Below are 57,671 nucleotides of genomic sequence, written 5' to 3' on the forward strand. Positions count from 1 at the left end.
ACATCAAAAATATAAATATGCACAAGACGGTTGAAAAGGCATCCACAAAGGTGGGCCACGGATTACTCTCTTCCATATATATTTTGTATACCTGGGGTGGGTGATTCATTAGTGCGCGTATCTTACACAAGCAAATAATTAAGATCTATATGAATATAAAAAAATAGTACAGTTATCATTGCATTGATAATAAAGGATTTTCTTGTATTTTTTACATCTTTGATCCCTTAAAAGTAAATAAATAAATCTCTCTTTAATATCAATACTTATTATTTTTAAAGCGTAATTAACAAAAGCGGATGGCATGACATCACCAGATCTCAGTTAATATTTAAGCGAACATTAATACTTATTTAAGCGCCGATTAATTGATTCGCCTTACCCGCTAAAAAATGCGTTTTTAGTGATATAAAAATAACGCATGGTTAACCTTTTTTCGTCGGATTTTATGAAATAAACAGGGGGGAAAGGGAGATAAAAACGTATTGCCTGCGGCATTAACCCGGTATTTATCCTTAATAAAGGATTTTTTATTCCCGCGTGAATCGCCCGAAAACGAAAAAAATCGAAAGAACGGTATGGAGAGTATGGGAAAGGTCAGGCAGCGGTTGGCCGTTTCACAGTCAATGACAAGGGCTTACCCCCTGCTTCCGCACATTTAGATCATAATACAAATCGAAATCATTACCATTTCCTATCAGGCTCGCTTACACTGACCGGCAGAGGCCGTGCCGGGGTATCTGCCGGGGCGGGAGGACTGATAAAAAGATTTCTGGTGCCAGGCGCATGACGATGCTGACAATTTTAGACTCCTTTGCCGATGGCCCGCTGGATTGGGTCAAAACCATGTTTATCCCTTATGACGCCGACGCCCCGCGGACGGTGCCTGCCGGCCGCCTGTTGACGCCGGGAGGTGCACGTGATGTGCTCGCCGCCTACCTCGCCGCACACGATGCCTCTGAGCACCGCGCCCGTGTCTCCATGTGGTCACAATGGTATTTTGCCCGCTTGTTGCCGGTCTGGATGATTGTGAACCTCTCCCACCACTGGCAATTGCCGATTAACGCTGACCGCGTCTGGTTCCAGCTCAATGAAGATGGCCTGCCGCTGCAATTTATGTTGCAGGGCGACGGCGAGCCGGTCACCGAGCCCGACCCGCTGGTGCGGTTTGCAGGCATGGTGCAGCATATTGCGCCGGTCTGCGGGATACTGGCGGATCTCGCCGGGCTGAAGCCGGGGATCTTCTGGAATAACGCCGCCGTGCGCATCCAGTGGGGGATTGAACAGGCTGAGCTGGTGAACGCGGATGTCACGCCCGGCCAGGCCCTGCTGGCCGCCCGCACCCTGTGCGACGGCAGCAAGAATGCGCTGTTCGAGCCTACCCGCCATGAAATCCCGACCGATGCAGAAAGCCCCTCCTTCCGCCGCCAGTGCTGCCTGCGCTATGAGCTGTGCGACCACGAAATGTGCCCCTCCTGCCCGCTGCTGCTGGCAGAAAAACGCCGTCGCCCGGCCACGGTGTGAGCAGAAAAAAGCCTGTTTACTCAGCCTGCTGCGCGCCCGGCATAGCTTATACAGAAAAAGAGTTTGATCTTACCCGGTTATAACTATAAATATGAGGGCGACCCCGCAACCGTTTCCCTGCGCGCGGGCCGACTCTGACCACGAGGTAACGATCATGAAAACGAGCAGCTCTGCCCGCGTCTCTGCGTCGTTGAAGGGGCTGGCCACCCAGGCCGCCCTGCTCTCTGCTGCGCTGCGCGCCTCTCTGCTGGCGCCGGTCTCGCAGACCTGGCGTACCCTGACCGGCCAACAGGCGCCGCTGGCCGCCCGTGTTATCCGCCGTTATGCCCTGCCCTCCACGCGCACGTTCAGTGTGGCGGAAGGCTTTTTTGGCTTTATCCCGATTGAGTCTTTTGAGAGTGAACGTTATGTGCTGGAAGTGATGCACGCCGGCCGCTGTTACCAGGTGGAAGTGCCGCTGCATGTCTACCAGCAGGCCGCCATCGGCGGGCATATTGATATCCATACCCACTGACGCCGCCGCATAAAAACAAAAAAGGCGCCGGGAAGGCGCCTTTTTTATGGCGGTAACGGCATTATGCCGTGGGGGTGTCGCCGCGCTTTTGCGCATACATCAGGGCATCCGCCTGTGCCAGCAAGTCAGCCACCGGCACCGCCTGCCTGCCGTCATACTCAATCTGCCCCACGCTGTAACGTAATGCGTACCCGCGCCCGCTCCGGGCGTTATACCCGGCAATATGGTCCTGCAAACGCGCCAGCGCCTGCTGAGTCTCCTGCTGCCCGGCATTGGTCAGCAACACCGCGAACTCATCGCCGCCAAGCCGCCCCACCACATCGCTGTCACGCAGGCTGTCGCGCATCAGTGCCGCGAACGTTTTCAATGCCTGGTCGCCTTCGGCATGGCCAAAGGTGTCATTGATGGCCTTGAAGCCGTTCATATCAAAAAACAGCAACGACGCGGGCAGCGCCAGCCGGTGGCAGACGTCCAGCGCATGCTGGCCCAGCGCCTCAAAACCGCGGCGGTTGGAGATCTGCGTCAGCTCATCCATCGTCGCCAACTGCATGGCGGTGATCTCCTGCTCCGCCATGGCGGCCAGATCGCGCAGCAGCATCCGGTCTTCTTCATTCAGCGCGCGCGGGGCAGTATCAATCAGGCAGAGGGTGCCGAGCTTGATGCCGTCCGGCACCATCAACGGGCAACCGGCATAAAAGCGGATGCCCGGCTCGCCGGTCACCAGCGGGTTATCATGAAACCGGCTGTCGTTTTGCGCATCCGGCACCTCCATGATGTCATCCGCCAGGATGGCATGGCCGCAAAAGGAGACATCACGCGGCATCTCCTGCACCTCCAGGCCCTGGCAGGACTTGAACCACTGGCGGTTCATGTCCACCAGCGACACCAGCGCAATCGGCACATCAAACAGACGCCGCGCCAGCCGGGTCAGGCGGTCAAAGCGTTCTTCCGGCAGCGTATCGAGGATATTGTAGGCACGGAGGGTGGACAGGCGTTGATGCTCGTCAGTCGGTTGGGCGGGCGGTTGCATAACACTCTCATTCTCTGGTGGGGCTAAAGATGGGTAAAAAGGCATCAATGTGCTGACATTGCAGCCGAAAGCGCTATTCAAACATGGATAAAAGTGAAAGTCACCTTTCGCAAAACCGCGTATTCATTAAGGAAATAAGGGGGGCAGGAAGGGGATCCGGCGCGCCGTCCGCCTGTCCGCCCCGGCATTGCACCGGAGGCGGGAGGGCTACGACGGAGTGGGCAGGGTTATTCTGCCCGGAGGGAGTTCATATCAATCACAAAGCGGTACTTCACGTCGCCACGGCTCATGCGGGCAAACGCCTGCTCAATTTCATCCATGCGAATTACTTCGACATCAGCAGTGATGCCATGTTCCCCACAAAAATCGAGCATTTCCTGAGTTTCTTTCATGCTGCCGATCGAGGTGCCGGCAATGCTCAGGCGTTTGAACACCATCGGTGTGATGTCAGGGGCCTGATGCGGGCTGTCCGGGATGCCGACCAGGATCAGCTTACCGTTGCTTTTCAGCGTTGCCAGATAGGGGTTCAGGTCATGCGGGGCGGCCACGCAGTTCAGGATCATATCCAGGCGGTTCGCCTGGGCGGCCATCTGGCGCGCATCGGTGGAGACCACCACCTGTTTTGCGCCAAGGCGCAGCGCATCCTCACCTTTGCCCGGCGACGTGGTAAACAGCACCACCTCGGCCCCCATCGCGGTGGCCAGTTTCACCGCCATATGGCCCAACCCGCCCAGCCCCACCACGCCGATGCGCTGGCCGGGCTGCACATTCCAGTGGCGGAGCGGTGACCAGGTGGTGACACCGGCGCACAGCAGCGGGGCCACTGCGGCAGGGTCGAGCTGTTCCGGCACGCGTACCACGAAATCCTGGGCGACCACGATGTCAGTGGCGTACCCGCCAAAGGTGGTTCCGCCTGTCACGCGCTCTTCACCGTTGTACGTGGCGGTGAAGCCGGTGTCGCAATACTGCTCTTCGCCCTCATGGCAGGCGGCACACTGGCCGCAGGAGCCGACCATCACCCCCACGCCGACGCGCTGGCCGACCTTGAAGCGGCTGACGTTTGCCCCGGTTTCGGTGACGTGACCGACAATCTCATGGCCCGGCACCAGCGGGTAGCGGCTCATGTTCCACTCATTGCGGGCCATGTGCAGGTCGGAGTGGCAAACGCCACAAAACGCGATCTCAATGCGGACGTCATCCGGCCCGGTGTCACGGCGGTCAAAATGGAAAGGTGCGAGTGCCGCCTGGGCGGACTGGGCGGCATAGCCAAAAGATCGTTTCATCGGAATCCCCGTTTTTGAAGGGGGCGAACCCTAAAGCCTGCGGCATTTCACATCAAGTTTTCTGCCTGGGGAAATGTGCCAAAATGTGGCAGCAGCGAAAAGGCCTGCGGCCGCCGGGTGAACGCGGCACAACGCGCGCAAGCCCCCGGTTCACCCGCCCTGCGCGGCCCGGCGCATACCGCGCCATCCGGGCATCTGGATGGCTGAGCGCGTTACATCTTTTTACAAGCTTGTTGCTTTATCCGCCAGAAACCCGTCCTGACCTGGCCGGGGCACCGCGCTGCTTTTGCCTTATTTTTCAACTGCTGCCGTGGCCGGAAGGCGGGTTTGCCGCCGCTGCTGACGGGCAAACGGCGTGCTGAATGGCAGCGATAGTTTGACTCCCCGGTGCGGCGATGATAATCGTTATCACTCTTATTTAAAGCAGACGAGACCGTGATGACAGAGACTTTCCCCCTGCGCCGCACCCAGTGCTGTATTTCCGGCGGCGGCCCGGCAGGCATGATGCTGGGTTATTTGCTGGCACGCCGCGGCATTGAGGTCGTGGTGCTGGAGAAGCACGCCGATTTCCTGCGTGATTTCCGCGGTGACACCCTGCACCCCTCGACGTTGGAGGTGATTCACCAATTGGGCTGGCTGGAGGAGTTTTTGCAGCTGCCGCACCAGCGCATGGAACGCTTACAGGCGGAGATGGGCGGGCAGGAGATGACCATTGCGGATTTCACCCGGTTGCCGACTCGCTGCAAATTCATGGCCTTTATGCCGCAGTGGGATTTCCTCGACTTTCTCCAGCGTAAAGCCGCCGCCCTGCCCACCTTCACGCTGTTGATGGAAAGCCGCGTGACCGGCCTGCGGGTTGACGCCCAACAACGCGTCATTGGCGTGGACGCGATGACGCCGCAGGGCGCGCTACAGATTGAGAGCGATCTGGTGGTGGGGTGTGACGGCCGCCACTCCACGGTGCGCGCCCTGGCCGGGTTACAGAGCCGGAGTTTTGGTGCACCGCGTGATGTGCTGTGGCTGAAAATCCCAAAACACGCGGATGACCCGGCGTGGTCGACCGGCCACCGCGGGCCGCGCAAGAATTTCATTATGATTGATCGGGGTGACTACTGGCAGTGCGGCGTGTCAATCGACAAAGGCAGCCTGCCGGCCTTACAGCAGGCGGGTTTACCGGCCTTCCTGCATCAGGTGGCGGCCGGCGCGCCGTTTGACGCCGACCGGCTGGCGTCGGCCATCACGGACTGGGATCAGGTGAAGTTGCTGAGCATCCGCATTGACCGGCTGGACCACTGGGCGCGGCCGGGGCTGCTGTGCATCGGCGACGCGGCGCACGCCATGTCCCCGATTGGGGGTGTGGGGGTAAACCTGGCGATTCAGGACGCCGTCGCCACCGCCAACCTGCTGGCCGCGCCGTTACAACGCGGCGTCCCGACGTTGCGCCAGCTCAGCCGCGTACAGCGCCGCCGCACCTTCCCCACCAAAGCCACGCAATTTTTGCAGGTGATGATGACGCGCCGGTCAGGCAGCAACAAACGCCCGCCGGCGATGATCCGCGCCCTCGGCCGCTGGTTGCGCCAACGCCCCTGGCTGCCGTTCCTGTTCGGCCGCCTCATCGGCGTCGGCTTCCGGCAAGAATTGCCGAAGTAACCCACGTTTCTCTGATGCTGCGGCCCGCGCAGCATCCCCCTGCACCCGCCCGCTAATCATCAATTTTTTATCTTTTAAATCATGAAACTATATCAATTTTCTATAGCCTATTTTGTCTACCCGCCTCCTTTCCCACGTGCTGGAATAGCCGCCGTTAATGGGCCACTTAAAAGGGAAAAACGATGGGATGGAATAAACACACTGCGGCGGTTTATATCAGACAACATGCAACATCATCCTCACAAGGAAGATGCGCAGCCTTTACCCGCAGGGCTATTAATGCAGGCGGCGTAAATATAGGACAGACGTTGCATGCAAAAGATTATGGTCGTTTACTCAGCAACGCAGGTTTTACGGTGATTGGTACAGGAGAAATGTTGCAAGAGGGTGATGTCGTCGTAATCCAGCCCTATCCGGGCGGTAACGAAAGCGGGCATATGGCGATGTATGATGGGCAGAATTGGTATTCCGATTTTCGCCAACGTGACATGTGGGGTGGCCCGGGTTACCGGTCAGCACGGCCCGCGTATAAAATTTACAGGAGACGCTGATGCGTGCACTTTTCCTGTTTGTGTTGCTGTTATCCGGCTGTGCTGCCTCTACGGCCACACCTGAGCAGCAGGTTGATGCGTTCTACCGGTTCTATCTGGATGCCTTTGTCAGCGGCAGCGTTGAGAGCACCTACAGTTCGCCCACCCTGCGACGTTATGTGGCGGCGGAGACGTTGGATCGGTTGAGTGTCATTGAAAAGATCGAGGAGCAGCAGATAGTCGGTTCTGATTATTTTATCTATGGTCAGGATTATGCCCCGGAATGGATTGCCGGGTTACAGGTGGGGCCTGCCGCAGACTACCTGGGCGGCAAAGTGCTGGACGTCCGGCTTGGTCGGGAAGCGGGGAAAACGCAGCGCCTGCGCGTCTACCTCCGGCGCGAACAGGGCCTCTGGAAACTTTACCGGGTCAGAAACCTCAGCGATCAGTATGAACAACCGATTTTTGACGACCACGCCCTCGCCGCCGCCCAAGCCCAGGCGGCGACGTTAGTGCAGTAAATACCCCCCTACTTTGTCTTTACATACCCAAAGATTTGCAGTCTGGTGGGGGTATTAAATTATTGCCGAACGAAGACACAGGGCCGGGTGAGCGCACAGAGCAGATAAAAATCGCCCCTACTCTTTCCTTACATACCAAAAGATAGGCAGTCTGGTGGGGGCATTAAATTATTGCCGACGAGGACGCAGGGCCGGGCGAGCGGACAGGACGCCCTACTTTGTCCTTACATACCGACAGATTTGCAGTCTGGTAGGGGCGTAAAAATCATTGCCGAATGGAGCCGCAGGGCCGGGTGAGCACACAGGACAAATTGGCCGGGAGCCAATTTGAACAACGCGCAGCGTTGGCCCCGAAGGGGTGAGCCCCAGGGATGGGGCGAATAATTCCGCGAGAGTCGCAGCCACGCTGGGAGCGTGTCTGCGGCGGCCCGATTAGCCCGGAGGCGGAGTGAGGGCACCCGCGAGAGCGGGCAATGATTCAGCCAGGGTGCCCAAGGCGCGGGGATGCAAGGGGCGGGCGCCTACGCGCCCCTTGCGCGGTGGCGGCAGCGGGGTAACAAAGAGGCGCATATCGTATGCCAACGCAACCACCTCGATCTAAGTGGATAGTTCACCAACGCACCAACCCCGATCTAAAAAGAGGGCTTCCGCATGCCAATGCGATCATTCCATCTCCCTCACACTCCCCCTCAACATCACCGTCGCCGGGAACGCCTCCTGCACCGGTGGCTCCGCCAGATACCCGAGGCGGTGCAGCAACAGATGGGCCGCAGCAGCGCCCATCTCGTGCCCCGGCTGGCGCACGGTGGTGAGCGGCGGTGAGATGCGCGCCGCCGCTGAAATATCATCAAACCCGGTGACGCTGAGCACCTCCGGCACGGCGATGCCCTGTTGCTGGCAGGCACGGATCAGGCCAATCGCCATCAGGTCATTGGCGCAGAGCACCGCCGTCGGCCACTGGACGCGCGGCTGCGCCAGGATCTGTTGCGCCGCGTGCTCGCCGCTCCGTTCGGTGTAATCGCCTTCAATCAGCGGCAGGTGCGCCGGGTCCAGCCCCTGCTCACGGCAGGCGTCATGGTAACCGGCCAGCCGCTGCTCGCTGGTCCACAGCCCCGGCGGGCCGCCGAGCAACAACAGCTTCCGGTGGCCGCAGGCCAGCACGTGGCGGGCAATCGCCGCCGCGCCCTGCCGGTTCTGCGCGCTGATAAAGGGCGCCTCAATCCCCGGCAGGCACTCATCCACAAACACCATGGCACCGCGGCTGGCCAGTGCCTGCAACGAGGGGCTGGGGCGGCCGGTGCCGGAGAGGTAAATAACCCCGTCCAGCCGCTGGGTACGCAGCACCTGCGCATAATGCTCTTCACGGGCGGTGTCAGACCAGGTCAAACAGAGCACCAGCAGGAAATCGGACTGATCCAGCACCAGCTGGATGCCCTCCGCCACATCGGCGAAAAAGGCGTTCCCGAGATCCGGCACGATAAAGCCAATCGAGGAGATGCGGCGGCTCTTGAGGCTGCGGGCGGCATTGCTCGGCTCAAAGCCGAGATCGGCAATGGCCTGCAATACCCGTTCGCGGGTGCGGGCCGCCACCGGCCGCCCGCTGTTGTTGATTACCGCGCTGACCGTGCCGATCGACACCTCAGCGCGGCGCGCCACGTCACGGATGGTCGGGCGCGGCGTGTCTGTCATGGTGCATCGCGCCAGTAGCGGCGTGACCAGCGGCGGGCTTTCGACCCGTTGCGCCACGGCGTCATCAGGTACTCCGCACCGACCACCAGCAGGAAGCTCACCACCCCCAGCAGCGCCAGGAACACAATCGCGGAAAACGTCCCTGCCGTGTTCAGGCGCGAGTTGGCCTGAAGCAGGTAGGCCCCCAGGCCGCCGCTGGTGGAGGCTGTCCACTCCCCAATCACCGCGCCGGTGACGCTGAAGGTCGCCGACAGCTTGAGGGCGGAAAACAGCGGCGTGTAGGTGGCAGGCAGCTTCACATAGCGGAAGATTTTGGCACGCGACGCGCCCATCGACTTCACCAGGTTGAGCATGTCACGGTCTACGGAGTTGAGGCCGTCCAGCACGTTCACCACCACCGGGAAGAACACCACCAGCGCCACAATCACCAGTTTCGGGGCCAGCCCGAAACCGAGCCAGATGGTCAGCGCCGCCGAGATGGCGATCACCGGCACCGCCTGGCTGGCGATCAGGATCGGGTAAAGCACGCTGCGCACCCAGCCGGACATATCCATCAGCACGGCGAAGGCAAACCCGCTGACCGCGCCGAGCAAAAAGCCCATCAGGAAGGTCAGGAAGGTGATGCGGAAGCCCTCCCACAGCGTGTCCCAGTCGGCGAGCGTGTGCTCGAGGGTGCGTTCCGGCGAGGGCAGCACGTAGGCCGGGATGTCAAACCAGCGGACGGCCAGGTCCCACGCGAGGACAACCAGCACCAGTGCCACCACCGGCCCGCCGAGGCGCAGCATCCAGCCGCGCCAGCCAAAGGGTTCAGTGTACATTGGCCTGATCCTCCGCCGTGGGTTGGGTCTCATCCTGGTAAATCAGGCTGAGGATCTGCTTTTTCAGCGCCATAAAGGGTTCACTGGTCAGGCAGGAGAGCGGGCGCGGGCGCGCCAGTTCCACCGGGAAGATGGCGTTCACCCGGCCGGGGCGCGGCGTCATGACCACCACGCGGTCCGCCAGGAAGATCGCCTCGTCAATATCGTGGGTGACGAACACCACGGTGCGCTTTTGCTCCTGCCACACCGTGAGCAGCCACTGCTGCATCGACAGGCGCGTCTGGGAATCGAGCGCGCCGAACGGCTCATCCAGCAGCATCACGTCATGCTGCATCGCCAGCGTGCGCATCAGCGCCACCCGCTGGCGCATCCCGCCGGAGAGGGCCGCCGGGTAGTGGTTGATAAAATCGCCGATGCCGTAACGGCGCGCCAGCTCGACCCCGGCGCGGCGCTGTTCGGCGGTGGCGCGCCCTTTGAGCGTCGCCCCCAGCACGATGTTATCGATCACCGTGAGCCACGGCAGCAGCAGATCTTTTTGCAGCATATAGCCGACGTGGCCGGTTTTGCCGGTCACGTCGTCGTTGTCGATCAGGATGCGGCCGGAACTCGGCGTGAGCACGCCGGAGATCAGGTTAAACAAGGTACTTTTGCCGCAGCCGGACGGGCCGACCACAGAAATGAACTCCCCCTCGGCGACCTGAAGATCGGTAGGGGCCAGCGCGGTCAGGTCACCAAACCGGCGCGACACCTGCTCGATCCTGAGTTTTGCTTGGGACATCGGGTATTCCTTTCATCATCAGCGGGCGTTACAGGATTTCACACCGCTCGCGGCCAAACCAGACCAGATCCTCAACTTTCACGGCAATATCACCGCGGGCGGCAAACGGCTCCACCGCCCACGCGCCCCACATCGGCGTGCTGTTACCGGCATCAATGAAATTGTGCAGGTACGCCGCGCCGGGGGTCAGCGAGTGGCCGATGTTCGCCAGCAGGTCGAGCAGCACAAAGCCCTCGGCCTCCAGCCGGCTATGGCACAGGCCGAACAGTTCGTTGGCCGGCATACCGGGGCGGCACTGCGCCAGCACCTCGTAGTGCAACGCCTCGAGATCGCGCAGCGCCTCGGTGGCCAGCGGATGGTCGCCGATCACCTTGCAGCGGGTGCAGTCGCCCCAGAACCCTTGCTGGGTAATCGGGTGCACATCAATCATCAGCACATCCTGCGCGGCGGCCGCACGGGTGGTCGGCGCATGGGTCGGGAAGCAGATGCGCGCATTCTCCCCCAGCCCCACGGTGGTGATTGTCCAGATCCCGGCTGCGCCCTGCTGTTCCAGCGCCTCACACACGGCCAGCTCAATCTGCTGTTCGGTGATGCCGGGCGCGGCGGCCGCCAGCCCGGCGTCGGCGACGGCTTTCGCCATCTTTTGTGCATGGCGAAGACCGGCCGGTGCCTCAAAAGCGACATCCGGGCCGGGCTTGTAGCGCCACTCAGGCACCCAACGGGTGCCCGGTTCGCGTGTGCTCATCCTCAGTTCCCCTGCGGCAGGTAATCGTTGGTGTAGTACTGGTTCGCCGGCAGGGTCTCTTTCACGATCCCTTCCGCTTTCACCGCGTTCAGCAGGTCAGTCCAGGCGGTGTCGCTGAGTTTCAGCTGATCCGCGCCGGGGTTGCCCAGCAGGGTGATGGTGTCCGCCCATTGCTGTTTGATGAACGCCGGGTCATAGGCTTTGCTGTAGAGTTTGGTGAAGGCTGCGGTGCCTTCGTCCGGGTGGGCGATGGCGTAAGCGATACTCTTCTGGGTGGCGCGCATAAAGGCTTTGGCCTTCTCCGGGTTGGCCTTCAGCCAGCGCTCGTTACCGGCCAGCATAAAGATCGGGGTGTTCGGCACGCCGTGTTCAACCGCCGGCAGGAATTCCGGTTTCTGTTTGCCGGTGGTGACGACGCCGGTGCCTTCCGCGTTGGTGATGCCGGTGATGGCGTCTACGCGTTTTTGCAGCAGCAGCGGCACGGTGTCATCGGCGGCGGCCACCATGGTGATGTCTTTCAGCGTCAGGTTGGCGCTTTTCAGCATCAAGGCCAGCTGGGCTTTGGTCCAGGCGTCATTGTAGATGCCGATGGTTTTGCCTTTCAGCTCAGCCACGGTGAATTTTTCGCCCTGGCGGGAGACGATGCCCCAGTTGTTGCCCTGGCCGTAACGGCCGATGGCGGTGACCGGCGCGCCCTGCTCTTTGGCGAAGATGATGTCCATCACGGTGGTGAAGGCGAGGTCTGCACGGCCGGTGCCGAGGAATTTCATGGTATCGGCCACGGTCGGCGGTGCCACGATGTTCAGGTCAATGCCTTCTGCCGCATAGAAGCCCTTCTCTTTCCCCAAAATCCACGGGATCCAGAAGCCGTCCGCCACCGGCCACTCCTGCACAAAGGTAATTTTGGTCAGTTCAGCAGCCTGGGCCTGCGGGGTCGCCATGCCGGCACCGAGCCACGGGGCCAGCGCCACAGCACCGGCCAGCAGGGCCCCTTTCAGGATTGAACGTCGTTGCATCGGTATTCTCCATTTGCCTAAGTGAATAAAGGGGGGGGCTTCTTCACGTGCTTTCCTGCCACGCGCTAAGCCAAATCAACCGCACGAATTATCAGCAATCCGCAGATAGTGAAACGGTTTGATGAATTATGTCAATAACTTACATAAATATTATTTATTTGTTGAATGCATAGGCGATTAATGACACATTTTTTCCCGTTGAAACGGTTCAACTTTGACTATTATTTACCCTGTCAAGAGACATGCGCATTTCGTGCACTTGGCCGGGCGAGCCCGGAGGGAGAGCAAGGGTGGAAAAAACCAAACAGGTATTGCTGGTCGGTGAAACGTGGGTCAGTGCGGCCACACATTATAAGGGATTTGACCAGTTCGGCAGCGTGACGTTCCACAGCGGCGCGGGGCCGCTGAGCGCCGCGCTGGCAAAGACAGAATTCCAGCTGACGCACCTGCCCGCCCATCAGGCGGTGGAGCAGTTGCCGTTTACCGCAGAGGCGCTGGCCGCGTATGACGCCATTTTGCTGTCAGATATCGGCGCAAGCTCACTGCAACTGCACCCGGACGTCTGGCTGCACGGTAAACCGGTTCCCGACCGGCTGAAATTGCTGCGCAGTTATGTGGAGCAAGGCGGCGCACTGGCGATGTTTGGCGGTTACCTGAGTTTTCAGGGCATTGACGGCAAGGCGCGCTGGCGGCGTACCCCGGTGGAAGAGGTATTGCCGGTGAACTGCCTGCCGTATGACGACCGGCTGGAAGTGCCGGAAGGGTTTTCCGCCGCGGTAGAGCCGTGGGCCGCCGACCACCCAATCCTTGCGGGCGTCCCGGCGGCGTGGCCGTTGCTGCTGGGGGCGAATGAGGTGGAGGTCAAACCGGGCGCGGACGTGCTGGCGCGCCTGCCGGCCGGCCAGGGCGGCCACCCGCTGCTGGTGACGGGCCGCTATGGCCGGGGCCGCACACTGGCCTGGATGTCCGATGTCAGCCCGCACTGGCTGCCGCAATCCTTCATTGACTGGCCCGGTTATGCGACGCTGTTCACCAATATGCTGCGCTGGCTGACGGCCGTGGAGTAACCGCAGCGGCAGAAATTCAACTATCCTTGATGTTTCGGACGTGCTGTTTATCAGGAGTAGTGTGAATGAATATTGCCTGTCTGGGTTGGGGATCGCTGATATGGAAACCGGGCCCGGTGCCGGTAGCAGGCGAATGGTACACGGATGGCCCCGAGGTACCGATTGAGTTTTCACGGGTGGGGGATGGCGGCGAGCTGGCCACGGCAGTCTGTTTTACCGCGCCGCCGGTGCCGGTGTTCTGGTCGCTGCTGACCACCTCTTCCCTGGCAGAAGCGTGTGACGCCCTGCGCGAACGGGAGCAGATCCCCGCTGCCCGGCGTGACGGCATCGGGCTGATGTTCACCGCCGGTGACCCGGAAGGGCTGCTGCCCGCCTGGGCGGCCGCACGCAACATTGACGCCGTGATCTGGACGGCCCTGCCGCCGAAAATCGACGGGAGCGAAGGGCGCATCCCGTCGCGTGACGAGGCCCTCGCCTACCTCAGCAGCCTGACGGGCGAGACGCGCGACCACGCCATGAACTATATTGAGCAGGTGCCGCCGCAACTCGACACCCCCTACCGGCGGGCGATCCGCCGCCAACTGGGCTGGGGCGGCTGACCGGCTCAGAACCGCACGATCCCTTTAATCAGCGCGCGGTTGCCGATCACGCGCGTGTCAAACTCCTCAGCCAGGCTGGAAAACTGGAAATGGTGGGTCAGCATGATGCCGGGGTGCAGGGTGCCGGCCGCCATTAACGCGCTGACGTTGGCAAAATCCTCCCGCGTGGCGTTACGGCTGCCCATCACTGTCGCTTCCCGCTTATGGAATTCCGGGTCGGCTATCTCCAGCATGCCTTTGTGCAACCCGACAAACACCACGCTGCCGCCGTGGCGGATTAGCGTGACCGCCCCGTTCATCGCCTGCGGGCTGCCGGTGGCATCAATCACCGTTTCCGGCAGCAGGCCGCCCAATGCACCCCGCAGGTGCGCCTGAAACGCGGCATCCATCGGGTTGAGGGCCGGTAACCCCAGCACCTGCGTGACATGCGCCCGCCGTTCTGCGCTGGTGTCACTGACCACCACCTGCGCGCCGTCTGCGTCGGCAATCGCCGCCACCCCCAGCCCGATCGGCCCCGCCCCGCTCACCAGTACCGCCTGCCCCGACCGCAGCGCCGCCCGCCGCACCGCATGGGCGCTGATGGCAAACGGCTCCAGCAGGGCGGCGGCTTCCGGGTTGAGATCGCCCACCGGCAGCAGGTTGCTCACCGGCACGCTGATAAACTCGCAAAATGCGCCGTCCTGATGCACGCCAATCACTGAAATACGTTCACAACAGTTAGGCTTGCCGCCGGCACAGGCCGGGCAGGTGCCGCAGGCCAGATAGGGGATCAGCGCCACGCGCTGGCCGGGGCGGAATTCCGTGACGTTGTCACCTGTTTCAACAATCTCCCCGCACACTTCGTGGCCGAGCACCCGCGGGTAACTGAAAAACGGCTGGTTACCGGCCCAGGCGTGGATGTCCGTGCCGCAAATGCCGACAGCCAGCACCCGCAGCAGGGCCTCACCGGGTGCCGGCCGTGGGACATCGCGCCGGCTATAGCACAGGGCTTTGGGTTCGGGGCAAATCAGGGCAGTCATCTGGTGCATGGTGTCTCTCTCCATTACGGCGTGTTATGTTTCCTTTTAGTGAAATTCAGCATTAATTTGTTACATAATCTCGGCAAATGTGAAATAGCGCCGACTATTGTGTTTTAAAGTGGGTTTTAATGGGCGGCCGTACCCTGCACCGAGGTGCCGCCATGAGCCGACCGCAACACCTGCGACAGAGTGTCATCAACCAGATGCTTGACGGCATCACCAAGGGCCACCTGCCCTCCCCGCTGCCCTCCCAGGCGGCATTGGCCGAACTCTATAACATCAGCCGCACCACCGTGCGCCATACGCTGGACTACCTGCAACAGCGCGGCATCCTGGCGCGGCGTGCCGGGCAGTTCTGCATTGCGCGCGCACCGGCCGGGGATGAAGGCTTCCAGCCGGGGCCGACGCCGGATGCTGAACAGGCCGGGCGGGTGGAAGCCGCGTTCCATGAGATGATCCGCCAGCGGCAGTTGCGCCCCGGCGACGCGGTCAGTGAAGTCCAGCTGGCCAAAAGCGCCGCGGTAAGTGCCGGCACGGTGCATGATTTTCTGCTGCGTTTCAGCCGCTACGGCCTGCTGGAGGCCGCCGGGCGCGGCGAATGGCTGATGAAACCCTTTGACCAGGCGTACGCCGAGAACCTGTTTGAATTGCGCGAGATGCTGGAAACCCACGCGCTGCAACGTTTCCTGACGTTACCGGCCAACGACCCGCGCTGGATGCAGGCGCGGGACCTGCTGACCCGCCACCGCCAACTGCACACCATGATGGACGATCACTACCGCCGCTTTGCCGGGCTGGACCGCGAACTGCACGCGCTGATCATGTCCGCTGCCGATAACCCCTTCTTTAACCAGACGCTGGAGATCATCTCGGTGATTTTCCACTTCCACTACCAGTGGGATGAGCACCACCTGAAACAGCGCAATATCGTCGCCACCGAGGAGCATATGGCGCTGCTGCTGGCGCTGATCTGCCGCAATGACCAGGAGGCGATGCGTGAGCTGCGCGCCCATCTGGCCACGGCCCGCCGCACCATGAGCGAGGCGATCCGCGGCCAGCGCACACTGGATCAGCGAAAAACCGGCTAGCGGCGGCGGAATAAAACCCGGTTAAAAACCGAAAACGTTTACCCGCTGCACGGTTTGGCACCAAACCGCAGCGGCCTGTGTGCGGCGCTGGCTAGGCTCTGGGGGTCTGCTGCCTGACCGGCAGCCTTTCCCCTCAGGAGCCTGCAATGGAAAAAACCCGTGAGTTAACCGGTGACGCGGTGCGCGGTGCGCGCCCGGCAATTACCCTGCCCCCGCTTGATGCCGCTGCGCCGCCGCGCAGCACCCGCCTCAAACGCATCCAGACCACGGCGATGGTGATGCTGTTTCTGGCGGCGGTGATCAACTACCTCGACCGCAGCTCGCTGTCGGTGGCGAACATGACCATCCGCGGTGAGATGGGGCTGAGCGGCACCGAGATCGGCGTGCTGCTCTCCGCCTTTTCGCTGGCCTATGGGCTGGCGCAACTGCCGTGCGGCCCGCTGCTGGATCGCAAAGGGCCGCGCATTATGCTCGGGCTGGGCATGTTTGTCTGGTCACTGTTCCAGGCACTCTCCGGGCTGGTGAACAGCTTCACCCAGTTTGTGCTGGTGCGCATCGGGCTGGGGATTGGCGAAGCGCCGATGAACCCGTGCGGCGTGAAAGTGATCAATGACTGGTTCAACATCCGCCACCGCGGCACGCCGATGGGCATTTTCAATGCGGCGTCCACCATCGGGCTGGCCATCAGCCCGCCGATCCTTGCGGCCATGATGCTGCTGATTGGCTGGCGCGGCATGTTTATCACCATCGGCGTGCTGGGGATCGCGCTCTCGCTCGGCTGGTATGCGCTTTACCGCAACCGCCCGTCGGTCTCCCTCACGGCTGACGAGCAGGCGTACCTCAATGACGGCAGCATCAGCACCCGGCAGGACCCGCTGAGCATGGCCGAATGGCGCGGGCTGTTCCGCAACCGCACCATGTGGGGCATGATGCTCGGCTTCAGCGGCATCAACTACACCGCCTGGCTCTACCTCGCCTGGCTGCCGGGGTATTTGCAGAATACCTACCAGCTTGACCTGAAGAGCACCGGCCTGTACGCCGCCATCCCGTTCCTGTTCGGTGCGGCCGGGATGCTGTGCAACGGCGTGGTCACCGATTTCCTGGTGCGGCGCGGCATGGCCCCGGTCAAAAGCCGGAAAATCTGCATCGCCTCCGGCATGTTCCTCTCGGCCGCGTTCACCGCCGTGGTGGTACAGGCGGAGACCACCGGCGTGGCGGTGCTGCTGATCGGCATGGCGCTGTTCTGCATCCACTTTGCCGGCACCTCCTGCTGGGGGCTGATTCATGTCGCGGTGGCCTCACGCATGACCGCCTCAGTCGGCAGCATCCAGAACTTCGCCAGCTTTATCTTTGCCTCGTTCGCCCCGGTGGTGACCGGCTGGATCCTCGACACCACCCACTCCTTCAGCCTGGCGCTCAGCATCTGTGCCGGGGTGACGGTGCTCGGTGCGCTCTCCTACCTGTTTATCGTGCGCGACCCGATCACCGACGCCCAGCCGTAAGCGGGCGCGGCCGCCACGCGCGCTGCGTTTACCGGTGCGCGGATGCCGGAAGCGCGCCCAGGTGGCGGGCCACCGCCTGCCGCCCGGCGGCGGTCAGCGTCAGCGCCCGGCTGTCGAGGTGGCGCTGCACCCAGCGCCGCTGCTCAAAAAGCTGCAACAGTTGCGCGCCCAGTGCGCCTGCCAGGTGGCCGCGGCGCTCGCTCCAGTCCAGGCAGTAACAGGCCGTTGGCAGAGGCGGCGGCGTCAGGGCAAGGCCCATCCGCTGTAACCCTGCCTGCCCGGCCTCACTCAGTTGGTAGTGCCCATCCCCCGTCAGCCAGCCCAGCGCCAGAAACCGGTCATGCAGATGCACCCCCAGCGTGCCGGCCATGTGGTGGTAACAGGTACGGGCGAAACGCAGGGCGGGCGGCGTGGAGGAGCGCACCGTGGCACCGCCGCCGGCCAGCCCCATCAGCCCTTCCAGCATCCGGGCCACCGGCGCCCCGGCCAGCCGGAAGTAGCGGTAGCGGCCCTGCTTTACCATGGTCACCAGATGCTGTTCCGTGAGCCGGGCCAGGTGCGCACTGGCGGTGGAGGCGGCAATACCGGCGACCGTGCCGAGCTCGGTGGCGGTATAGGCGCGGCCGTCCATCAGCAGGCAGAGCATCGCCGCCCGGCTGCTGTCGGCCACCGCCGCGGCCAGCGCGGCCAGATGGTGCTCCAGCGGCAGCGCATCCGCCTGGGGCGAAGCGGGGTCAGCTGCTGTTTCATAAGGTATCGTTTCATAAGGCATAGTTCGGTTCCTGACGAAGTATGGCGGTCGGCACTACTTTACGCTGGGTTTCTCCTTGCTGACCAATGGAAATCATCATGACACGTTGCCCTTTTCTCCCTTCAGACCCGATCGCGGCGGTAACGCACCCTGACCCCCTCACGGTGTACCGGCAACTGGCCGGAACCGGGCCGCTGGGCGCTTTCCCGCCGTTTGCGGCAGTGACCCTGTCACCGGCACTGGCCGCGGCGGCGCTGACCCACCCGCTGCTGGGCGTACGCCCGCCGGATGCACCGGTGCCCCCGGCTTTGCAGGACAGCGCCGCCGGTACGGTATTTGCTGCGCTGGTGAGAATGCGTGACGGCGCGGCCCATGCCCCGCTGAAAGCGGCCCTCTCCGCTGCACTGGAGAGTATCCCGGCAGAGAGTGTCGCCGCCACGGCCCGGCGGCTGGCCGGGCAACTGGCCAGGGATCTGCCGCTGCTGCCCGCCGCCCTGACCCGCTTCTGTTATGCCTTGCCGGTGTGCGTGATCGCGGACTTCATCGGCCTGCCGCCGGTGTGCCGGACCGCACTGGTGGACGAGGTGCTGGCGCTGGTGCGCTGCATTGCGCCGGGCGGCACGCCGGAACAGCTGGCGGCAGGAAGCCGGGCCGCAGAGGCTCTGCTGGCACGCATGGCGCACTGCACACCCGGCCCGCTGTGGCAGGCGCTGGCAACGGCCTGTGAACGGGAAGGCATCACTGACCGCGCGCAGGTGCCGCTCAATCTGGTCGGGCTGCTGTTTCAGGCGTGCGAAGGCACCGCCGGGCTGATTGGCCAGAGTATGCAGGGGGAAGGCACACCCGCCGCCCGGCTCGCCCAGGTATTGCGGGACACCCCGCCGATCCAGAACACCCGGCGGGTGGCGCAGGCGGATACCGTGCTGGGCGGCGCGTTGCTGAGCAAAGGCGATCAGGTACTGGTGGTGCTGGGCGCGCCGGACGCCGCCGGCACGCTGGCGTTTGGTGCGGGTGCACACGCCTGCCCCGGCCGCCACTGGGCAATGGCGATTGCCGAAGCCGCCGTGGCGCACCTGCTGGCGTGCCCGGCGCAGCGCCTGCATACCGCAGCCTGTCACTGGCGGGTTTCCGCCAATGCGCGCGTACCTGAATTTATTGCCCTGGGAGATGCACCATGATTGCCGTGATTTTTGAACTTTACGCCATGCCGGGCAAAACCGACGCCTATCTGCACCGGGCAGCCCAACTGAAGCCGCTGCTGGCGGACATTGACGGGTTTATTTCGATTGAGCGCTTCCAGAGCCTCGCTGACCCCGGCAAACTGCTGGCGCTCTCGTTCTGGCGTGATGAGGAAGCGGTACGGCAGTGGCGTAACCTGGAGGCGCACCGGCAGGCGCAGGCCGCCGGGCGGCACGCGCTGCTGGCGGATTACCGGCTGCGCGTGGCGGAGGTGGTACGCGACTACGGCAAAACGGCACGCAGCGAGGCCCCCACAGACAGCCGCGGCCGCCACGGCTGAGCACCCTGCCCGCGCGCGGCCCCTTTGCCCCCCTTACAGTGCCCGCACCAGCGCCCCGAGGGTGTCAATCGCCTGCTGGTGGCGGGCATCCCAGGCAAAAGAGCTGTTGAGGCGCAGGCCGTCACGGAACTGGTCGCCGGTGGTGAACATATGCCCCGGCGCAATGCTGATGCCCTGGGCCAGCGCCCGGCGGTACAGCGTCCCGGCGTCGCGGCCGTTGCCGAGCGTCAGCCAGAGGAAATAGCCGCCTTCCGGGCGGCTGATGCTCACCTCGTCCGGGAACGCCTGCTGGATGCCGCGGTACATCGCCATCTGGCGCAGCTCAAGCTGGCGGCGCAGCCGCCGGAGGTGGGTTTCATAACCGCTCTGGTGCAGGTAATCCGCCAGCGCCAGTTGGGTCGGTACGCTGGCCGAGAGGGTGCTCATCAGTTGCAGGCGCTGGATTTTGGCGGCATAGGGGCCGGCCGCCACCCAACCGACGCGGAAACCGGGTGCCAGGCACTTGGAGAATGAGGAGCAGTGCAGCACCGTGCGGCCGTCCGGGTCAAAGGCGCGCAGCGGCGGCGGGCGCGACGGGCCAAAATAGAGCTCGCTGTAGACGTCATCCTCGATCAGCGCGATCTCCCGTTCCGCCAGCATCGCCACCAGCTGCTGCTTTTTGGCACGCGGCAGCGTGGCCCCCAACGGGTTCTGGAAATTCGACATCAGCCAACAGGCGCGGATCGGGTAGCGCGCCAGCGCATCCGCCAGCGCGTCAAGGTCGATGCCGGTCTGCACATCCGTCGGGATCGCCACCGCTTTCAGTTGCCGCCGCTCAATCGCCTGTAACACCCCGTAAAACGCCGGGGACTCGATGGCCACCCAGTCGCCCGGTTCCGTCACCGCCTGCAGGCTCAGCCCCAGTGACTCCATCGCCCCGGAGGTGATCACGATGTCATCCGGGGCGACCGCAATCCCCTGCTGGGCGTAGCGCTGGGCGATGCTGCGGCGCAGATCCTCATTGCCGGGCGGCAGGTTGGCCACGGCGCTGGAGGCGGACATCCGCCGCACTGCGCTGGCCAGGGAGCGCGCCAGCCGCGGCTGCGGGAACAGGGTGGCGTCCGGGAAGGCGGAACCAAACGGCACGATCGCCGGGTCCTGCGCGGCCTGCAACATATCAAAAATCGCGTCGTTGATATCGACCTGCTCCGACAGGTGCAGCGTGCGGCCGCTTTCCGGCAAGGTGCTGGGCCGGACGGCCACGTAATAGCCGGACTGCGGGCGCGCCACCACCCAGCCCTGGCTCTCCAGCAACTGGTACGCCTGCAACACCGTCATCAGGCTCAGGCCGGACTGGGCGCAGCTTTCACGCAGCGAGGGGAGCTTGTCACCCGGCAGCCAGACCTGGGATTGGATCTGGCGGCGCAGGCGTTGGGCGAGGTCTTCATAGCGGGTCATGGCGGCATCCTGAAACTGTTATAGGCTTTTTATACCAAACTGTGACTATTATAGTCACCCCCTCCCTGTTTTACTGCTTACCCCGCCCAGGCGTTCCCGCTTTGCCGCAGGAATGCCTGGGGTGTGCTATACCTGTTGCAGGTTAACGGAGATTAACTCTTTCCTTTGCGGGGAGATCGTTCCCTGCTTACGCATATTTTTGCACTATCATGCCGGGATATTTACCGTCAGCACGCTGCTGTGGCGCTCTCGCACGGATGGCCGCACCCTCCCCAGGCAGCCCTGCGGTTCCGGTTTTTCAGGCGTTTTTTGTTGGGCAATACGAGGTGGCTATGTTGGGTTTAGATGCATTCGAACTGGCCCGTATCCAGTTCGCGTTTACCGTGTCATTCCATATTATTTTTCCGGCGATCACCATTGGGCTGGCCAGTTTCCTGGCTGTGCTGGAAGCCTGCTGGCTGAAAACCCATAACACGACTTACCGTGACCTTTATCACTTCTGGCTGAAGATTTTTGCGGTTAACTTCGGCATGGGCGTGGTCTCCGGGCTGGTGATGGCCTATCAGTTCGGGACCAACTGGAGCGGCTTCTCCGCCTATGCCGGCAGCATCACCGGGCCGCTGCTCACCTATGAGGTGCTCACCGCCTTCTTCCTGGAAGCGGGCTTCCTCGGGGTGATGATGTTCGGCTGGAACCGCGTCGGGCCGGGGCTGCACTTCTTCTCTACCTGCATGGTGGCGCTCGGCACGCTGATGTCCACCTTCTGGATCCTCGCCTCCAACAGTTTTATGCATACCCCGCAAGGGTATGAGATTGTGGATGGCCAGCTTATCCCGGTGGACTGGTTCAAAGTGGTGTTTAACCCGTCATTCCCTTACCGCCTGCTGCATATGGCGACGGCGGCCTTCCTGGCGTCGGCGTTCTTTGTCGGTGCGTCCGGCGCGTGGCACCTGCTGCGCGGCAACAACACCCCGACCGTGCGCAAAATGTTCTCCATGGCGATGTGGATGGCGCTGATTGTCGCGCCGATCCAGGCGATGATTGGCGATGCCCACGGGCTGAATACCCTGAAGTACCAGCCGGCGAAAATTGCCGCGATAGAGGGCCACTGGGAAAACCCGAAAGATGAGGCGACGCCGCTGATTCTGTTTGGCCTGCCGGACATGGAAGAGGAGCGCACCAAATACGCGGTGGAAATCCCCTACCTCGGCAGCCTGATTCTGACCCACAGCCTGACTGAGCAGATCCCGGCGCTGAAATCCTTCCCGCCGGACCAGCGCCCCAACTCCACCATTATTTTCTGGTCATTCCGCATCATGGTGGCGATGGGGCTGCTGATGATCACCGCCGGGGTGTGGAGCCTGTGGCTGCGCTGGCGCGGCAAGCTGTTTTTGACCCGCCCTTTCCACCGCTTTGTGCTGCTGATGGGCCCCTCCGGGCTGATTGCGATCCTCGCCGGCTGGTTTACCACGGAGATCGGCCGCCAGCCCTGGGTGGTGTATGGCCTGCTGCGCACCCGTGACGCGGTTTCCGGCCACGGCACGCTGCATATGTCATTAAGCCTGCTGGCCTTCCTGCTGGTCTACTGCTCGGTGTTCGGCATTGGGCTGGTGTACCTGCTGAAGCTGATTGGCCGCGGGCCGCAACCGTTTGTTGCCCATACCCCGCCGGAAGGCGGGCCGGGCCAGCCACGCACCCCGGCGCGGCCGCTCTCGGCAGCCGATGAGTCGCTGGAACACCCCAGCAAAGACGCCCTGCGGAGGAACAAATAATGGGTATCGATCTCTCTTTGATCTGGTTTGTGATCATCGTCTTCAGCATCCTGATGTATGTGGTGATGGATGGCTTTGACCTCGGTATCGGTTTGCTCTACCCGATGGTGCCGGCCAGCCATGACCGTGACGTGATGATGAATACCGTGGCCCCGGTGTGGGACGGCAACGAAACCTGGCTGGTGATGGGCGGGGCCGGGCTGTTCGGCGCGTTTCCGCTGGCCTACGCGGTGATCCTCGACGCGCTGGCGATCCCGCTGACGATTATGCTGATCGGGCTGATTTTCCGCGGCGTGGCGTTTGAGTTCCGCTTTAAGGCGTCAGAGTCGCACCGCGCCTTCTGGGACAAATCCTTTATCGCCGGCTCCTTTATCGCCACCTTCTCGCAGGGAGTGGTGCTGGGGGCGTTTTTAAACGGCTTCCCGGTAGAGAACCGCACCTGGGTCGGCAGCGTGTTTGACTGGATAACGCCATTCTCGCTGTTCTGCGGCGTCGGGCTGGTGGTGGCCTATGCGCTGCTGGGGTGCAGCTGGCTGATTATCAAAACTGAAGGGCCGCTGCTGGGCACCATGCGCCGCCTCTCCCGGCCGTTGCTGATTGCGCTGCTGGTGGTGATCGCGATTGTCAGTGTCTGGACGCCGCTCAGCTACCCGGCGATTTCAGAACGCTGGTTCACGCTGCCGGATCTCTTCTTCTTCCTGCCGGTGCCGGTGCTGGTGGTGCTGGCCGCCTGGGGGCTGTGGCATACCGCACATAACCCCAATGCCCACTACGCGCCCTTTATCCTGACGCTGGCGCTGGTGTTCCTGGGCTTCAGCGGCCTGGGCATCAGCATCTGGCCGAACCTGATCCCGCCGGACATCAGCTTCCGCGCCGCGGCCTCCCCGCCGCAGAGCCAGGGCTTTATGCTGGTGGGCGCGCTGTTTATCATCCCGCTGATCCTGGTCTACACCTTCTGGAGCTACTATGTGTTCCGCGGCAAAATCAAACCGGAACACGGCTATCATTAAGGAGCCTTCATGCCGAGAATTGAACGCATGACCGAAAAAAGCCCGCCCCAGCCGCTGTGGCGGCGGGTGCTGTGGCTGGTGATCATCTGGGGCGGCAGTGTGCTGGCGCTGTTTGTGGTCGCCTCGCTGTTCCGCCTGCTGATGACGGCGGCCGGGATGCGCAGCCACTGATTTCTCTTTCTGCCCGGCGGCGCACATGGTAATGTGGCGCCGCCCTTCTCCACACTTCCTCCTTGATTCCCTTTTCCTCACACTTTGTTAGCGCTCTCTCCATAATCCCTTCATTTTCGTTCATTTTTTGCGTTTTCCGCTTTAACAGTTTTACAGTAACTCGCAGTACTATGCATTCAGGCGCGTAGACTTACCTTCGTCAACACAACGGCGCTGACCCGCCGACCGAACAATAAATGAGGTATGAATTATGCGTAAACTTACTGCCCTGGCTTTAGCGTCTACCCTGGCTTTTGGTTCTGTGTCTCTGGCATTCGCGGCGGACAGCACCCCCGCCGCGGCCGCGCCGGCTGAGCACGGTAAGATGTTGCAGCATAAAGGCCCGCGCCACGCTGACCCGTTTGCCGGCCTGAACCTGACCGAGCAGCAGCGCACCCAGATGCGTGACCTGATGAAACAGGAGCGTGCAGCGCACCCTCGCGGCGAGGGCAAAGCCCACATGGAGCAACTGCATACGCTGGTGGCGTCTGACAGCTTCGACGAAGCCAAGGCCAAAGCGGAAATTGATGCCCTGACCAAAGCGCGCGCCGACCAGATGCTGTCGCGGATGCGTATTGAGAACAAGATGTACAACCTGCTGACCCCGGAGCAGAAAAAGCAGTTCAACGAGAACCATCAGAAACGCGTTGAAAAAATGGCCGAGCGCCATGCCCAGCGCGCCGCACAGCATGACCAGGCAAAGACACACACAGCTGAGTAAGCGGTATTGCGGGGCGGCCGTCTTGGCTGCCCCTTCCGCGCGCCGGGCATGGCAACATGCCCGGTTTTTTTATGCCTGTTACCCGCCCCCACCATGCAAAACGCCCCGCAGGTTTCCCGGCGGGGCGTTTTTCGCGGCAGCACCAGGCTGCCCGCGTTAAGACTAGACGCTGCGCTTCATGGCATGAGCCAGAGAAGAGAGGTAGTAATAAAAAGACTTATAATAAGGCAGACGCAGGTAGTCACGGTAAATCCGCCACTGCCAGCCGGTAAAATTGTTTTTGCTGAGAAAGCTCTGGCGCGGTGAAATACGGCAATAGGCCAGGGTTTCCGGCACACAATAGGCCATCGTGCCTTTGGCACGTTTCAGCAGGGAGAGCCACATCAGGTACTCCTGGTGCGGCACATTCTCCAGGTACACTTTACCCAGCTTGGCCTGGTTATACATACCGGTGATATCGGCGATGCGGTGGCCCCGCAGCAGATCACGGTAGGTAATAATCTCCTGGCTTTTATAAGTTTTAGCCAGTTTCGTCACGCTGGTGAGGAAGGTGGCGTAGTGTGAGCACACCATGTCATAGCGTTTGGTTTGCAGGATATTGACCTGGGTGAACAATTTGTTCTTTTCCCAGATGGCATCGCTGTCACAGAAGGCAATAAATTCCCCTGCTGCCATATCAATACCCATATTAATCGTTTCAGCACGACCCAGGCGACGCTCATTACGGTAATAGGTGACCCGCGGATCATTGGTGAAACGCTGAACTATTTCCCCGGTCGCGTCAGTTGACGCATCATCAATAATATAAAGATGAAAATTGGTATACGTCTGGGACAATACGCTGGCAATCGCGTATTCAATATAATCTGCTGTGTTAAAGGCAGGCATTACCACTGATACTTTTTCCATATATCCTCACTTATTACCTGATAACGACACCAACCTGCCCCCGGACCGGCATCAGACAGCACAGCCCTTGGTTATACGCCGTCAGTTATCTGGTTTAATTTGAAACGGTTTTTTGTTATCTGTTATGTTTCAACCCCCCGTGCTTCGCATTAATCCGTAAAATAACTCCCCCATTCACGTTGTACTGTACGCGGCCAGATACGGCAGAGGCCGGCTCCCGGAGTAAACGTCAGCTCGCCGAAATAGATTTTGCTGCCGACGGAATAAAAATCGATACGCACATAAGAGAACTGGCTGGCAATGGTTTTCGCCAGAACGAGCATCTCGTCGAGCTTTTCCGGGCGCGGCATCGGCTCCGGGTTGTTCTTCAGCCCCATACGGATCTCGGTGCGGTTCCACTCTTCGTCGAACACATCGCGGCGGTGCAGGCCATAACGCTGATAATCCACCTGGATAAAGATGCGCATCTGCCCGTCTTTATTAAAGCAGTGGAATTTCAGGTCGTTAGGCACCTGGCCGTCAACCTGCAACAGTTCTTCGAAGATTAGGCCCGGCTTAATCCCCTGGTAGTGGCGCTCTTTGTTGGAGAGATACCAGTTGGAATCCATCCAGGTTGAGGCCTGCTCATACAGGGTTTCGTAGGTGATCTTGCTCTTGTCGAACACGATACTGTTGAACCCGCACCCGTGGTTTGCTTTCATCACAAAGGAGTTCGGCAAACTTTTGTAGAGTTCATAGGTCATTTCCGTGGTGGTGGCATACACCGGGATCAGGTACTGCTCCCCCAGCACCGCGGCGATGTAATCACGCACCTTAATTTTGTCGGCCAGCAAGGTATAAATCTTCTTCGGCCAGATATTCCGAATCAGAATTTTTTCACTAAACAGTTCCGGACGCGTTATGTTGGCCTGCTTCTTAAACACCCGCGCATAATTCAGCTGGTGAAAAATTGGGTCAGGCAGATTGCGATAAATTCTCTTAGCTAAATTTCTTAACATAACTTTTCACCTTTCTGTTTACTACAGGAATACTTTGGTAGCACGTCAGCTGCAGTACAGTAATTTTCCCTTTACGGAAGAAGATATTAAACAAAAAGAACGATAAAAATTCCGCAACCAGCGTCGACATCGCCGCACCGGCGATGCCATAACGTGGAATCAGCATCCAGTTGAGTGCAATATTGACCAACGCTACCAGCGGCATTTTAAAAGCAATAAAACGATAACCGGAATACAGCACCATGACCCGCATGGACAATGTCCCCAATACCGAGCAGAGCGCGGTAAAGGTACAGAGCGGCACAATGGCCGAGGCTTCGCTGAAGCCCGCGCCGAACAGCATGGTCAGCAGCTGTCCGCCGAAGAGTAAATAAAACCCGACAATCGGCAGCATGACGATAAGAATAATCAGGAAAAGCATCCGGATCATGTCAGCCTGCTCGTCGGCGTCACGTGCACCGACGACGGTGGCCATCAGCGAGGTGATCAGCGCCATCGGCACAAAAGTCCAGGCGTAGCAGAGCGTGGTCGCCGCGCTGTAAAGCCCTACCGCGTGGGCGCCGACCATACTCTCCAGCATCACCTGGTCAATACGGGTATAAATCACAATCGACAACGCCGAGAGTGAGAGCGGCAGCCCCACCACCATCAGGTAACGGGAGTAGCGATCGGTCAGCGCACGGGACGCAGGCATCTGCGCCGGGGCCGGGTGCTCACGCATAAACATCGCACGGCGGATCAGGTAAGGCACGGCGCTGCTGAGGATGTACGGCATGACGAACCACACCAGCGACAACTCATACTTCACCATCGCCACCCGCACCAGAATGGCCAGCAGCAGCACCCCGTTATTGATAAAGGTGTTGCGTTTGGAGTTCAGGGTCGCGTCGTAATAGATTTTGAAGACGTCCTGGATCTGGAAATAGGAGCTTATCAGCACCAGTACCAGCATCACGAAAGGCGTCCATTCCAGATACCACCAGCCCCACATCAGCAGGATGGCACTGGTGACGGTAAACCAGCGTGCACGCAGGCGCGCAGAGGCCAGCATCAGCCGGATGCCGCTTTGCGGGTTACGCGCAATGCGGTTAAACAGGATATTGTCGGCACCCATCTGAATCAGGGGAACGGTGATAGCGACAATAGAGAGTAAATAACTGATGGTACCAAATTGTGCCGGTTGCAAATAACGCGCCACATAAATGGAAATAAATACACCCGAGAAGCCAAACAACACTCGTTCCGCGATTAGCCAACACGCATTAATGATTACAGGCTTCATGTCATTTCCTAACGGAAGTCACGCCACGCCAATTATTGGCAGTTACTTGATTTAGCGAAAGATATTATCCGGCAGGATGGGCCGGATAATATCCAGATTCATCGCTATTTTTCCAGCCGGCATCCATTCCTGAGAGGCCGAAAACCCATAGGGTTATCTGCCTCTTAACGCAAATTCATCATCAACAGGTCATACCTTCATTGCAAATAACAATTAATAAAACAACCAGGTGAAAAAATGAAATCCGTTCAGATGCCGTCAGGTTACAGAGGTGTGCCCGGATCCACCGTCAGCGCGGAAGAATCCTGGGTCACCAGGCAGCCTTTTTTTACATGGTCCATCAGCCAGACCGGCGTCAGTGAATGCTGGTCAGGAATATTGACCATGCAAATCACGCTGCCGGGATGGGCGGGTTGGTGAACGCTGCGCGGCGCGCTGGCGTCGCGGTTAACCAGCAGACCAATGCTCGACGGATTAACCCGCAGAATCAAAACAACATTTTTACCGTTACTATCAAATCCGGACGTGTGTGTAGTTTCATAAAAAAGCTGACCAACAATGATCAAAGATAAAGCAACCAGCGTGAGGTATCTCCAGCTTGCACCGAAGTTAATCAGATCACGCATACGGGTGAACGGCCCTTTTTTAACATCCGTCGCTGCGTCAGCAGAGGCGGTGTGTGCTTGTTGCACGTCAGGTTCAGCGTTCCCGGTGGTATTTGCCTGTGGCGCTTCGCGGACATCAGGCACAGTTTCCGTCACCGGAACCGGTTCATTAATTACCGGTAACCCGGTTTCATGACCATTTTCGGCGGCTTTTTGCGCGGTTTTCTCAGTGACGGAAATAACAGCCGGCTGTACCGCAGGAGACTCTTTTTTATTGGTAACCGGTTTAGTATTAAAATCCAGCGCTTCATCTTCATTCAGGAAGTGAAATAACTCTTTGCGATCTATCTTATAACCAACGCGTGGGATGGTCTTAATCAAAACGTGATCATCATCACCGATTTTCTGGCGGATAGACTTAATGGTCTGGTTAATGGTGGAGTCAGAGCAGTAAGTCCCTTTCCAAATATTTTCAATGATTTCCGTACGGGTAACCAGCTCCGGAGACCGTGAAAATAATAGTGAAAGGATCTGATATTCTTTCCAGCGCAAATGAGAAATTTCATTTGGCGGGATGAATACATCCAGATTCTTTATGGTTAATTTATTATAGTCACTCATGTTCTCTTCCTTCATCTTTGCTCAAATCCTGTAAGCTTAAGAAATATAGTGTCATTTCCGTACCCAATCCCTTGTGGGCTCTGGTGTGTGTCGAAATAAAATGGTTAGCGGCGCTGCTGTTTTCTGCTTCCTTTTTGAGCGTTTTCACCCGAAATACTGATAATTCATTAAAATAATTATGCGCAATAGTAATAGCGTACTAATAATTCCCGGACATGGGAAAAGTCGCATTTTGCCGCGCAATTGCCAATATCAGAATTTATGACGGGGGCGGAACAACAATCTGTTCACAAATCAGATACTATCCGAATGGTTCCTAATGTAAAACGCCCCTTCCATAAATAGGATTTATCCCACTAACCGAAATCGCAATCATTTAAAATAATTAACCTCCGGGCACGGTAGTTAACCGGGATTTATAAATACAAAGTGTGGATGCTTGCTCAAATTTTGTTGTGAAACTTAAATAAAGTCATTACGTTAGCTTATGTTTCCCCTTGATTTATAAAGATTTTTTAATTCACATCACAAGTGAAATGATGTTATTCAAGTGAAATCACATAAAATGGATTTCACTTATTAAAAGATATTAGCTTTGCTAATTTTAGATATAGGCTACCCGGGGCAATTTTAACCACACAGAAAATAGGTGTACGGTTTCAGGCCCTTGTAAAAGAGAGTAATTATCAATTCAGAGAAATTCTTTCGCTTTGTGCAGCAGTGATGCTTTGGTAATTACGCCTAATAAGTGACGATTTGCCGCATTATCCAACACCGGCAGCCGTTCAAGCGGTGACGCGGATAATAGCTCCCACGCCTGCTCGTACAATGCATCCTGGTAGACCGTGGTGAATTCCGTGATGATAAACGGGGTAATCGCAGCGTCAGCCGCCACCCGCCCCTCTATAATCCCGGACGCCAGCTCGCTGGTGGCGACCACGCCCAGAAAACGCCCCTGATTGTTCACCACATAGACAAAACGCGTCCGCTGCTTCAGCCCTTCCTGCATCGCTTCTGCCGCCGTGGCGTGCTCCGGCACATGGGAGCAGTGGCGGATAATCAGCGGCCCGATGGTACCGGTCTCAAATTCATTTTTGGCCACAAAGCGCGCCTGGTGCCGGTTCAGCACCGGATATGTCCCGGCGGCCCTGAACATGGTGGCGACCATATAAGAGATGGCAGTCGCCAGCATCAGCGGAAACAGCAGCGAACTGTTCAGCGTCATTTCAAACGCCATCATGATCGACATCAGCGGCGCATGGCTGGTGGCGGCGAGCGTGGCGCTCATGCCGATGGCGGCGTACAGGCCCACCGGGCCGGGGTCCAGCCCCAGTGCCTGCAAGCAGGTGCACACCAGCGCACCGGCCGCCGCGCCCACCAGCAGCGAGGGGGTAAACAGCCCGCCCACCGCGCCGGAGCCTACCGTCAGTGCCGTCGCCAGCACCTTGAGCAGCAACAGCACTAATAAAGAAGTGTGCAGATCGCCGTTATTCAGCAGCAGGTCAATCACTTCAAAGCCGTTGCCCAGGACCAGCGGTGAGATCATCGCAACGAACCCCACCAGCACCCCGCCCAGCCCAAGCCGCCATACCGGGTGGGCTATCGGGCTGAAGGCGCGCCGGGCCAGGGTAATCACCTGCAAAAACAGCGGCCCGGCGACCCCGGCGGCCACGCCGATCAGCAACACGGTGACCAGCGCCCCGGCACCCGGCGTAAAGCTGGCATCGGCATACAGGTAGAGCGGCGCATCCCCGCTGATTGACCGCACCGTCAGCACGGCCACCGCGGCAGAGATAAAGAGCGGGATCAGGCGTTGCACGGCCGTTACGCCAAAGGCAATTTCTGCAATAAACAGTGCCCCGGCCAGCGGCGCATGGTATACCGCGGCCAGGCCACCGGCGGCGGCCATCGCGACAATGTCGCCGCGCCGCACCGTGGGCAGCCGCGCGCCCTGCGCCAGCAGGCTGCCGCTCAGGGCGGAGAGTTGTACCATCGCCCCTTCCCGGCCAATCGATCCGCCGCTGGCAATACTCGCCAGGGACGAAAGCCCGCGCAGCAGGGTACTTTTCGGCGGAATGCCCGGTAACCGCCGGTCAATCACATCGAGGTAATCCGGTGCACTGCCGTGGCGGGCTTCTACCCGTTGGGCCTGCCAGAGCAACCCGCCGGCCAGCAAGCCGCCGACGCCGGTGATCACCGGCCAGACCCAGCGCGGGTATTCCAGAAACGCACGGGTGATATCGGTACCATTGGTAAACAGCAGGCCGTCAATTGCGGCAATGGCCTCGCGGAACAGCACTGTCACCAGGGCCGCAGCAATCCCGGCCGGGATCGCCAGCGCCAGATTGACAACATCTCCTTTCTGCCACGAATCAAAGGCTTTCACTGTCATGTACGCCCGTCAGATGTAGGATTTTTAGTAGATATCGTCCGGCATGATGCCATAAAAAGCAGTGAGAATGTGTATCGCTATCCGGGCATGTACAACTTTCGGATTTGATGAAGGCGGGTTTGCGCGGGCGTGTCCGGCCCCTTTGTATCCGCTCAGATACACACATTCACTGTTTTTGGTGCAACTACCGCACGGCATGTCACACAGCGCCCTTACAGGGTAATGCGAATATTCTGGAAGTAAAATAGCTGGGCGCAGTTCAACAGAGCCTAACGACGTGGGTGAAATTTTAAGGTGAAGCCTGCGGTGACTTCACTTAAGTCCAGATGAAATATCGGTGAAATGCGGGATATCATTTTGCAATTTCACCTTTTCATCTGTTTTTTGTGCTGGAGATACCCCTATTAAAAGAAAGGGATAACCTCCGCTGCGGCGGGCCGCAGTGGCCCGCACGCAGAGGGAAAAGGCATTGCCGGGGGAAAAGTCAGAACGTGGGGTCAGGCAACGGCAGTGAGGCCGTCAGCGGCGGCTCGACGGTCAGGGTTATCCAGTTTGAGGTCACACGCTGCTGCTTTTCGTCCTGCAGCGTCACCGAGAGGCGGTAGCTGTTGGTCGCGCCGGGGCTGTTGTCCCAGGCAGGCATGATGATGCTCCAGCCGTGCGGATTATCATTGTCGGCCGGTGGGGTCAGGCTCAGCGCCTGGGTGTCGCCCTGCCAGCTCAGGCCGGTGATGCGGTAATCCGCCCGGATTTGCAGTTTCAACGGCAGGGTTTCGCCGGGATGCAGCGTCCAGGGCGGTGTGGCGAGGAATACGCTCAGGGTTTTGCGCTGCTCAAACTCCAGCACCGGCGTGCTGTTGCGCTCTACGGCGTCAAACCGGCTGCCGCGCAGGGAGTGCGCCTCGCTGACATAGGCGGCGGAGAGCTGCTGTTTCAGCGGCACGCCCAGCCGGTAGTTCAGCGACAGCCCGACCTGGTCCTGATTCTCCCCACTTTCGCCCTCTTTGTGTGACGCGGTCAGCGTCACCAGCGGCACCGGCGTGTAGTTAACCCCCAGCGACACTGCCACCGGGTTGGACTGGCGCACGCCATCCCCCAGCAAATCGACATTGTTGCCGAGATACTGCTCATAGCTCAGGGTGGCCCCCAACTGGCGGTAGAACGGCAGATAGCCCTTGGTGGTGATGTCATACCCGCGCGCCTGCCGCCGGAACTCGGTGGCGCTGTCCGCCACCGCCACAATGCCGGACAGCGGATGGTAGTAGTTGGCTGACAAGTGCAGGTAATCCGTCCAGGCTTCGGCACCCACACTGGCGCGCATCTGCTCCTGTTCAAAATCGCGGTCCAGGAAGGCGTTATACCCAAACAGCCAGTCGCCCTGCGCCCAGCGCTGCCCTACCCCAATGTTACCCAGCGTCATATCAGACTGGTCAATCACGCCGACCTGGCTGTAAGTCACCCGGTTGCCGCTCTCATGCAGCGGGCTGAACAGCTGGCTGTTGGTGCCGGTAAAGCGGCCGTCGTTGACCGTCAGGCCGATGGTGGCTGTGCCGAGCGGCGACAGGATATTCTGCGCATCTTTCTGCACCAGCTTGGCGGCCTGGGTCAGCGCCAGGTTACCCGCCTGCTCGCCCAGCGACTGGTTACTGCTGTCGCTGTACTGCTCGCCGAAGGTTTTGGCCAGCGTCGCCAGCTGCTTTTCGGTGTAGCGCGGGGTACTGGCGGTGCTGCCCAGCTCCGGCAGGTTTTGCTCCAGCGAGGTCGCAGGCAGGGTATTAAACGGCGAGTTACTCTCCCCGGCCGGGGCGGTTTCATCGGCATGGGCTGCGGGCTGCTGGGAGGTTACCGTCAATGCGGCAGCACTGCCCGCATAAGACAGGATCAACAGGGCCAGATAATGGCGGCTGAAAAGGGAAAGGAAAAAATTCATTGCAGTCTTCATCATCAACACGCGAACTATCCTACCGGAAGTGAGCAAAAAAACAACTATCGCTGTGACAGTCATCACAGTTTTCCCCGGCGGCGCGGTATGTCAAAAACTGTTATGGAAATGTCAATTTTTGTATGCAAATAAACCAAATAAAACAATTAATTAACAATTCCCTTAACATTTGTTAAATATTTTTTAATTTCAACCCTACCTCCTCTGTGACTACTCTCAACGGGCAACCGCGTGGGCGCCCTGCCTGCACCGGTATTTTTTCCTTTCGCGCCGGCCTGTCTCTGCTTCGCGCCTCCGGCATGACGCCTGCGTTTACGCCTACTTAACAGGGAACTTTGATGAGCAAGAAAACCTTGCCCGGTGTGACGCGCCGGCAAATTTTAACCTTTACCGCCGCCTCCGCCGGGCTGGCCGCTGCCAGGGTGGCCGGTGCCGTGACCTTGCAGGATACGCCGGTCTGGTCACCGTTCGATGATAGCCCGCCACCCCAGGTGGACACCCAGGGCTGGGCCTTTTTCACCGCCGAAGAAGCGGCGACCGTGGAAGCGATTGCCGACCGGCTGATCCCGGCCGACGACCTGAGCATCGGCGGCAAAGAGGCCGGGTGCGCGGTGTTTATTGACCGGCAACTGGCCGGGTTCTACGGCACCTTTTCCCGCCTCTACATGCAGGGGCCGTTCCAGCCGGGCACGCCGGAACAGGGTGACCAGTCCCCGCTGGTGCCGCAGCAGCGTTACCGCCTCGGGCTGGCGGCGCTGGATGCCCACTGCCGGGCGCAGCACCAGAAACCGTTCCGGGCGCTGGACGCCGCGCAGCAGGACGCGCTGCTGCACGATCTGGAAAGCGGGAAAATCGCCCTGGACGGCATCGACGCCACGCTGTTTTTCACCACGCTGCTGCAAAACACCATGGAAGGCTTCTTTGCCGACCCGATTTACGGCGGCAACCGTGACATGGTGTCGTGGAAAATGCTGGGCTTCCCCGGCGCGCGTTACGACTACCGTGATTACGTCAGCAAACACAATCAAACGCTGGATCTGGTGCCGCTGAGCATCCAGGGCAGTGCCGCATGGAAAATGAAAGGCTGAGGGACAGGGCATTATGGCAAAGAAATTACCCAGGACAGACGTAGTGGTGATTGGCCTTGGCTGGGCCGGCGCGATCATCGCCAATGAGCTGGTGGACGAGGGGCTGAACGTGGTCGGCATTGAGCGCGGCCCGTGGCGTGACACCGCCCGTGATTTTAACGTCGCGACCGTGCCGGATGAGCTGCGTTATGTCTCCCGCCAGGAGCTGATGCTGCGCACCGCGCAAAACACCATCACCATCCGCAATGACCCGTCGCAAACCGCGCTGCCGATGCGCAGCTGGGGCTCCTTCCACCCCGGCAACGGCACCGGCGGAGCCGGTAACCACTGGGCGGGCATCACCTTCCGCTTCCAGCCGCATGAATTCCGGTTGCGCAGCCACCTGCTGGAGCGCTACGGCGCAGACGCGATGCCGCCGGAACTGACCTTACAGGACTGGGGCACCGACTGGGCAGAGATGGAGCCGCACTATGCGGCGTTCGAGCGGCTGGCGGGCATTTCCGGCAAAGCCGCCAATGTGAACGGCGAGCACCGCGAGGGCGGCAACCCGTTTGAGGGGATGCGCTCCACCGACTACCCGACCCCGCCGATGGCCCAACCCTACGCGCCGACGCTGTTTGCCGGGGCGGCGCGCAACCTGGGTTACAAACCCTTCCCGGTGCCCTCGGCCCTGCTCTCGCAGGCCTACACCAACCCGCTGGGCGTCACGATGGGGCCGTGCACCTTCTGCGGCTTCTGCACCAACTTCGGCTGCGCCAACTACTCCAAGGCCAGCGCCATCACCACCGTGTTACCGGCGCTGATCCGCAAAGAGGGGTTTGAGGCGCGCACCAGTTGTGAAGTGCTGGAAGTGCTCACCGACAGCCGCGGCGGCCGCGCCACCGGCGTGCGCTACATCGACTCCTCCGGCGACGAGTGGGAGCAACCGGCCGACCTGGTGATCGTCAGCGCCTTCACCTTTGAGAACGTGCGCCTGATGCTGCTGTCACGCATCGGCACGCCGTACGATCCGGTGACCCAGCGCGGCACCACCGGCCGCAACTACGCCTACCAGACCGCCAACAGCGTACAGATGTTTTTCAGTGACAAAAACTTCAACCCCTTTATCGGTGCCGGTGCCGTGGGCATGGGGATTGACGAGTACAACAACGACAACTTTGACCACAGCGGCCTCGGCTTCTTCGGCGGCGGCAGCATCCGCGTCACGCCCATCGGTGCCGCGCCGATCAACACCCGCCCGGTGCCGCCCGGCACGCCCAAATGGGGCAGCGAGTGGAAAAAAGCCACGGTGGCCAACTACCTCAGCACCATGTCGATTGGTTGCGAGGCCAGCAGCTACGCCACCCGCACCAACTACCTCTCCCTGGACCCGACCTACAAAGACCGGCTGGGGCGGCCGTTGCTGCGCGTCACCTTCGACTTCCCGGCCAATGATTTGAAGATGGCGAAATATTGCACCGGCAAAGTGGCCGAGATCGCCCGCAGCATGAACCCGCGCCAGATTGTCGAACAGCCGATGCACGGCCACTGGAACGGCACGCCTTACCAGTCTTCGCATGTGGTGGGCGGGTTTGTGATGGGGGCCGACCCGGCCACCAGCTCGGTGAACAAACACCTGCAGGTGTGGGGGGTGCCGAACCTGTTTGTGGTCGGTGCCTCGGCGTTCCCGCAAAACCCCGGCTACAACCCCACCGGCACCGTGGGCGCGCTGGCGTTCAAGGCGGCGCACGCCATCCGCCATTACTACCTGAAAAACCCAGGGGAGATGATTACCGCATGAAAACCTTACTCTCCCTCTGCATCGGCCTCAGCGTGCTGGCGGCCGGAAACAGTGAGGCCGCCGGTGACGGCTCCTTTGAAACCGTGGACAAAGGCCGCTACCTGGCGGTGCTGGGCGATTGCGCCGCCTGCCACACCGCCAAAGCGGACCAGCCCTACGCGGGCGGCGTGCCGATTGAGACGCCGTTCGGCCGGCTGGTCGGGGCCAACATCACGCCGGACCGCGAAACCGGCATCGGCACCTGGACGTTTGAAGAGTTTGACCGCGCCATGTCAGAAGGCATCGGCAAAGGCGGCGTGCACCTCTACGGCGCGATGCCGTTCACGGCCTTTACCCGCGTGACGCGGGAAGACAACCGGGCGCTGTGGGCCTACCTCCAGACGCTGCAACCGATCCACAGCGACGTAAAGACCAACCAGTTGCCGTTCCCGTTCAACCAGCGCGCCAGCCTGATTGGCTGGAACTGGCTGAATTTCGACAAAGGCGAATACCGCCCGAGGCTGGACAAATCCGCGCAGTGGAACCGCGGCGCGTACCTGGTGGAGGGGCTGGGGCACTGCGGCACCTGCCATACGCCGAAAAACCTGATCGGCGGGGATAAAACCAGCCAGACGTTGCAGGGCGCGGTGGTGCAGGAGTGGATGGCGCCGGACATCACCCCTGACCCGCACACCGGCATCGGCCGCTGGACGGAGCAGGAGCTGATGGATTACCTGAAAACCGGGGCCAACCGTTATGACATCGCCTCCGGCCCGATGGCGGAAGAAGTTGACCACTCGTCCCGCCACTGGACAGAGGAGGATCTCCGGGCGGTGGCGGTTTACCTGAAACAGAGCGGGCTAAGCAGCCATACCGCGACAGTGCCTGCGCCGCTGAAGCCGGACGATGCGCGGATGGTGGCGGGCCGGGCCGTCTACGCCGATCGCTGCTCCGCCTGCCACACGCCGGACGGCCAGGGCATTCCCGGCCTGTTCCCCCGGCTGGCCGACGCGCCGCTGGTCAACAGCGTGAATGCCACCTCGATGATCCGCGTGGTGCTGGCCGGTTCCCGCGCCGGGGCCACCACGGCGGTGCCGACCGCGCCGTCGATGCCGTCGTTTGACCGCTACCTCAGCGATCAGGACATCGCCAACGTACTGACCTACGTGCGCAACAGCTGGAACAACGCCGCCGCGCCGGTAGCGCCGGACGACGTCAGGGATCTGCGCGAGCCGCTCCGCCGGTAAATTTCCCGCTGCGACCGCCAGGCCGCGGCGGGCTACCCCGCCCCCTTTCCGCCAATCTCGCCTATGCTTTTGATGTGCCCCTGATTTTTTAACCGTATGTAAGGAGAGACTATGTCTGTGATGTTCCGGCGCGGCCTGCTGGCCGGGTTGTTTGCTGTGGCGGTGGCCGCCGCTGTACCCGCTGTCGCGGCCCCCTTTGCCCTGACCTCGCCGGATTTCGATGATAACCGGCTGCTGGCGCAGAAATTTGCCGGGGCGGCCCAGGGCAATACCGCCTGCACCGGCGAAAACCTCTCCCCAACGTTGCACTGGCACAACGTGCCGCCCGACACCAAAAGCCTGGCACTGCTGGTGTTTGACCCGGAAGGCCGCAAAGGGCTGGGGGTCAGCCATCTGGTGGCCTATAACATCCCGCCGACGGCCAAAGGTTTTGCCGCAGGCGAACTGACGCAGGGCAAAGGGTTCACCGGCGGCAAAAACAGCGCCGGGACCCAGGTATGGCACGGCCCCTGCCCGCCGCCCGGTTCCGGCTTCCACCATTATGTGTTTACGCTGATCGCCACCGACCTGCCGCCGGACGCCCTGCCCGCCGGGCTGACGCGCGAACAGCTGCTGGAAAAACTCGACGGCCACGCCGCCGCCGCGACCGGCCTGATCGGCCGCTTCGGGCAGTGAATTACGTCACTGCCGCCCCCTGCCGCGCCGCACGCGCTGCGTGGTCAGCCTGGTAGTAACGCACCACCTCACCGACGATAAGCAGGCTCGGTGAGGCGGGTTTTTCGCGTGCCACCGTCCCGGCCAGCGTGGCGAGCGTGCAGGTGAACACCTGCTGGTCGGCACGGGTGCCGCGGGCAATCACTGCCGCGGGCATCGCCCCCGCCATGCCGTGGGCCATCAGCTGTTCGCTCAGCGCGGCACAGTGGGTCAGTCCCATATAGAACACCAGCGTCTGGCCTTCCGCCACCAGCGACGGCCAGTCAAGATCCGGCTCACCGTCGCGGCCGTGGCCGGTCACCAGCCGCACCGACTGGGCACAGGCGCGGTGCGTCAGCGGAATGCCGACGGCCGCCGCGCAGCCCAGCGCAGCGGTGATGCCGGGCACCACGTGGCAACGCAACCCGGCCTGCTGCACGGCCTCCTGCTCCTCACCGCCGCGGCCGAACACAAAGGGGTCACCGCCCTTCAGCCGCACCACCCGCTGCCCGGCCTGTGCCAGCGACACCAGCAACGCATTGATCGCCGGTTGCGGCAGCGTATGGTGCTGCGGGGTTTTGCCGACATCGATTTTCAGCGCGCCCGGCGGCACCAGCGCCATGATCTCCTCTGACACCAGCCGGTCATACACCACCACCTCCGCCTGTTGCAGCACCCGCAACGCTTTCAGCGTCAGCAGCTCCACATCGCCCGGCCCGGCGCCCACCAGCCACACCTCGCCCGCCCCGGTGCGGCTGCTGCAGAGGCCGCCCAGCAGTGCGGCCATACGGGCCGCGTTATCGGTCATTTTGGAATAGATCATGGTTTTGCTCCTAAGCGGGGTGTGTCGCCGCCTGTTGGATCAGTTTTTTCAGCTCCGGTCGGCAGGAGCCACAATGGGTACCACATTTCAGCGCCGCGCCCAGCGCCTCGACGGAATCACAGCCGCCCGCCAGCGCCCGGCGGATCTCCAGTTCACCCACGCCGAAGCAGCTACAGACAATCGCCCCGCGCGGCGCCTGCTCACCGGCGGCCCGCCCGGCCAGCAGCGCCCGGCGGGCGGCCGCATCGGGCGGCGGCACATGGAACGCCGCGACAATCGCCTCGCGATCCAGCCCCGGCAGCCGCTGCGGATGCAGGTAGAACGCGGCCTGCAATTCGCCGTCACGCCAGCCGAGCAGATGCCGCGCCGCACCCATGAAAGCCTGCTGGAGCAACAGCCCGCCGCCGCATAACGCCTGGAGCCAGGCTTCTGCGTCCGCCGGCGGCGTGCAATCCGCCAGGATGAAATCACTGACGCCCGGCTGGGTTACCCGGCTCCAGTAGCCCACGGCGGGCGGCGGTGCGCCTTCGCCGCGCAAAAACAGCTCGCCCTGCCAGGCCACCGGCCAGCGGGCGACGCGCACCGGCGTCTGTTTGCTCTGCGGCTGGCCGGAAACCGGGTCCACCCGCGCCTCCACCAGCGCATTCACCCGCGCCTGCGCGCTGAACTGCCGGTTCCAGTGCATCGGCACAAACACGCTGCCGCGCGGCTGGCCGTTATCCGCGGTGGCCCGCGCCAGCAACCAGCCGCGCGGCGAGGTGACGCGCACGATATCGCCTTCCGCGATGTCAGCCATGTCAGTGGGGTGGAGCACGCAGACCGGCTCCGGCGTGTGGCGCATCAGCGCGGCGGCTTTGCCGGTGCGGGTCATGGTGTGCCACTGGTCGCGGATGCGCCCGCTGTTCATGGTCAGCGGGTAACCGGCGGCTTCCGGCAAGTGCGGCGGGGCCACCGCCAGCAGCCGCGCTTTGTTATCGGGGTGCCAGAAGGCACGTTCCGGGCGCGGCAGTGCAGGCAGCGGCCAGCGCTGCGGGGTGAGTTGCTGATACTGTTCCTGCGTCAGCGTCGCCAGCGCGCTGATGTCAAAGGCGCGCTGCCCCCGGTTCTCAAAGCCGGAGAGCGCCGCATGTTCGCAGAAAATCTGATGCGGATGGGTGTAGGCAAATGCCGCGCCGAAGCCCAGCCGCTGCGCCACCTGGCTGACTATCCACCAGTCGCCCCGCGCCTCGCCCGGCGGCGGCAAAAAGGCGCGCTGGCGCGAGAGGCAGCGCTCTGAGTTGGTCACCGTGCCCTCTTTTTCGCCCCACGCCAGCGCCGGCAAACGGATATGCGCCAGCGCGGCGGTGTCGGTCTCCTGCATCACCTCAGAGACGATCACCAGCGGGCACCCGGCCAGCGCCTGCCGCGCCCGGTCGGCATCCGGCAGGGAGACCAGCGGGTTGGTGCCCATAATCCAGACAGCCTTGATGCGGCCGTCGGCCAGGGCATCAAACAGTGCGGTGGCATTCAGCCCCGGTTCCTGTGTGACGTTGTCACTGCCCCAGAAACGCCCGACGCGGTCGACCTCTTCGGCGCTGAAGCCCATATGCGCCGCCAGCTGGTTCGCCAACCCGCCCACCTCGCGCCCGCCCATCGCATTCGGCTGGCCGGTCAGTGAAAACGGCCCGTTGCCCGGCGTGTTAATGCGCCCGGTCGCCAGGTGCAGATTGGTGATGGCATTGACCTGATCGGTGCCTGCCGAGGACTGGTTAATCCCCATCGAGAACAGCGTCATCATGCGCGGTGCCTGCGCCACCTGCCGGAAGAAGGCGGTCAGCGCCCCGGTGCTCAGCCCGGTCTCAGCACTTGCCCGCGCCAGATCCCACGCCGCGGCGGCGGCCAGTGCCGCGTCCGCGCCGGTGGTGTGCTGCTGTAAAAAGGCCTGGTCCAGCGCACCGTGCTGATGCAGCCAGTGCAGCAGGCCATTGAACAGCGCAATGTCACTGCCCGGCCGCAACGCCAGATGGCAGTCAGCCAGATCGGCGCTGGCGGTGGCGCGCGGGTCAATCAGCACCACCTGCATCTGCGGCCGCTGCCGTTTCGCTTCTGCCAGCCGCTGGTAGAGCACCGGATGCGCCCAGGCGGCATTGCTGCCCACCAGCAGCACCAGGTCGGTCTGTTCCAGATCGCGGTAGCGGCACGGCACCCAGTCCGCACCCAGCGCCCGCTTATGCCCGGCCACCGCCGACGCCATGCAGAGGCGCGAGTTGGTGTCCATGTTGCCTGCGCCGATAAACCCCTTCATCAGTTTGTTGGCGACGTAGTAATCCTCAGTGAGCAGCTGGCCGGAGCCATAAAACGCCACCGCCTGCGGGCCGTGGGTGCGGATCACCTGTTGCAGCCCCGCGGCCGCCGCGTCCAGCGCCTGTTCCCAACTGACGCGTTGGTCGCCCAGCATCGGGTACAGCAGCCGCCCGCTGAGATCCAGCGTGTCGCCGAGGCGGCTGCCCTTGATGCAGAGCCGCCCGAGGTTAGCCGGGTGTTGCGGGTCGCCGCTGACCGTGACGCCCGCGCCCTGCACCTCCGCCCGCACGCCGCAGCCGACGCCGCAATAGGGGCAGGTCGTGTTGACGGCTGTCATGACACCGTCTCCAGCGCGTTTTCTGTCACCGGCTGGCGGCAGACCCAGATGCGCCCCTGCTCCACGCGCACCGGCCAGCACAGCAGGCGTACGCCCGGCTTGTCGAGGCTGGTGCCGTCACGCAGGCGGAAACGCTGTTTATACAGCGGGGAAATCACTATCGGCTCGCCGCCCGCGTCGCCGGTCAGGCCGCGCGCCAGCACATTGGCCTGGCTGCCCGGCTCGTGGTTCTCCAGCGCAAACACTTTTTCCGCGGTGTGCGGCAGGTGGAACAGCGCAATCTGCCGGTCGCCCAGCCGCGCGGCCAGCCCACTGTCGGCCGGGATAGCAGAGAGCAGACCGACCTCTTCCCAGCCATCGCCCGGCTGTGCGTGAGCCATGACAGGCGGCAGCCCGGCCGGGCGCGGCTGGCCGCGCTCCAGCACCTGCACCACCGCCTCGTCCGGCTGGTCGCTGTTGAGGAACGGGCGGAACAGCGCCTGCTGTTCCGGCGAGGCCAGCGTGGTCTGCCATTCGCACTGGTAGCTCTCCACCACCGCCTGCATCTCCTGCTCCAGCTCCGCACCCAGCCCGAGCGAGTCATGCAGCACCACGTCGCGCAGCGTCTCCAGCCCGCCCTCCAGGTTGTCACGCCAGACGCTGGTGCGTTGCAGGCGGTCAGCGGTGCGGATGTAGAACATCAGGAAACGGTCAATGGTGCGGATCAGCGTCTCGCGATCGAGGTCTGCCGCCAGCAGTTCGGCATGGCGCGGCTTCATGCCGCCGTTACCGCAGACGTAAAGGTTCCAGCCTTTGTCGGTGGCGATCACCCCGACATCTTTGCTCTGTGCCTCGGCGCACTCGCGGGTGCAGCCGGAGACCGCCATTTTAATCTTGTGCGGCGAACGCAACCCCTTGTAACGGTGCTCCAGTTCAATCGCCAGCCCGGTGGAGTCCTGCACGCCGTAGCGGCACCAGGTGGAGCCGACGCAGGATTTCACCGTGCGCAGCGATTTGCCGTAGGCATGGCCGGTTTCGAACCCGGCGTCCACCAGCCGCTGCCAGATCGCGGGCAACTGCTCCAGCCGCGCGCCGAACAGGTCAACGCGCTGGCCGCCGGTGATTTTGGTGTAGAGGTTGAACGTTTTCGCCACCGCACCAATTGCCAGCAGGCCATCGGGGGTGATCTCCCCGGCCGGGATGCGCGGCACCACCGAGTAAGTGCCGTCTTTCTGGATATTGGCGAAGTAGCGGTCGTTGGTGTCCTGCAACGGGCGGTGCGCCGGTTCCAGCAGGTAGTCATTCCAACAGGAGGCGAGCAGCGAGCCTGCCAGCGGCTTGCAGATTTCACAGCCGTGGCCGCGGCCATGTTTCGCCAGCAACTCGCCAAAGGTGCGGATCTTGCCCGCACGGATCAGCAGGTAGAGTTCCTGACGTGAATAGGCAAAATGCTCGCAGATGTCGCGTTTTACCTCGACGCCGTGCGCCGCCAGCCCGGCTTCCATCACCTGTTTCACCAGGGCGGCACAGCCGCCGCAGCCGGTGGCCGCTTTGGTACAGGCTTTGATGCCCGCCATGTCGGTGCAGCCGCCGTCGACCGCCGCCAGGATCGCGCCTTTGCTGACGTTATGGCAGGAGCAGACCTGCGCGCTGTCGGGCAGTGCCGCCACACCCAGCGCCGGGGCAGCACCGGCGGCGGCCGGCAGAATCAGCCCGGCGGGCTGGGCGGGCAGCGGCAGATCGTTGAGCATCATCTGGTGCAGCGTCGGGTAGTCGCTGCTGTCGCCCACCAGCACCGCGCCGAGCAGGCGTTTGCCGTCAGCGGAGACCACGATTTTCTTGTACACCTCAGACGGGCCATCCTCCCAGCGGTAGCTCTGGCTGCCGGGGGTGCTGCCGTGGGCGTCGCCGAGCGAGGCCACCTCCACACCGAGCAGTTTCAGCTTGGTGCTCATGTCCGCGCCGGTAAAGGCCGCCGCCTCCCCCGCCAGCGTGGCGGCCAGCGTGCGCGCCATCTGGTAGCCGGGGGCCACCAGCCCGAAGATCCGGCCGTCCCACAGCGCGCACTCGCCGAGGGCGAAAATCGCCGGGTCGGAGGTGCGGCACTGGTTATCAATCACGATGCCGCCGCGCGGGCCGACGGCGAGGTCACTCTCACGCGCCAGGGCATCACGCGGGCGGATACCGGCGGAGAACAGCACCAGATCGCTCTCCAGGGTGCTGCCGTCGGCGAACGTCAGGCAGTGGCGCGCGCTGCTGCCGTCGGTGATGCTTTTGGTCTCATGGCCGGTGTGCACCGTCACGCCGAGGGCGTCGATTTTGCGGCGCAGCATCGCTGCGCCGCCGTCATCCAGTTGCACCGCCATCAGGCGCGGCGCGAACTCCACCACATGCGTCTCCAGCCCAAGCTGTTTCAGCGCGTGCGCTGCCTCCAGCCCCAGCAGGCCGCCGCCAATCACCACGCCGCGCGCGGCCCCCCCGGCGCTGGCGGCAATTGCCTCCAGATCGCTCAACGTGCGGTAGACCAGGCAGTGCGGACGGTCAGCACCGGGGATCGGCGGCACAAAGGGCGCGGAACCGGTCGCCAGCACCAGGTGGTCATACGGCGTTTCGCGCCCGGCGTTGTCCACCACGCAGCGGCGCACGCGGTCAATCGCCGTCAGCGTGCAGCCGAGGCGCAGCTCGATGCCGTGGCGGTCAAAAAAGCCGTCGGCCACCAGGCTCAGGGATGCCGCGCTGCGGCCGCCGAAAAATTCGGAGAGGTGGACGCGGTCATAGGCCGCGACCGGCTCCTCCGCACAGACGATGATCTGGTAACGCCGGTGCAGGTTGCGCTCGACCAGTTGTTCCAGAAAGTAGTGGCCGACCATGCCGTGACCGGCCAGCAGCAGTACCGGGCGGACGCCGGAAAAAAGTGCATCGCTCATCGTGGTGCTCCTCCGGGGCGCAGCCGCAGCCGCGCCCGATTGTTCAGAATGTAGGCCGAGCAGCAGGTCATCACTGACCGGTTGCCCCAGCAGGTGGCTATAGGCGGCGGCATCCGTGGTGTCGCCGTAAAACATCACGCCGCGCAAACAGCCGTTACGCAGCAGCAGGCGGCGGTAGTGGCCGGACAGCGGGTCAAAGGTGTGGTGGATCTCATCCTGTGGCGCGGCCTGCACCTCCCCGGCGGAGAACGCGGCGATGCCGGTGACTTTCAGCCGGGTCGGCAACGGTGACGGCTGCCAGGCGGCCCCCGGTTGCCCGGCCAGCCGCTGCGCCAGCACCTCCGCCTGTTCCCGGCACGGGGCCACCAGCCCGGCGGTAAAGGTGCCGGGTTGCGCGCATTCACCGACAGCGGAGATCGCCGGGTCTGCGGTGGCCAGCCGGCCATCCACCAGAATGCCGCGATCGCACGCCAGCCCGGCAGCGGCGGCCAGGGAGGTCTCCGGCCGGGTGCCGATGCAGGCCACCGCCAGCACCGCGGGCAGCCGCGTACCGTCGCCCAGCGTTACCGCCTCCAGCGTGCCGTGGCCGTGGAAAGCGGCCACTTCGCAGCCGGTCAGGATGCGCAAGCCGCGCCGGTGCAGATCGGCTTTCAGCAACTGCCCGGCCTGGTTATCAAGCTGGCGCTCCATCAACCCGGCGTGACGGTGTAACAACGTGACGCGCATCCCGCGCTGCGCCAGCGCGCAGGCCGCCTCAATGCCGAGGATGCCGCCGCCGAGAACCACCGCCGGTGCACCGGGGCGGCAGCGCGCCAGCATCCGCTCTACATCCGCCAGCGTGCGAAAGCCGAGCACGCCGTCCAGTTCCACGCCCGGCACCTGGGGCAACAGCGGCCGTGTGCCGGTCGCCAGCACCAGCTGGTCATACGGCAGGCTGCGTTGGCCGGTGTGCAGCACCCGGCGCGCCCGGTCGATGCGCAGCGCGGTTTCGCCATGATAGAAAGTGACGTTGTCACTCATTGCGCTATCCGGCAGCGGCAGCAGCGTCTCTTCCGGCCGCTGCTCCCCCGCCAGCACCGGCGAAAGCAGAATGCGGTTGTAGCTGCCGTGCGGCTCCGCACCTATCACGCTGACGGCAAAACGCCCCGGTGCCAGGCGGCAGAGCGTTTCCACACAGTGCATCCCGGCCATGCCGTTGCCCACCACGATCAGCCTTTGGGTCATGCTTCTCTCCCGGTTCAGGCCGCGCTGGGCTGTTTGGCGTACAGGAAGTGCAGGATCTGCTGGCGGCAGTGGCTGTAGACCGGGTCCTGCGCCAGTGCGACGCGGTGACGCGGGCGGTCAAGCGGCACCGGCAGGATCTGCCCGACATGGGCCGCCGGGCCGTTGGTCATCATCAGTACCCGGTCGGAGAGCAGCACCGCCTCATCCACATCGTGGGTGATCAGCACAATGGTGGTGTGCAGCCGTTGCTGGATCGCCATCACCGCGTCCTGCAGGTGGGCGCGCGTCAGGGCATCGAGCGCGCCGAACGGCTCATCCATCAGCAGCACTTTGGGTTTCATCGCCAGCGCGCGGGCGATGCCGATGCGCTGCTTCATGCCGCCGGAGATCTCCCCCGGCCGTTTGTCGCGGGCGTGGCTCATCTGCACCAGCGCCAGGTTGTGCTCAATCCAGTCACGGCGTTCACCCTTGCCCATCTCGCGGCGGAACACCTGATCCACCGCCAGCGCCACGTTGTCGTAGCAGGTGAGCCACGGCAGCAGCGAATGGTTCTGGAACACCACCCCGCGCTCCGGGCCGGGGCCGTCGATTTCGCGGTTATCGCACAGCAGCACGCCCTCACTGGGGCGCGTCAGCCCGGCGATCAGGTTCAGCAGTGTGGATTTGCCGCAGCCGGAGTGGCCAATCAGGCTCACGGTTTCCCCGGCGGCGATGGTGAAACTGACGTTGTCCAGCGCCAGGAAACTGCCTTGCGGCGTGGTGAAGCGCTGGCTGACATTCTGGACGGCAATAATCGGATGGTCAGGCATGGTCGGCTCCTCAGCGTGCGTCATAGGTAAAGCGGCGGGCGATGGCCATCAGCCCCTGCTCAAGCAGCAGGCCGACCACCCCAATCACCCCGATGGCGATGATGATGTTTTCCACATTCAGGTTGTTCCACTCGTTCCAGATCCAGAAGCCGATGCCGACCCCGCCGGTGAGCATCTCGGCGGCGACAATCACCAGCCAGGCGATGCCGATCGAGAGGCGCACGCCGGTAAGCACATGCGGCAGCACCGCCGGGAACAGGATGCGGCGCATCACGGTGAGTTCACTGAGCTTCAGCACCCGCGCCACGTTGAGGTAGTCCTGCGGGATGCGCATCACCCCTTCGGCGGTGTTGAGGATCATCGGCCAGATCGAACAGATAAAAATCGTCCAGGTGGAGGCCGGTTCGGCGCGCTGGAACAGCAGCAGGCCAATCGGCAGCCAGGCCAGCGGGCTGACCGGGCGCAGCAGTGAAATCACCGGGTTGAGCATCTGCGCCAGGAAGGTGAAGCGGCCAATCAAAAACCCGGCCGGGATGCCCACCAGCGCCGCCAGCCCGAAGCCGGTGCCGACCCGTTGCAGCGAGGCCAGCACATTCCAGCCGATGCCCTGATCGTTCGGCCCGGCGTTGTAGAACGGCTCGGCAAAGATAATTCTGGCGGCGTCCCAGGTGGTGAGCGGCGTCGGGAAGCCGTGGCTGTTGAGTGCCGCCACCTGCCAGACCACCAGCAGCACGGCGAGGCCGAGCAGGCCGGGGATCAGCCGTTGCAGCAGCGGGCGCAGGCGCGGCGGCGTGAAGCGGCGGCGCACCGGCACTGTGTTAAGCGGGATCACCCTGGCCGGGGCGGCAGACGGGGCGGCGGGCTGGGTTTTCAGGTTGGTTTTCATCGGGAACCCCTATCGGTTGAGGGTGAAACTGCGGGCATAGCCCGCCGGGTTGCTGCCGTCCCAGACGCTGCCGTTCATCAGCGTGCTGCGGCGCATCTCATTGGCGGGCACACTGACATGGGCGGCGGTGGCGGCGTCACGGTACAGGGCGCTGCGGTTAATCTGCCGCGCCACGGCGGCGTAATCCGGTTCGGTTTTCGCCAGATTCCAGCGGTGGAACTGGGTTAAAAACCACATGCCGTCAGAGAGCCACGGGTAACTCACCTCGCCGTCGGCGAAGAAACGCATGGCGTGGGCGTCCTGCCACTGCTTGCCGAGGCCGTTTTCGTACCGGCCGAGCATCCGGCCCTCAATCCGCTCCAGCCGGGTGTTGAGGTAGGCGCGCCCGGCGAGGATGGCGGCGGTTTCGCGCCGGTTGGCCTCGGAGGCGTCAATCCAGCGGGCCGCCTCCAGCACCGCCGCGGTCAGGGCGCGGGCGCTGTTCGGGTGGGCGCTGACCCACTCGTCGCGGCTGCCGAGCACTTTTTCCGGGTGATCGGGCCAGATCTGCTGGCTGGTGGCGGCAGTGAAGCCGAGGCGGTCGGTGATCGCCCGCTGGTTCCACGGCTCGCCCACGCAAAAACCGCTCATGTTGCCGATGCGCATGTTCATCACCATCTGCGGCGGCGGCACCACCACCGTGCGCACGTCGTTAAACGGGTGGATGCCCGCCTCCGCCAGCCAGTAGTAGAGCCACATGGCGTGGGTGCCGGTCGGGAAGGTATGGGCAAAAGTGACGCTGCCCGGCGCGCTGCGGCTGATGTGCTGTTTCAGCGACGCCGCATCCGTGACGCCCGCCTCCTGCAGCGCACCGGCGAGGCTGATGGCCTGGCCGTTCTGGTTCAGGGTCATCAGCACCGCCATCGGGTGGCGCGGCCCGGCGAGGCCGAGTTGCAGGCCGTAGATCAGGCCATACAGCACGTGGGCGGCGTCCAGCTCGCCGGAAACCAGCTTGTCACGCACCCCGGCCCAGCCCGCCTCTTTGCTCGGGATAATGTGGATGCCGTATTTCTTGTCGAACTGTTTGACTGAGGCGATCACCACCGGCGCGCAGTCGGTCAGCGGGATAAACCCGACGCGGATGTCGCGCTGCTCCGGCGCATCACTGCCTGCGGCCCAGGCCGCATTCAGCAGGCCGGGGAGCAGCAAACTGCCGCCCAGTGCCGCGCTGCCGGCCAGAAAACGGCGGCGGGACAGGCCGGGGCGGGAAATCTCTCGCGTCATGGTGCTTCCTTCTCAAGGGACAAAACAAAAAAGGCGTCCGGTTACTGCACAACCTGCGCTGTGCAATAACGGACGCCTTTATCCGGGATGCCTCGTGTTCGCCGCCGTTGGCGAATGGGACAGGAGAAATAATGCAAGGGGTGTGCCAATAACAAAAAACCGCCGTTCAGGGCGGTTCAGGGAGACAGGCACCGGGAAATCCCCGCCAGAGGCCGGGGGTATTGCCCCATCAGGCAGCAACCTTTGCCCAATTAGCGGGCAATATCCTCGTTGGCGGCCAGCACACTTTCCACCGCCAGCAGCGCATGGGCGATCTCAATCAGTTTCTTGTTCTGCGCCATCGCCAGTGACCGCAGCGCCTTGTGCGCCTCCGGCTCACTCAGGCCGCGGTGCTGCATCAGCAACGCTTTGGCGCGCTCGATCTGTTGCCGCTCGCTGAGGCTGGCGCGCAGGGTGGCCAGTTCCGCCGACAGCTGTTGCAGGTGTTGCGCCTGCTGCTGGATGACGTCGAGGATCGCCCGGCCGAGCGGCGCGCCCAGCTCCCCGGCGCGGTAGTGCGCGGCCTCCCCGCCCGGCGTGGCGGTAAGCAGCACGCTGTAGCCGGCGTCCGGCGGGGCAAGGCTGAGCTGCTGGCCCGCCAGCGCCTGCTGCGCCCCGGCCAGCGCCGCCCGGCAACAGGCATTGAGCGCCGCGGCGGACTGGTCTTCCACGCTTTTCATTGCATCTATGCGCGCGCTGGTGATGTCAAACCACGCCTGAACCTGATCGCCGCCCGGCGGCAACCGCCCGGCACAGAGGATGCGCCGCAGCCGCTCAAACGCCGGGTTGCCCTGCCCCGGCCCGGCCTGCCACGCCGCCTGCGAGGCGGGGTCAGCAAAGGTCAGGAACGTCTGGATGCAGCGCTCCTGCCCGTCGATCAGGTCCAGCTGCTGCTGTTGCGCCCCGGCCTCCATCTCCCCGGCGGCAAACCCCGCCGCGCCGATCGCCCGCTCCTGCCCGGCCAGCTCTTTGCCCTGCATCACGCTGAACATCGCAATCAGCGCCCGTGAAATCGCCGGGTCACCGCAGCCGTCCGCCGCCTCAAACACCACCCCCAGCAGCCGGGCGATGATGCCGCTGTAGCAGCCCATTGAGGCGGCGCGGGAGGCAGCGGGCGCGCGGTTGGCTTCCCGCTGCGCCGGCAGGGCTTCCAGCGCATGCAGCGCCCCGGCCACCCGGTTGAACAGGCGGCTGAGGTTACCGGCCTGCGGGTGCGCCCGGTCAAGCTGCGCCAGCGGCCGGTGCCAGGCCGCCAGCGCGGCATCGGTGTCCTGAATCGCCTGGGAAAGGTGGCGCGCCGCGGGGCTTTCGCGATTGGAGAGCAGAATATTGCTGAGGCCGCGTTCGCGTTGCAGGCAGTGCACCAGTGCGCTGACGGCCGTCACCAGTTCGCCGGTGTGCAGCAACTGGTGCAGACCGGCAATTTCGCTCTGTTTTGAAGCCAGGATGAAATCCTGCGCCCGTAACCGGGCCGGGGGAAGCGTCATAGCCATGCCTGTTTCTGGGGGACATGGCCAGGGTTTTGCAAAATACGTACCGGATCAGATCTGGTAGTCGTCCACCGTGTCCAGTTGGGCGGCAAACACTTTCTCTTTGATCTCCGTCAGGGAGAGCGCCGGGTTGCAGAGCTGGATAAACTGCCAGGCGAAGTTGCGCTGCAACTGGCTGCGCTTCAGGCCGAGCCACACGGTGTTGGCCTCAAACAGGTGTTCGGCGTTCAGGTAGACCAGCCCCTGGTCGCGCCGGTCTTCCGACATGTCCGCCACCAGCCCGACGCCCAGCCCCAGCTCGACGTAGGTTTTGATCACGTCAGAGTCCTGCGCGCTCAGGGTGACGTCCGGCGTCAGCCCCGCCAGCTGGAAGGCGGCATCAATTTTGCCGCGCCCGGTGATGCCGTGGCGGTAGGTAATCAGCGGCAGGGTGCTGAGCTGCTCCAGCGTTACCGGTTCGGCCTGGGCCGCCAGCGGGTGGCCGGCAGGCACTACCACCGCATGGTGCCAGCGGAAATAGGGAAAGGCCGCCACCGCCTCATCACTCATCAGCCGTTCGCTGGCGATGCCGATATCCGCTTCCCCGGCGTGCAGCATGGCGACAATCTCCTCGGGGCTGGCCTGGTTCAGCGTCAGGCGCACCCGCGGGTAGAGGGCGCGGAACTCCTTGATCACACGCGGCAGGCTGTAACGCGCCTGGGTGTGGGTGGTGGCGATGTGCAGCTCGCCGTTGTCATTGTTGCTGAACACATCCGCCAGGCGGCGGATATTGCCCGCGTCATTCAGGATACGCTCCGCCACCACCAGCAGCTCCTTGCCCGGCTCCGTCATCCCCAGCAGGCGCTTGCCGCGCCGGATGAAAATCTCAATGCCAAGCTCCTCTTCCAGCTCACGGATGTGTCGCGACACGCCGGATTGTGACGTGTACAGCGCATTGGCCACATCCGTGAGGTTGAAGCGGCAGCGGGCCGACTCACGGATAATTTTCAGCTGCTGGAAATTCATTGCCTTATCTCCTTATCTCTCATTCAGATAAGGGTAGTGATACGGGGGAATGCGGCGAATGCAAAAGAAGAAAATGGCAGTCCTTATGCCTTTCGGCACTAAAGGGAATCTGAGTTTTTAACCTTAGGGCTTTTTTCCAGTACAATCAGCAAAATGAGCAGATATTATTTTGCTCAATGGATTCACAACTGCGTTATTTTGACGCTAAATAGTTCTGTCCAAGAATTGATACCCGGAAAGCAAAGAGGATATTGTGAAAATACGCATCATGCTGGTACTGCTGACCACGCTGGCGCTGAGCGCCTGTAAATCCGGCCCGCTGCATAAGGATGGCCCGGATGATATTATCACCAGCCAGGTAGGGGAACTGACCCTGAAACACCGCCGCGCCATTGAGCCGCCGGAAAGCCTGAAACTCATTAACCAGCAATATACCAGTCTGTATGCGGCCAGTATCATGACCCGCCCTGACTACAGCGGCACCCTGGTGGGCCACCTCACCAATGCCAAACCCTTCTATGTGATCGGCCAGCCGAATAACCGCTGGCTGGCCATCAGTGAAGAGAAAGACGGCAACCTGGTCGGCTATGTGCCGTTCAATGCCGGGGTGCCGAGCACCCAGTACCAGGCCACCCTGCGCCAGGACCGCCCGCGCCGCACCAAGGCAAAAAGTGATTGCGTGGCAGTCGGCGGTGACAGCAAAGCCTGCAAAGATGCAGCGTCCGAAACCTGGATCATCGACTGACCCGGTGCCGGGGTGGCAGAATACTGCCCCGGCGTCACTGCCGTTCTGGTTAATAAATTGCGTTATTTTGTGAATAAGTAAAAATTCTAATGAAAAGCAGTAAAATCTCTATTGGTAATTGTTTAAAATCGTTAGTGGTCCTACTGGCGATACATTTTGCCCCGGCGGCCGGGGCGTCAGACAACGCAGCGACACTCGCGATCCACCCTGCACAACCAGTTCAGGAAGCCCTTTTCCGCAACTGGCTGCTCAGCCGCTGTATTGCCAGGTCAGACAATGTCGGCGCATTACCGGCGGATGCCCACCGCGCCGCGGCACTCTATGCCGGGAAAAGCCGGCTGCCGGCCGCGGCCTTTACCGCAGGTGATGCCTTAATTGATCGCTTCCTTGACCGCCCCTTCCGGGGGCCGGTAGAGGGCAGCTATCACACCGTTGCCTGTATCGACCTATATCAAAGTGGAGAGGCCCGCCGCCTGTTTGACCGCTTTGCCGCTCAGCTTGAAGACCAGTAACCCGTAACCGGCGGGCCTGCCGCCTGCCGCGATGCAACACCGCGCAGCCCGGCTTCCCCGCCGTGACGCGCCGGGTCTGGGCGTCGGAAACCATTGCAGGAACACGTTATGCGATTCACGATTGTTAAGAGTAAACAGGGCCATTTTCCCCCGCAAAGCAGCTTTGACTTCCTGCCTCCGGGCGGGACCATCGGCCGCAGCGTGGACAATAACCTGGTGTTGCCCGATGAAGACCGGGCAATCTCACGCCTCCAGGCCATCGTGCATATTTCGGCAGACGGTGAGTGCCGGATAACCAACCGCGGCAACGTCACGCGCGTGGTGCTGAATGATATTCCGCTGGAGCGTGGCCGGCAGGTCGAGTTGCAGGACGGCGATCTGCTCGACATTGATGATTACCAGCTCCAGGTCACTGACCTGAGCCAGTCCGCGCCGCCGCCCTCCTACACCACCCCGCCCGTTGAGGCCCCGCGCCCCAGGGAAGCCCCGCGCCTGACCGGCGTGCCGCGCCTGGCTGAAGTGCCGCGCCCGGCAGAACCGGCTGCCGTGATCGTCACCCCGCCGCCGGCGCAGCCGCTCGCCTCCCCGCAGGCCCACGCCGCGCCGGATCGCTATGCCGCCCCGGAGCCGTACAGCGCCCCGGAACAGTACAACGCACCAGAACCGTACAGTGCACCGGAACCGGCGGCGTTGGTGCAACCGGCCGCCCCGTATGACGCCCAGGCGCAACAGCGTGCGGAACAGGCGCTGCTGGCGCGCCAGCAGGCGATGCAGGATGCGCCGCTGCCCGCAGCTGAACCGGCGCAGGCGGCCCCGGCCGCTGACCCGCAACCCCTGCCGCTGACCCCGCCGGAACCGCCGCGTGCCGCGCCGCGCTCCGGCCGCCTCGGCATTGACCCGGTGGGTTACACCGCGCCGCCGGTGCCGCGCCACAGCAACCTGCTGCACGGCAGCCCGCAGGCGCTGGACGGCAACATGCTGGACGCGCTGCTGGAAGGCATCGGCTTAAACGATCTCCAGCCGCCGCCGCGCTTTGATGAGCACCAGTTGCGGGAAGTCGGCCGCCTGCTGAGCCTGTTCTCGCAGGGCACCGTGGCGCTGCTCTCGTCGCGCTCGATTCTCAAGCGCGGGGTCAAGGCAGAGATGACCATGATCCTGGACGAGGCCAATAACCCGTTCAAGCTGCTGCCGTCGGGCAAAACCGTGCTGATGCAGATGTTCGGCAGCAAAATGCCGGGCTTTATGCCGCCGGAACAGGCGGTGCGTGACGCGCTGATCGATTTGCAGGCCCACCAGTTGGGGATGATTGCCGGTATCCGGGCGATCATTTCCGCGATGCTGCAATCCTTCAACCCGGACCGGCTGGAAGAAGAGGCGCGCCGCGAGGGGAATGCCCCGCGCTTCTCGCTGTCATCCAACCGCAAGGCCGCGCTGTGGGACCACTTCGCCAAAACCTACCAGAAGACCGCCGGTGAAGTAGAGAACGATTTCCACACCCTGTTCGGTGAGGCGTTCCTGCGCGCCTATGATGCCGAAGTCAATCAGTACAAAGATTCGCAAATCAAACCGGACGAATAATGAATATTACCATTGCCACCACCTCCCACCAGGGCACCCGCGCCACCAACCAGGACCAGACCGGCGAGATCATCGGCCGCCGCTCGGCCTGTTTTGTGGTCTGCGACGGCATCGCCGGGTTGCCGGGGGGCGAGGTGGCGGCAAAAATTGCGCGTGACACCATCCTGGAAAATTTTGACGGTGAGCAACACCTGGATGCCCAGAGCATCCGCCAGTATGTGACCGGCGCGAATGCGGCGATCCGGGCGCGCCAGCGGCAGGAGGCCGCGCTGGCGAAAATGGGCACCACGCTGGTCAGCCTGTTTATTGACCGGGATTATTCGCTGGCGTACTGGGCACACGCCGGTGACAGCCGCCTCTACCTGTTCCGCCGCGGCTACCTGTTTGACGTCACCACCGACCACAGCCTGGTGCAGCAGATGAAAGATGCCGGGTTTTCGACCCAGGGCATCAACAGTAACCTGCTCTACTTTGCGCTGGGGCTGGATGAGGCGCGCGACGCCAGCTACAGCGATGTGCTGCAACTGGAGGACGGCGATGTGTTTTTGCTCTGCACCGACGGCTTCTGGCACAGTTTCAGCGAGGCGGAGCTGGAGCAGTCGCTGCATATGGTAAATTCACCGGATGAATGGATTGCCCTGATGGAACGTGCCTGGCTGAACCAGGCACCGGTGCACACCGCCAACGGCACTGAGTGCGCGGCGGTGCCTGACCCGCACGCGGATAACCGCCACACTGATAACCGTAATATTGATAACTACAGCGCCATTGCCGTATGGGTCGGCTCTCCGCAGGAGACCACCCTGATGCACTCCTTGCCGGACGCCGGGCGTTTTATGCCATCAAAACTGGGCTGAGGCTGATGTCTACTTTTACACACACAAGGTACGCTATGAAAATATGGATGTCCGGACTCCTTGCGTTGTTGGCCGTGCCCGCCGCGCAGGCGCAGGATTACCGCCTGGCTTATTCGCCCAGCCTGAAACTTGAAATTTATATTGATGACGTCAAAAGCAGCCAGCCGGAAGACTGGTGCCGTGAAACCCTACCGCTGCGTATTGTGGCCGGTGGGGAGAAAGACCCGGCGGTGCTGGACACCTTCCTGCCGCGCGTCGGTAACCTGATTCAGAAGCAGTGTGACACCACCACCCGCCTGCCGTTTACCCTGACCGACAAGGCCGGGGCGACACTGGCGCAGGGCGAGGCGCTGAAAAGCACCCGCTGGCAGCCGACGGTGCTGCCGCCGGCTGAAGCGGCCGCGCCGGCCGCCACCGCAGACGGCCCGGCCGTGCCGCTGGCGCCGGAACAGGCGGGCGGCAACAAGCCCACCACGTTCTCCCTGCCGAACGGCTGCCACTTCCGCACCTACTGGGACGCCACGCGTGACAGCAGCGCGCTGTTTGTGCCGAGCGGTGACAGCGTGACCTGCACGCCGGACGGCTGGATGACCGACCGCAGTGACGTCAGCGTGACGCCGTCAGCCAGCGCTGCGCCGACCGCCCTGACCTTCTACCGCGGGTTCCCGCTGGCCAACCTCAACCCGACCAGCGCCGCGCTGGCGGTGATCAGCGCCGATGAGCGGCAGATGCTGCTGAGCAACCACGACAAAGCGCCGGACAGCTTCCTGCTGCTGCCGTTTGACCGCTCACTGCACGCCTGGCACTTTGACGGCCGGGTGATTTTACAGATTGGCCGGGATGAGGCGGACAACGCCGCCACCCTGAAACAGGCGATTGAACAGGCACAGGCGGCGTACCTGCCGCTGCTGCCGGCCGCCAGCACCGCCCTGACCTTCCTGCTGGTGGAAAAGGTCAGCCCCGAGACTGACCCGGCCGCCGCGGCTTACCGCACGGTCAATTAACAGAGAAGCCACTATGTCGGGAATTGAACAGCGTCATCCTCCCTCTAACAGCCTGCCGGTAGGTTACCGTTTCCGGGAATTTGAGATCCTGGAGGTGATTGGCGAAGGGGGCTTCGGCATTGTTTACCGTGCCTACGATCACCAGCTTGAGCGCACCATTGCTATCAAAGAATACATGCCGACCAAACTGGCCCAGCGCAATGAAGACTTAAGCGTGGGGGTGCGCAGTGACCGTTTCACCAAAACGTTCCAGGCCGGGTTGCACAGTTTTATCCAGGAGGCGCGGCTGCTGGCGCGTTTCTCCCACCCCGGCCTGCTGCACGTGCTGCGTTTCTGGGAGGAGAACGGCACCGCCTATATGGGCACCCAGTTTTACACCGGCAATACGCTGAAAAACCTGAAGCTGTCGCAGCCGGCGCTGATTGACGAGGCGTGGATCCGTAACCTGCTGCCGCCGTTGTTCAGCGCGATCCATACCATCCACCAGGAAGGGTATCTGCACCGCGATATCTCGCTGGACAATATCCAGATTCAGGAGAACCAGTTGCCGGTGCTGCTCGACTTCGGCTCTGCGCGCAAGGAGATCGGCAATCTTTCGGATGAGACCGAGATTATGCTGAAGCCGGGGTTCGCGCCGATCGAGCAGTATATGGAGAACAGCGACGGCGAACAGGGGCCGTGGACGGACATTTACGCGCTGAGTGCGGTGCTGCATACGCTGATCACCGGTGCGCCGCCGCCGGTCAGCGTGGTGCGCAGCATTGAAGACAGTTATGTGCCGCTGGTGCAGCGCCGCCCGGCCGGCTACTCCCTGGGGCTGTTGCAGGTGGTGGATCACGCGCTGGCGCTGAAACCGGAGGATCGCCCGCAGTCGATTGAGCAGCTGGCGGCGGAGTTGCAGTTGCCGGTGTCGGATGTCAGCGAGATTATCAGCTCACCGATGGCCGCCCCGGCGGCGGTGCTGGTTGCCGCCAACCCGGCGGCCGGTGCGCCGGTGGCGGATGCGGTGGCCGCCGGGCAGACGCGCATCAGCCGCCCGGTGCTGGCCCTGGCCGCCGTGGCGGTAGTGGCGGTGCTCGGCGTGGTGGTGTGGCTCTCGACCGGCCCCGGCGATCGCGAGAGCACGCATACCGTCGCCAACAATACGCCGGAGAACGCCCCGGCCGCGGTGGCCGACCCGGATGCCGGTGCCGCGGCAGACGCCGCCACGCCGGTGCCGGGCGCGCCGCTGGCGCAGGTCTATTTCCGCCTGAACCCCGGCGAGCAGGTCTTGCTGGACGGCCAGCCGCAGACGGTGAAGATCAGCACCAGCGGGTTTGCGATGCTCAGCCTGGCAGCGGGTGAATACCAGCTTGAGATCCGGGAGAACGGGCAGCGGCGCGGGCTTCAGGCGCTGAAGATTGACCGGGCGGGGACATGGGTGGTGGCACCTGGGGGGTGACCGGTATTGCACACCGGGGGGCTTTCTTTTTTAGGAAGATGGGTTGTTTCGGTTGTTTATATGCTGTGGCATGTTTCGGTTGCTCATGTGTCTTTGTCTGCCGAGCTCTTGCAGAGCCTAAACATAGATGAAGTGGCATG

Annotated in this window: 50 protein-coding genes (1 of these 50 cut by a window edge); 25 read left to right on the top strand and 25 right to left on the bottom strand. The window is 62.3% G+C overall.

The genetic code is table 11. From position 1 onward, the window contains the following. A protein-coding gene (locus JK232_RS22895; RefSeq protein WP_212588802.1) for a hypothetical protein crosses the window boundary here: on the bottom strand, positions 1-76 show its start. The gene continues 728 nt to the left of window position 1, outside the view; only the first 76 of its 804 coding nucleotides appear in the window; it begins with the start codon at positions 74-76; the stop codon falls past the left edge of the window. Positions 77-792: 716 nt separating this feature from the next. Between JK232_RS22895 and fhuF the strand changes: the two genes are divergently transcribed. Then, positions 793-1,524, top strand: a complete 732-nt coding sequence (fhuF, locus tag JK232_RS00430; RefSeq protein ID WP_072931196.1) for a siderophore-iron reductase FhuF — start codon at positions 793-795, stop codon at positions 1,522-1,524. 154 nt (positions 1,525-1,678) lie between these two features. Beyond that, positions 1,679-2,038, top strand: coding sequence for a hypothetical protein (locus JK232_RS00435; RefSeq protein ID WP_072931198.1), 360 nt, complete (start codon positions 1,679-1,681; stop codon positions 2,036-2,038). Positions 2,039-2,099: 61 nt separating this feature from the next. Here JK232_RS00435 and JK232_RS00440 read toward each other — a convergent pair whose 3' ends face one another. Together JK232_RS00440 and JK232_RS00445 are read right to left on the bottom strand one after the other, a co-directional pair. Beyond that, complete coding sequence (locus JK232_RS00440; protein WP_212588636.1) at positions 2,100-3,068, bottom strand: sensor domain-containing diguanylate cyclase; 969 nt, start codon at positions 3,066-3,068, stop codon at positions 2,100-2,102. A gap of 227 nt (positions 3,069-3,295) precedes the next feature. After that, on the bottom strand, positions 3,296-4,351 hold the full coding sequence (locus JK232_RS00445; RefSeq protein WP_101829115.1) for an NAD(P)-dependent alcohol dehydrogenase: 1,056 nt from the start codon (positions 4,349-4,351) through the stop codon (positions 3,296-3,298). Between the two features lie 438 nt (positions 4,352-4,789). On the opposite strand from JK232_RS00445, the gene JK232_RS00450 reads away from it, so the two are divergent. The 3 genes from JK232_RS00450 (at position 4,790) to JK232_RS00460 (ending at position 7,052) form a co-directional block, all read left to right on the top strand. Next, positions 4,790-6,001 carry an FAD-dependent oxidoreductase gene (locus JK232_RS00450; protein ID WP_101854985.1) on the top strand — a complete coding sequence of 404 codons (1,212 nt, stop codon included), beginning with the start codon at positions 4,790-4,792 and terminating at the stop codon, positions 5,999-6,001. 182 nt (positions 6,002-6,183) lie between these two features. Further along, entirely contained in the window at positions 6,184-6,552 is a 369-nt protein-coding gene (locus JK232_RS00455) for an NlpC/P60 family protein (RefSeq protein ID WP_101829112.1), read from the top strand. Then, on the top strand, positions 6,552-7,052 hold the full coding sequence (locus tag JK232_RS00460; protein ID WP_212588637.1) for a DUF3828 domain-containing protein: 501 nt from the start codon (positions 6,552-6,554) through the stop codon (positions 7,050-7,052). Before JK232_RS00455 ends, JK232_RS00460 begins: the two co-directional genes overlap by 1 nt. A gap of 663 nt (positions 7,053-7,715) precedes the next feature. On the opposite strand, the gene JK232_RS00465 is transcribed toward JK232_RS00460, so the two are convergent. From JK232_RS00465 to JK232_RS00485, 5 genes are read right to left on the bottom strand one after another with little or no spacing between them, the layout of a single operon-like run. Beyond that, on the bottom strand, positions 7,716-8,798 hold the full coding sequence (locus tag JK232_RS00465) for a LacI family DNA-binding transcriptional regulator (protein WP_212588638.1): 1,083 nt from the start codon (positions 8,796-8,798) through the stop codon (positions 7,716-7,718). Then, positions 8,738-9,559: an ABC transporter permease gene (locus tag JK232_RS00470; RefSeq protein WP_072933825.1), complete on the bottom strand. Its 822-nt coding sequence runs from the start codon at positions 9,557-9,559 to the stop codon at positions 8,738-8,740. The genes JK232_RS00465 and JK232_RS00470 overlap by 61 nt, the downstream gene beginning before the upstream one ends. After that, positions 9,549-10,337: an ABC transporter ATP-binding protein gene (locus tag JK232_RS00475; RefSeq protein WP_212588639.1), complete on the bottom strand. Its 789-nt coding sequence runs from the start codon at positions 10,335-10,337 to the stop codon at positions 9,549-9,551. The genes JK232_RS00470 and JK232_RS00475 overlap by 11 nt, the downstream gene beginning before the upstream one ends. Positions 10,338-10,365: 28 nt before the next feature. Next, positions 10,366-11,082, bottom strand: coding sequence for a M24 family metallopeptidase (locus JK232_RS00480; RefSeq protein WP_072933821.1), 717 nt, complete (start codon positions 11,080-11,082; stop codon positions 10,366-10,368). A 2-nt stretch (positions 11,083-11,084) separates the two neighbouring features. After that, complete coding sequence (locus JK232_RS00485; RefSeq protein ID WP_072933818.1) at positions 11,085-12,098, bottom strand: ABC transporter substrate-binding protein; 1,014 nt, start codon at positions 12,096-12,098, stop codon at positions 11,085-11,087. A 290-nt stretch (positions 12,099-12,388) separates the two neighbouring features. On the opposite strand from JK232_RS00485, the gene JK232_RS00490 reads away from it, so the two are divergent. Both JK232_RS00490 and JK232_RS00495 read left to right on the top strand, forming a co-directional pair. Continuing rightward, the gene (locus tag JK232_RS00490) at positions 12,389-13,165 is read left to right on the top strand and encodes a glutamine amidotransferase (RefSeq protein WP_338086284.1); all 777 of its coding nucleotides are present in this window, start codon (positions 12,389-12,391) and stop codon (positions 13,163-13,165) included. Positions 13,166-13,230: 65 nt separating this feature from the next. Next, entirely contained in the window at positions 13,231-13,764 is a 534-nt protein-coding gene (locus JK232_RS00495; protein ID WP_101829106.1) for a hypothetical protein, read from the top strand. Positions 13,765-13,769: 5 nt separating this feature from the next. Here the strand turns inward: JK232_RS00495 and JK232_RS00500 are convergent, their stop codons facing one another. Beyond that, entirely contained in the window at positions 13,770-14,792 is a 1,023-nt protein-coding gene (locus tag JK232_RS00500; RefSeq protein ID WP_212588641.1) for a zinc-binding alcohol dehydrogenase family protein, read from the bottom strand. 152 nt (positions 14,793-14,944) lie between these two features. Here JK232_RS00500 and JK232_RS00505 point away from each other — a divergent pair, with 152 nt between their 5' ends. Together JK232_RS00505 and JK232_RS00510 are read left to right on the top strand one after the other, a co-directional pair. Beyond that, positions 14,945-15,871, top strand: coding sequence for a GntR family transcriptional regulator (locus tag JK232_RS00505; protein WP_072928580.1), 927 nt, complete (start codon positions 14,945-14,947; stop codon positions 15,869-15,871). A gap of 272 nt (positions 15,872-16,143) precedes the next feature. Then, complete coding sequence (locus JK232_RS00510) at positions 16,144-17,373, top strand: MFS transporter (protein WP_241506134.1); 1,230 nt, start codon at positions 16,144-16,146, stop codon at positions 17,371-17,373. A 28-nt stretch (positions 17,374-17,401) separates the two neighbouring features. Here the strand turns inward: JK232_RS00510 and JK232_RS00515 are convergent, their stop codons facing one another. Next, positions 17,402-18,145: an ArsR/SmtB family transcription factor gene (locus tag JK232_RS00515; RefSeq protein ID WP_101829102.1), complete on the bottom strand. Its 744-nt coding sequence runs from the start codon at positions 18,143-18,145 to the stop codon at positions 17,402-17,404. A gap of 77 nt (positions 18,146-18,222) precedes the next feature. Between JK232_RS00515 and JK232_RS00520 the strand changes: the two genes are divergently transcribed. Together JK232_RS00520 and JK232_RS00525 are read left to right on the top strand one after the other, a co-directional pair. Beyond that, positions 18,223-19,302, top strand: a complete 1,080-nt coding sequence (locus JK232_RS00520; protein ID WP_212588642.1) for a cytochrome P450 family protein — start codon at positions 18,223-18,225, stop codon at positions 19,300-19,302. Then, positions 19,299-19,643 (top strand): antibiotic biosynthesis monooxygenase family protein, encoded by a 345-nt coding sequence (locus tag JK232_RS00525; protein ID WP_101835178.1) that lies wholly within the window; start codon positions 19,299-19,301, stop codon positions 19,641-19,643. Before JK232_RS00520 ends, JK232_RS00525 begins: the two co-directional genes overlap by 4 nt. A 33-nt stretch (positions 19,644-19,676) precedes the next feature. On the opposite strand, the gene JK232_RS00530 is transcribed toward JK232_RS00525, so the two are convergent. After that, positions 19,677-21,080, bottom strand: coding sequence for an aminotransferase-like domain-containing protein (locus JK232_RS00530; RefSeq protein WP_101829099.1), 1,404 nt, complete (start codon positions 21,078-21,080; stop codon positions 19,677-19,679). A 332-nt stretch (positions 21,081-21,412) separates the two neighbouring features. Between JK232_RS00530 and JK232_RS00535 the strand changes: the two genes are divergently transcribed. The 4 genes from JK232_RS00535 (at position 21,413) to spy (ending at position 24,793) form a co-directional block, all read left to right on the top strand. Continuing rightward, positions 21,413-22,852, top strand: coding sequence for a cytochrome ubiquinol oxidase subunit I (locus JK232_RS00535; protein ID WP_212588643.1), 1,440 nt, complete (start codon positions 21,413-21,415; stop codon positions 22,850-22,852). Continuing rightward, positions 22,852-23,862, top strand: coding sequence for a cytochrome d ubiquinol oxidase subunit II (gene cydB, locus JK232_RS00540; protein ID WP_072928574.1), 1,011 nt, complete (start codon positions 22,852-22,854; stop codon positions 23,860-23,862). The genes JK232_RS00535 and cydB overlap by 1 nt, the downstream gene beginning before the upstream one ends. 9 nt (positions 23,863-23,871) lie before the next feature. Further along, the gene (locus JK232_RS00545) at positions 23,872-24,033 is read left to right on the top strand and encodes a DUF2474 domain-containing protein (protein WP_394854010.1); all 162 of its coding nucleotides are present in this window, start codon (positions 23,872-23,874) and stop codon (positions 24,031-24,033) included. Between the two features lie 250 nt (positions 24,034-24,283). Beyond that, complete coding sequence (gene spy, locus JK232_RS00550; protein ID WP_072928573.1) at positions 24,284-24,793, top strand: ATP-independent periplasmic protein-refolding chaperone Spy; 510 nt, start codon at positions 24,284-24,286, stop codon at positions 24,791-24,793. Positions 24,794-24,955: 162 nt separating this feature from the next. On the opposite strand, the gene JK232_RS00555 is transcribed toward spy, so the two are convergent. From JK232_RS00555 to JK232_RS00580, 6 genes are all read right to left on the bottom strand, one after another. Next, the gene (locus tag JK232_RS00555) at positions 24,956-25,702 is read right to left on the bottom strand and encodes a glycosyltransferase family 2 protein (protein WP_072928572.1); all 747 of its coding nucleotides are present in this window, start codon (positions 25,700-25,702) and stop codon (positions 24,956-24,958) included. 149 nt (positions 25,703-25,851) lie between these two features. Beyond that, positions 25,852-26,535, bottom strand: coding sequence for an ATP-grasp fold amidoligase family protein (locus JK232_RS00560; protein WP_317456484.1), 684 nt, complete (start codon positions 26,533-26,535; stop codon positions 25,852-25,854). Positions 26,536-26,680: 145 nt separating this feature from the next. Beyond that, complete coding sequence (locus tag JK232_RS00565) at positions 26,681-27,982, bottom strand: flippase (RefSeq protein WP_101854990.1); 1,302 nt, start codon at positions 27,980-27,982, stop codon at positions 26,681-26,683. Positions 27,983-28,245: 263 nt separating this feature from the next. Next, positions 28,246-29,208, bottom strand: coding sequence for a winged helix-turn-helix domain-containing protein (locus tag JK232_RS00570; protein WP_212588644.1), 963 nt, complete (start codon positions 29,206-29,208; stop codon positions 28,246-28,248). Positions 29,209-29,899: 691 nt separating this feature from the next. Then, positions 29,900-31,600 (bottom strand): chloride channel protein, encoded by a 1,701-nt coding sequence (locus tag JK232_RS00575; protein ID WP_072928569.1) that lies wholly within the window; start codon positions 31,598-31,600, stop codon positions 29,900-29,902. Positions 31,601-32,084: 484 nt separating this feature from the next. Continuing rightward, positions 32,085-33,530: a YchO/YchP family invasin gene (locus JK232_RS00580; protein ID WP_246538158.1), complete on the bottom strand. Its 1,446-nt coding sequence runs from the start codon at positions 33,528-33,530 to the stop codon at positions 32,085-32,087. A 350-nt stretch (positions 33,531-33,880) separates the two neighbouring features. Between JK232_RS00580 and JK232_RS00585 the strand changes: the two genes are divergently transcribed. From JK232_RS00585 to JK232_RS00600, 4 genes are all read left to right on the top strand, one after another. Continuing rightward, positions 33,881-34,630 carry a gluconate 2-dehydrogenase subunit 3 family protein gene (locus JK232_RS00585; RefSeq protein WP_072928568.1) on the top strand — a complete coding sequence of 250 codons (750 nt, stop codon included), beginning with the start codon at positions 33,881-33,883 and terminating at the stop codon, positions 34,628-34,630. Positions 34,631-34,643: 13 nt separating this feature from the next. Continuing rightward, entirely contained in the window at positions 34,644-36,410 is a 1,767-nt protein-coding gene (locus JK232_RS00590; protein ID WP_072928567.1) for a GMC family oxidoreductase, read from the top strand. After that, entirely contained in the window at positions 36,407-37,636 is a 1,230-nt protein-coding gene (locus JK232_RS00595) for a cytochrome c (RefSeq protein WP_101835169.1), read from the top strand. The genes JK232_RS00590 and JK232_RS00595 overlap by 4 nt, the downstream gene beginning before the upstream one ends. A gap of 111 nt (positions 37,637-37,747) precedes the next feature. Beyond that, on the top strand, positions 37,748-38,311 hold the full coding sequence (locus JK232_RS00600) for a YbhB/YbcL family Raf kinase inhibitor-like protein (RefSeq protein WP_394854011.1): 564 nt from the start codon (positions 37,748-37,750) through the stop codon (positions 38,309-38,311). Position 38,312: 1 nt separating this feature from the next. On the opposite strand, the gene cobA is transcribed toward JK232_RS00600, so the two are convergent. The 8 genes from cobA to cbl form a co-directional block, all read right to left on the bottom strand. Next, a complete protein-coding gene (cobA, locus tag JK232_RS00605; RefSeq protein ID WP_212588793.1) occupies positions 38,313-39,116 on the bottom strand; it encodes a uroporphyrinogen-III C-methyltransferase in 804 nt (267 codons plus the stop codon). Positions 39,117-39,162: 46 nt separating this feature from the next. Next, entirely contained in the window at positions 39,163-41,772 is a 2,610-nt protein-coding gene (locus tag JK232_RS00610) for a nitrate reductase (RefSeq protein WP_212588645.1), read from the bottom strand. Next, the gene (gene nirB / locus JK232_RS00615) at positions 41,769-45,902 is read right to left on the bottom strand and encodes a nitrite reductase large subunit NirB (RefSeq protein WP_212588646.1); all 4,134 of its coding nucleotides are present in this window, start codon (positions 45,900-45,902) and stop codon (positions 41,769-41,771) included. The genes JK232_RS00610 and nirB overlap by 4 nt, the downstream gene beginning before the upstream one ends. A gap of 14 nt (positions 45,903-45,916) precedes the next feature. Then, on the bottom strand, positions 45,917-46,711 hold the full coding sequence (locus tag JK232_RS00620) for an ABC transporter ATP-binding protein (RefSeq protein WP_072928606.1): 795 nt from the start codon (positions 46,709-46,711) through the stop codon (positions 45,917-45,919). A 10-nt stretch (positions 46,712-46,721) separates the two neighbouring features. Then, positions 46,722-47,597: a nitrate ABC transporter permease gene (ntrB, locus tag JK232_RS00625; protein WP_101829093.1), complete on the bottom strand. Its 876-nt coding sequence runs from the start codon at positions 47,595-47,597 to the stop codon at positions 46,722-46,724. A gap of 9 nt (positions 47,598-47,606) precedes the next feature. Next, positions 47,607-48,860 (bottom strand): CmpA/NrtA family ABC transporter substrate-binding protein, encoded by a 1,254-nt coding sequence (locus JK232_RS00630; RefSeq protein ID WP_101829092.1) that lies wholly within the window; start codon positions 48,858-48,860, stop codon positions 47,607-47,609. 251 nt (positions 48,861-49,111) lie between these two features. Further along, the gene (locus tag JK232_RS00635) at positions 49,112-50,392 is read right to left on the bottom strand and encodes a nitrate regulatory protein (protein WP_241521514.1); all 1,281 of its coding nucleotides are present in this window, start codon (positions 50,390-50,392) and stop codon (positions 49,112-49,114) included. A 48-nt stretch (positions 50,393-50,440) separates the two neighbouring features. Continuing rightward, entirely contained in the window at positions 50,441-51,394 is a 954-nt protein-coding gene (cbl, locus tag JK232_RS00640; RefSeq protein WP_072928560.1) for an HTH-type transcriptional regulator Cbl, read from the bottom strand. Between the two features lie 253 nt (positions 51,395-51,647). Between cbl and JK232_RS00645 the strand changes: the two genes are divergently transcribed. The 6 genes from JK232_RS00645 (at position 51,648) to JK232_RS00670 (ending at position 57,531) form a co-directional block, all read left to right on the top strand. Then, the gene (locus JK232_RS00645) at positions 51,648-52,139 is read left to right on the top strand and encodes a hypothetical protein (RefSeq protein ID WP_079205222.1); all 492 of its coding nucleotides are present in this window, start codon (positions 51,648-51,650) and stop codon (positions 52,137-52,139) included. An 89-nt stretch (positions 52,140-52,228) separates the two neighbouring features. Then, entirely contained in the window at positions 52,229-52,651 is a 423-nt protein-coding gene (locus tag JK232_RS00650; protein ID WP_072928558.1) for a hypothetical protein, read from the top strand. 108 nt (positions 52,652-52,759) lie between these two features. Next, positions 52,760-54,229, top strand: a complete 1,470-nt coding sequence (gene tagH / locus JK232_RS00655; protein ID WP_212588647.1) for a type VI secretion system-associated FHA domain protein TagH — start codon at positions 52,760-52,762, stop codon at positions 54,227-54,229. Then, entirely contained in the window at positions 54,229-55,086 is an 858-nt protein-coding gene (locus JK232_RS00660) for a PP2C family protein-serine/threonine phosphatase (protein ID WP_072928556.1), read from the top strand. Before tagH ends, JK232_RS00660 begins: the two co-directional genes overlap by 1 nt. 47 nt (positions 55,087-55,133) lie before the next feature. Then, positions 55,134-56,090, top strand: a complete 957-nt coding sequence (locus JK232_RS00665; protein WP_246538161.1) for a type VI secretion system-associated protein — start codon at positions 55,134-55,136, stop codon at positions 56,088-56,090. 13 nt (positions 56,091-56,103) lie between these two features. Continuing rightward, positions 56,104-57,531, top strand: a complete 1,428-nt coding sequence (locus JK232_RS00670; protein WP_212588649.1) for a serine/threonine protein kinase — start codon at positions 56,104-56,106, stop codon at positions 57,529-57,531. The last annotated feature ends 140 nt before the right edge of the window (positions 57,532-57,671 follow it).

The sequence above is a fragment of the Nissabacter archeti genome (assembly GCF_018257325.1).
GTDB classification, from domain to species: Bacteria; Pseudomonadota; Gammaproteobacteria; order Enterobacterales; family Enterobacteriaceae; genus Chimaeribacter; species Chimaeribacter arupi.

What these genes read in the sequence shown, in the direction of transcription:
- JK232_RS00630 (WP_101829092.1), bottom strand. Translation starts at nt 48,860, where the DNA reads ATGACGCGAGAGATTTCCCGCCCCGGCCTGTCCCGCCGCCGTTTTCTG.
- JK232_RS00585 (WP_072928568.1), top strand. Translation starts at nt 33,881, where the DNA reads ATGAGCAAGAAAACCTTGCCCGGTGTGACGCGCCGGCAAATTTTAACC.
- JK232_RS00495 (WP_101829106.1), top strand. Translation starts at nt 13,231, where the DNA reads ATGAATATTGCCTGTCTGGGTTGGGGATCGCTGATATGGAAACCGGGC.
- JK232_RS00660 (WP_072928556.1), top strand. Translation starts at nt 54,229, where the DNA reads ATGAATATTACCATTGCCACCACCTCCCACCAGGGCACCCGCGCCACC.
- JK232_RS00520 (WP_212588642.1), top strand. Translation starts at nt 18,223, where the DNA reads ATGACACGTTGCCCTTTTCTCCCTTCAGACCCGATCGCGGCGGTAACG.
- cbl (WP_072928560.1), bottom strand. Translation starts at nt 51,394, where the DNA reads ATGAATTTCCAGCAGCTGAAAATTATCCGTGAGTCGGCCCGCTGCCGC.
- JK232_RS00510 (WP_241506134.1), top strand. Translation starts at nt 16,144, where the DNA reads ATGGTGATGCTGTTTCTGGCGGCGGTGATCAACTACCTCGACCGCAGC.
- JK232_RS00485 (WP_072933818.1), bottom strand. Translation starts at nt 12,098, where the DNA reads ATGCAACGACGTTCAATCCTGAAAGGGGCCCTGCTGGCCGGTGCTGTG.
- JK232_RS00635 (WP_241521514.1), bottom strand. Translation starts at nt 50,392, where the DNA reads ATGGCTATGACGCTTCCCCCGGCCCGGTTACGGGCGCAGGATTTCATC.
- JK232_RS00515 (WP_101829102.1), bottom strand. Translation starts at nt 18,145, where the DNA reads ATGCCTTATGAAACGATACCTTATGAAACAGCAGCTGACCCCGCTTCG.
- JK232_RS00620 (WP_072928606.1), bottom strand. Translation starts at nt 46,711, where the DNA reads ATGCCTGACCATCCGATTATTGCCGTCCAGAATGTCAGCCAGCGCTTC.
- JK232_RS00545 (WP_394854010.1), top strand. Translation starts at nt 23,872, where the DNA reads ATGCCGAGAATTGAACGCATGACCGAAAAAAGCCCGCCCCAGCCGCTG.
- JK232_RS00565 (WP_101854990.1), bottom strand. Translation starts at nt 27,982, where the DNA reads ATGAAGCCTGTAATCATTAATGCGTGTTGGCTAATCGCGGAACGAGTG.
- cydB (WP_072928574.1), top strand. Translation starts at nt 22,852, where the DNA reads ATGGGTATCGATCTCTCTTTGATCTGGTTTGTGATCATCGTCTTCAGC.
- JK232_RS00480 (WP_072933821.1), bottom strand. Translation starts at nt 11,082, where the DNA reads ATGAGCACACGCGAACCGGGCACCCGTTGGGTGCCTGAGTGGCGCTAC.
- JK232_RS00445 (WP_101829115.1), bottom strand. Translation starts at nt 4,351, where the DNA reads ATGAAACGATCTTTTGGCTATGCCGCCCAGTCCGCCCAGGCGGCACTC.
- fhuF (WP_072931196.1), top strand. Translation starts at nt 793, where the DNA reads ATGCTGACAATTTTAGACTCCTTTGCCGATGGCCCGCTGGATTGGGTC.
- JK232_RS00650 (WP_072928558.1), top strand. Translation starts at nt 52,229, where the DNA reads ATGAAAAGCAGTAAAATCTCTATTGGTAATTGTTTAAAATCGTTAGTG.
- JK232_RS00450 (WP_101854985.1), top strand. Translation starts at nt 4,790, where the DNA reads ATGACAGAGACTTTCCCCCTGCGCCGCACCCAGTGCTGTATTTCCGGC.
- JK232_RS00595 (WP_101835169.1), top strand. Translation starts at nt 36,407, where the DNA reads ATGAAAACCTTACTCTCCCTCTGCATCGGCCTCAGCGTGCTGGCGGCC.
- spy (WP_072928573.1), top strand. Translation starts at nt 24,284, where the DNA reads ATGCGTAAACTTACTGCCCTGGCTTTAGCGTCTACCCTGGCTTTTGGT.
- JK232_RS00665 (WP_246538161.1), top strand. Translation starts at nt 55,134, where the DNA reads ATGTCCGGACTCCTTGCGTTGTTGGCCGTGCCCGCCGCGCAGGCGCAG.
- JK232_RS00575 (WP_072928569.1), bottom strand. Translation starts at nt 31,600, where the DNA reads ATGACAGTGAAAGCCTTTGATTCGTGGCAGAAAGGAGATGTTGTCAAT.
- JK232_RS00590 (WP_072928567.1), top strand. Translation starts at nt 34,644, where the DNA reads ATGGCAAAGAAATTACCCAGGACAGACGTAGTGGTGATTGGCCTTGGC.
- JK232_RS00500 (WP_212588641.1), bottom strand. Translation starts at nt 14,792, where the DNA reads ATGCACCAGATGACTGCCCTGATTTGCCCCGAACCCAAAGCCCTGTGC.
- JK232_RS00470 (WP_072933825.1), bottom strand. Translation starts at nt 9,559, where the DNA reads ATGTACACTGAACCCTTTGGCTGGCGCGGCTGGATGCTGCGCCTCGGC.
- ntrB (WP_101829093.1), bottom strand. Translation starts at nt 47,597, where the DNA reads ATGAAAACCAACCTGAAAACCCAGCCCGCCGCCCCGTCTGCCGCCCCG.
- JK232_RS00570 (WP_212588644.1), bottom strand. Translation starts at nt 29,208, where the DNA reads ATGAGTGACTATAATAAATTAACCATAAAGAATCTGGATGTATTCATC.
- JK232_RS00535 (WP_212588643.1), top strand. Translation starts at nt 21,413, where the DNA reads ATGTTGGGTTTAGATGCATTCGAACTGGCCCGTATCCAGTTCGCGTTT.
- tagH (WP_212588647.1), top strand. Translation starts at nt 52,760, where the DNA reads ATGCGATTCACGATTGTTAAGAGTAAACAGGGCCATTTTCCCCCGCAA.
- JK232_RS00530 (WP_101829099.1), bottom strand. Translation starts at nt 21,080, where the DNA reads ATGACCCGCTATGAAGACCTCGCCCAACGCCTGCGCCGCCAGATCCAA.
- JK232_RS00610 (WP_212588645.1), bottom strand. Translation starts at nt 41,772, where the DNA reads ATGACAGCCGTCAACACGACCTGCCCCTATTGCGGCGTCGGCTGCGGC.
- JK232_RS00435 (WP_072931198.1), top strand. Translation starts at nt 1,679, where the DNA reads ATGAAAACGAGCAGCTCTGCCCGCGTCTCTGCGTCGTTGAAGGGGCTG.
- JK232_RS00555 (WP_072928572.1), bottom strand. Translation starts at nt 25,702, where the DNA reads ATGGAAAAAGTATCAGTGGTAATGCCTGCCTTTAACACAGCAGATTAT.
- cobA (WP_212588793.1), bottom strand. Translation starts at nt 39,116, where the DNA reads ATGGCCGCACTGCTGGGCGGCCTCTGCAGCAGCCGCACCGGGGCGGGC.
- JK232_RS00600 (WP_394854011.1), top strand. Translation starts at nt 37,748, where the DNA reads ATGTCTGTGATGTTCCGGCGCGGCCTGCTGGCCGGGTTGTTTGCTGTG.
- JK232_RS00455 (WP_101829112.1), top strand. Translation starts at nt 6,184, where the DNA reads ATGGGATGGAATAAACACACTGCGGCGGTTTATATCAGACAACATGCA.
- JK232_RS00475 (WP_212588639.1), bottom strand. Translation starts at nt 10,337, where the DNA reads ATGTCCCAAGCAAAACTCAGGATCGAGCAGGTGTCGCGCCGGTTTGGT.
- JK232_RS00580 (WP_246538158.1), bottom strand. Translation starts at nt 33,530, where the DNA reads ATGAATTTTTTCCTTTCCCTTTTCAGCCGCCATTATCTGGCCCTGTTG.
- JK232_RS00525 (WP_101835178.1), top strand. Translation starts at nt 19,299, where the DNA reads ATGATTGCCGTGATTTTTGAACTTTACGCCATGCCGGGCAAAACCGAC.
- nirB (WP_212588646.1), bottom strand. Translation starts at nt 45,902, where the DNA reads ATGACCCAAAGGCTGATCGTGGTGGGCAACGGCATGGCCGGGATGCAC.
- JK232_RS00460 (WP_212588637.1), top strand. Translation starts at nt 6,552, where the DNA reads ATGCGTGCACTTTTCCTGTTTGTGTTGCTGTTATCCGGCTGTGCTGCC.
- JK232_RS00670 (WP_212588649.1), top strand. Translation starts at nt 56,104, where the DNA reads ATGTCGGGAATTGAACAGCGTCATCCTCCCTCTAACAGCCTGCCGGTA.
- JK232_RS00440 (WP_212588636.1), bottom strand. Translation starts at nt 3,068, where the DNA reads ATGCAACCGCCCGCCCAACCGACTGACGAGCATCAACGCCTGTCCACC.
- JK232_RS00505 (WP_072928580.1), top strand. Translation starts at nt 14,945, where the DNA reads ATGAGCCGACCGCAACACCTGCGACAGAGTGTCATCAACCAGATGCTT.